We start from the raw sequence: 57671 nt of genomic DNA, 5'->3' as shown, positions 1-57671 counted from the left end.
AAATTATTTGCTGAAAGTAGGGGATTACGCCGATACGGGTGCCGATTTTAGGGTAGTCATCCCACAAGATTTCGATCTGGTAAATAATAAATACCAGTTAGAAGCAATGATAGATTTTTATAAACTGGCGGGCAAACGCTATAATATTGAAAAAGAATGAATCAAATAAATTTACAGCAGGCAGGAGGTTTTCCACTTGAAACCGATACACTCGATTTTATGCAAACTGCTTACACAGCGCTGCAGGCCATTGCAGCCCTGGGGGGCGACAATTATATCCTTTCTGGTTGTGTAACCAACGGAAACACGGTTGGCGATGGTTACCTGGTTATTAATAATGAAGTGTTACCCTTTAAAGGTGGTTTGCTCCAAACCAACATTGTGGTTCGGGAAGATAAACAAACACGACCCTTTGAAAATGGCCAGGTTAAAGAGGTGTTTTTTACCCGCTATGCTTCTTTTGGCACAGGAACAAATGCGATACCCTGGACAGGCCTGTCTCGCTTAAAGAACCTTGCAGCATTTAAGGATCTTCCAACGCAGATAAGTTCTGCAATTGATTTGGATGGTGCGGATACCCTGGCAACCTCAAAAGCAGTAAAAACATTAAACGACAAAATAAATTCACAACTACCTTCAGGTGCTATTGTGATTTGGAGTGGGGCAATTAATGTTATCCCTGTAGGTTGGGCCTTGTGCGATGGTCAAAATGGTACGCCCGATTTGAGAGATCGATTTGTTTTAGGGGCAGGCAGTAATTATTATGTTGGACAGGTTGGTGGAGAGGAGAAGCATGCACTGACTATCCAAGAAATGCCAAGGCATAACTTTACAACAAGGTTTCAGCTAAATATAGTTGATAGTTCTAACTATACCAGTACTTTATCTTATCCAGGTGAAGGAGATCGAAATGAATGGAGGGAGATTGGTTCCAACTTTTTAGGTAACGATGTACCCCATAATAACATGCCCCCTTATTTGGCATTTGCTTATATCATGAAACTATAATGGCAAAACAAACTTTAAATGCAATAAAAAACTGGTTTAAAACCGGTTTAAAGCCTACGCAACAGCAATTTTGGGACACCTGGGATAGCTTCTGGCATAAAGACCAGGTTATTCCCTCAAGTTCCATTGAGAATTTGGATGCCCGTTTTGATGAAAAAGCTGATGTTGAATTTTTAGCAGCGCATTTAACGGATTCTAATGCACACGGTCTTGAAAATAAAGTCGATAAGGAAACTGGAAAAGGTTTATCGTCCAACGATTTTACAGATGAAGAAAAAACAAAACTTGCAAATTTATCTGACGAAGATGTTTCTGCGCTTACCCAAAGGGTTGGAGATTTGGAAACCCAAAAAGCAGATGTCGAAAACGTATATACCAAAAATGAACTGGATATCATTGTTAATGGCATTGCGCTAACACCGGGGCCTAAAGGAGACCCCGGTATCCAGGGACCTAAAGGTGAGGCAGGGAGCGACGCTACAGTAGCTGATGCAGATGAGATAGTTAAAGGGAAAATAAAACTGGCGGGCGATTTAAGCGGAACAGCAGATGCGCCAATAGTTCATGGTTTGGTTGGTAAACAAGCAACCCTTGTTAGTGGAACGAATATTAAAACAGTTAATAGCATTTCGCTACTGGGAAGTGGCGATATTACCCTAAGCGTACCTGTAATTTCAGTAAACAGCAAAATTGGTGCAGTTCTCTTGGATAAGGTAGATATGGGGCTAAGCAATGTAGACAATACAAGTGATATCGATAAGCCGGTTAGTAATTTACAGGCAGTAGCCCTTAATTCTAAATTGACCGGGGTTATTGCTACAGATGCTGAAACCCAGATCACAGTTGGCGTAATTGAAGACAGTAAAATCGTTAGCCGCTCCAAACTGTTTAACTGGTGGGCCTGGATAAAAACACAAGCTTTAACCTTAGGAAATAATCTTACCCTTGCAGTAGGAACGGATACCACAGCGCCTTTAATTATTCCAAGCGGAACTTTAACCACAATACCGCAGGATGGTGCAATTGAAAGGGATGAGGGTGGAGTACTTTGGGAAACCCGCAATGGGCTTAGGTCAACGATGGCTCCTCCTGTTAAGTTGATTGGAAGTTCAATTGCAGATAAAAGGACTGCAATCTTTTCTGATTCTAATTCCAATTTTTTGGGACAAAATGCGGGGATGCAGGCAACGGAAGCAGGTAATTCTAATTTCTTTGGTTTAAGTGCAGGAAATCAGGCAACGGAAGCTTCTTACGCTAATTTTTTAGGTGCGAGCGCAGGAGATGGTGCTACATATGCCAGTAATTCTAACTTCTTGGGACCCTCAGCGGGAAAAAGTGCGATAAATTCAAGCGGTTCTAACTTCATGGGGCCAGCTGCGGGTTATAATGCAACGACGGCATCTAATTCTAATTTCTTTGGACAATCGGCTGGCATGGAAGCGCCTAGTGCAAGTAGTGCCAATTTTCTGGGATTTTATACGGGTTATAAAGCAGACAATGCCAATAATTCAAACTTTTTTGGATATAGGGCAGGGAATTCAGCAACAAATGCCAACAATGCTAACTTTTTAGGACAGTCTGCCGGTTTTAAGGCAACAGGTGCATATCATGCTAATTTTTTGGGTTTTAATTCAGGATATGAAGCTACAGATGCAGCCTACTCCAATTTATTTGGATACAAGGCTGGCAGCACTTTTACCGATAATAGCCTTGGCAGTAACAATATCATCATTGGTACCAATATATCCCTGCCCAATGCTACAAGCAATGCCATAAACATCGGAGGTATTCTTTTTGCCGAAGAAACTTATTCGGATACCTCAGGGAATCCTTCCATACAGCCTACAGCTAATGGGAAAATAGGTATAGGCATTGTAAACCCAACCAGTACCCTAGATATAAATGGAGACACTGAAATTTCTAAAATTGGCTGCGGGTTAATTCTAAAGTCAGCTAATGGTACACGCTACAGGATAATAGTGACTGATGAGGGAACATTAAGTATTTCAAGCGCAGGTTAACCTGGTTAACATAAAACGGAAGATAACCATTGACTCAAAAATATGCTTTTGGGCTGTTTGCATAATTAATTCCTAAAGAAGAACAAGTTATAAAATTGAAATACAGCAATAGTGAGATGGATGCACCACCTCAAATAATTAAACAATGGCAAAACAAACTTTAAATACGATTAAAAACTGGTTTAAAACTGGTTTAAAGCCTACCCAGCAGCAGTTTTGGGATAGCTGGGATAGCTTCTGGCACAAAGACCAGGTTATTCCTTCAAGCTCAGTTGAAAATTTGGATGCCCGTTTTGATGAAAAGGCTGATGATGATGCATTTCAAAACCATTTAACTGATGATCATGCCCACAATATGGATGTGCGTTTAGCCCATAAAGTGAGTGTTGAACAGTTAGAGGCAGAGTCGACTGCAAGATCAAATGGATATGCATACTTGCAGGGGCAGGTCGATGAACTTTTTGCTAGCCCCCAAGGTTCACTTGAAATGGTAAGGGCTCTGGATAACAAAATATTGGGTGATATAGATTTTAATGGCAATAGGGGAATGAACGTTGCCACACCAGAAGAAAATGGTCAGATTGCCAATAAGGAATACGCCGATCAAAAGGAAATCAACGCAAAGAATTATGCCGATTTGGTTGCTACCGATGTGCTAAGGTATGCCGGCAATTGGGATGCAAGTACCGGACAATATCCAACATCAGGTACAGGCTTGGGGGGCGAAGTTAGGCGGGGAGATAGTTTCGAGATCACTGTTGAAGGAACTATTGAGGACAAAGAATATGAAGTTGGGGATCAGTTAAGGGCTAAGGTTGATGTGCCGGGCCAAATACTAGCAAATTGGGGAAGCAGCCAGGTCAATATGCAGCAGGCAACTGAAGTCAGAACTGGTATTGCAAAGGTGGCAACAACAGCACAGGCTATAGATAGACTTAGTGATACGGAAATGATGACACCTGCTAAAACAGGTGCAACCATCTCAGCTGAAAAGAAATGGTTTAAATTCCAAATAGCGATGACAAGGGAAACCGAACAGGCTATTTTAATGGAATATTCTGGCCAGGTCAATTCAAGCCTTCTAGGTGGCTGTAATACACTTAAATTAAAGATAGGTGTTGAAGGTGCTTACCCAAATGAAGATCAGACTTACCCATTCATTTTTAATACAGGGGATAGGGTTTTTTTTACATTCAATTATGATGATTTAATGTTTGCTCAATGCAACGTAATACTTAGTGGAAAATACAATTAATTATGGCAACTTATAATTGGGCTTTTAGGCCGAATGTATCAAACAAATATAACTTTTACATTCCCGATACACCTGATGATGTCAGACCTGATGGATTTGTTTATATAGCTCTATTTGGAAATGATGCTACAGGTAATGGAAGTAGATTGAAACCATACAGATCGGCTGCACCTGTACAGGATACCTATGATATAGCAATATTCGGCAGTGGGACATATAGGGATATATATTTTATTAATGGTGGAATTATTGGTGACGGTAATGTCGTTATTGATGGTTATTTACTCAATTGGGCCGTGTCTCCAAGTTTTTGGACAGCTAATTTTTACAATATTAGGTTTAGAAATATTAATACTTTTTCTAACTATTTCAGAGGTGGGTACGCTGATTGTGTTTTTGAAAATTGTGCCGCATTAGATAATCCTGGTGATAATGGTAGGCCATCAAAAAATACTGTATGGGTAAATGATAGTTTGAGTATGGTTCCATACAACCGACATAAAATACATCAAAGCGTATTGAATGTTAACAATAATACCACTTTTGTAAATGTTCATATTTCATTGTTTGGAGAAGGTGTTTTGGGGGGTGCAATCGACATGATATTTAGTGGTTGTTATATTCATGTACCTATCGCGAGTGCTTTGACTACTTGTATCTTTCACAATTGTAAATTTAACTTTAATGGCGATGTAGAAAACCCTGACCAATATTTAGTTTATGAAACAATAGAAGAGCTAAAGGAAGCGCATCAACTAGCCTTTCCAAATCAAGCTATAAATTTTGACAAATGCATTATTGGGGACCCAAAATTTAATAATCCAATAATTGGTGACTTTAGTCTTGCCTTTGATAGTCCCGCAAAAAATATGTCGTATTTCGGTACTTACATTGGAGCTAGATCAATTGCTTGCCCAATCAAAGCAAGAGCGGTTGAAACTGATGGTGATTTTGATTTTAGCACCGCTCAAAATTTAACAATTGAAGACAATAGTATTATTTTAACCAATCCTGAGATTAATGCGAGTATTGAAACTGTTGTTAAAGCAAATTTACCTGGAAGAGAGCTTGCAGAAGCGCCAATATTTGGATTTAATGCCGATAGAAATGGCCAATATATTGACAGTATAGCCGATTTAAGCAATGTTTTGATAGGTGTTGGAACTGATTTGGAAGCTTTAACGCCTTACCTGGTTGAGGACGCAGCTATTGTGATAGATGGCGCAGTTATTCAGCCTGGGGAAAGATTTACAACCGATGCTGTAGTTACCTTTACCAGTGATGGTGGTGGCGTATGTAGGGAAATATTAGAAGCTCCCCAGAGACATACAATCATGGCTAGATTTGGTAATGGTGGAGCCATAAAATCCATTGGTGATGCTTTGGTTGCCGGCAATTGGTATTATCCGATCACGGGGACAATAAATTACAACGGTATCGATTATATAGGAAAGGCATTTAAAGCAATTGATACAAATAGTTTTACATCTCCTGATGGTGGAACTTTGATTGAGGCCTTTACAGATGAAGCATATCAACATTACCAGCCTGGTATTGCATTTTCAAGCAATAATATTGGTAATGTTAGAACGGGAGCGATTTTGCGTGGTAATGGTGATCCTGATTATATAAGGGGTGTAGGATTTGAGTTTCCTATCAATGCACGCTTCATTCAGTTAAAATATACCATACGGGTTAAAAACTTAAAACCTTAACTCATGTATAGTGTTGAAAGTGGTCGAATTATACCCAATATCCTTTATAAAGTTATAGGTGATAAAAATGTTGTTTACAACGATAGGGAATACCTTGTCGGCGAATTATTTAGAGGCATTAATGGTGTTAAGGAGTTTGTTTTTATGGGCAATGGTGTCGGCCTTTTAACTGAAATATCAGAAATAAAGGCGGGAACCCTACTTTTTAAGCAAACACCTGATGACCTTCTCATTCCTGTAGACGCTACTGGCATAAGCGGTATGGCAATACAATTTAAGTTAACAGAGGCTGAAAAGGTTGTGAACGAGGATACTAAATTACAAGGGATGGGTATAAATTTTAAAGATTCCCCTTTCTGTACCTATTTTATTAATGAAACAAGGTTTTCATTTAATCCTGATTGAAAATTGCTTAAACATTAATTCAGGAATCATTTAATCTTATCCGAAGAATAGCTTGTAAGGAGAAGTCTTGATTATCAGCTTTTAGAGTAGGATTACATCATTTTTAAGAGATGTAATATTACTCATCAGTCAATAACAAACCACTAGAAAATTACTGGCATCTCTCTCAAATAATTAAACAATGGCAAAACAAACTTTAAATACGATTAAAAACTGGTTTAAAACCGGTTTAAAGCCTACCCAGCAGCAGTTTTGGGATAGCTGGGATAGCTTCTGGCACAAAGACCAGGTTATTCCTTCAAGTTCAGTTGAAAATTTGGATTCCCGTTTTGATGAAAAGGCTGACGATGATGCATTTCAAAACCATTTAACTGATGATCATGCCCATAATATGGATGCGCGTTTGGCCCATAAAGTCAGTATTGAACAGTTAGAGGCAGAGTCCACTGCAAGATCAAACGGAGATGCTTACCTGCAGGGCCAGGTCGATGAACTTTTTGCTAGCCCCCAAGGTTCACTTGAAATGGTAAGGGCTCTGGACAACAAAATATTAGGTGATATAGATTTTAATGGCAATAGGGGAATGAACGTCGCCACACCAGAAGAAAATGGTCAGATTGCCAATAAGGAATACGCCGATCAAAAGGAAATCAACGCAAAGAATTATGCCGATTTGGTTGCCACCGATGTGCTAAGGTATGCAGGTAATTGGGATGCAAGTACCGGACAATATCCAACATCAGGTACAGGCTTGGGGGGTGAAGTTAGGCGGGGAGATAGTTTCGAGATTACTGTTGAAGGAACTATTGAGGACAACGAATATGAAGTTGGTGATCAGTTAAGGGCTAAGGTTGATGTGCCGGGCCAAATACTAGCAAATTGGGGAAGTAGCCAGGTCAATACGCAGCAGGCAACTGAAGTCAGAATTGGTATTGCGAAGGTGGCAACAACAGCGCAGGCTATAGATAGGCTTAGTGATACGGAAATGATGACACCATATAAATCAGGAATTCTAATTGCTGATGTTAAAAAGCACTATGAAACTCAATTCAATATTTTGGCCCATACTGGTTATTCAATATTAATGATTAAGGCTGGCCAAATTGATCAACTTTTCTCAGCAGGGATAATCGATCTACAAATGAAAGTGGGGGCGGGTGATTTTGAAACCCCTGTTTTTCCAATGAGCTACAATGCAGGGGATAGGGTATTTTTTCAATTCGATTTTGAAGATGCTAATGAAGCATCTGGAAACATAATTATTTTAGGGAGGGATAACTAATGGGCTACGCCACATATAATTGGTCAATAAGACCGGGAGTAAAAAATAGGTACGGGATTAATATTCCGTTTAGTGAAGATTGGGAAACGCCAGGAGATAACCATGCATATTTTGCCAATTGGGGAAACGATGAAACCGGTAATGGAAGCAGGATGTACCCTTTTAAAACACCTAATAACAATTATTATGGGATTTTGGCAAGTGGGGTTTATAGAGGTTTACAAGGTTTTTACTGTTATGCCGATGGCAATGTGATTGTTGATAATGAAATCGCAGGATCGGACATAAACATGTCTTTTTGTTTCGGTGCTAAAATTAGATCGAGTTATTCAATTTCTTGTAATGAATCCCGCTATTGCGAATATAAGACTAAAGCCAATATATATAGTAATCAAGCAAATTATCACCAATACAACATCTATGAAACTAATTTTTCTGATAATACAAGAATATTTTTGTTTGCCAGAAGATACGAATTGGCTTTGCCCTTTAGTGGGAACAATACTTTTGTGAATTCAAGGGTTTTTATAGCGGCCGATCAACACAATCATGTTTTAAATAATGCCTATTTTTCAATTTTTGATAATTGTGAGATTGAGTTTGGTGGTTTGATACCAAGACTGGACTATAGTTTATTTAACAACTGTAGGTTTAAAATGGCCTATGTTGAGGGCGAACAATTTCAAGAGTTTGATGCAATAGATGATTTAATTACTTGGTTAAAGTCAAAAATGGATGGAGCCGATCTTTTGGGATGGAAAAATTGCGCCTTCGGCAATCCTAAATTTAATAATCCTGAAATAGGTGATTATACCCTGGCATTTGATAGCCCTGCTAAAAACATGCATTATAATGGTACGTTTATCGGAGCGAAACCCATAGCTGTTCCATTAAAAATTACCGATAATGTAGAGGAAAGTGGTCTTGATATTTCAACTGCAATTAACTTAACCATTGCGCCGAATACGGCCAGACTTACGGATAGAAATCTTGCCGCTAGTATTGAAAGTAAACCGATTGTAAACCTTGCCGGTAGAAGGATTTTGTCTTTACCAACTTTTGGTTACAATGCAGATAGAAATGGTGAATACATTGATAGCACACCCGATTTATCAAATGTACCCACCCAAGCAGGTGAGATTTTACAGGATGGCACACCATATCTGGTTGTGGGGGGAAGTATCGTGTATAATGGGGAGATACTGCCTGATGACAGCAGATTCGTATCCTTAAGGGGAAATGCAGGTACTTTCTCAACTGTAGTTGATGCCTATGTTGTAGAAATATTGGAGGCGCCTGGAAGGGAGAACGTCGAATGTCGATTCAGTAATGGAGCAACCACAACAATATCAGCAGGTACTAGCCTGGAAGTTGGAGCTTGGTACTATGTTGAGCAGGCTGAAATTACCTATAATAGTGCTACTGTAGCGATGGGCAAGTGCTTAAAGTGTGTTGAAGGGCAGTTGTTGTTTACTGGGGACGGGGTTTTAAGGAAAATTTTTGATTTGGCATCCCCTTGGAACTATTTTGAGATAAACCAACCACTTACCAGCAATAATGAAGGTAATTTTCCGACAGGAGCAATTATGAGGGGAAACGGGGATAGAAATTTCGACAGGTCTAAGCCCTTCAAGATTTACCATAAATTTTCACAGGTACGCTACACCATTCAGCCAAATAATTTAGCCCCGCCAGCATATGAAGTATAATGTAAAAACTGGTGAGATCCAACCAAACATCAGATATATTGTTGCTGGTGAGCAATCAGTAATCTATAATGAAAAAGCCTATGTTACGGGCGATGAATTTATCGGTATCAATGGATTGGTTGATTTTACTTACGATGGTGCCGGAACGCAGGTTTTAAACGAAGCAACTGAACTTCTAGGAGGCGGTATGGGACTAGAAGTAAGTCAATCCGGACAATATAACGAAGTATCTGAGCTCGCTGGCGGTAGTTTATCTCTTGAAGGAGAACGGCCAATACTCTACAATGACCCGGGAACTAATATCAATGGTTTAGGTATTGAATTTAATCAGGCAGGTAGTGATATACAGGTGATGGAAACGACATTGATTAGAGGCTTTGGCGTAGAATTTCAGGATTATCTCGCTTACGTTAATACGATACAAACAAGAAGATTATAGCCGGGAGGCCACGCTCCCTTGGGAGTTGAAATAGGGAGGGACAATCCAGCTTTTCCCATTGGGAGGGGAGATCCAAAATTATGTTCCTATAGCCGAAAACAATGAGTGCTTAGTCACTCGAAACTATTTAATTGGTTCGGCTGGTTAAAGGCACAAACTTTAATGTTACACAATAAATTGATCCTCCCGGCAGGATCTAATACAATTCCATCTTTAATTATTTAGTCTGGTAAGGTTGAAGGACGAATCTGCTAAAATCGTCTTTGCTAATGTAGTAAACCAACTAATTCGGTAATCCAGTTGAGACACAACTGGATGCTAATAAGCTAAAATACATATGAAACGAATACTAATCTTTGCCATGTTGTTGGTTAGCCTAATGACAATGGCACAAACACCGCCCCCTTTAAAAGTCAGGGCAGATGCTGCTTTTACGCAAGCTGATACTTATTTAGCAGCTCTAAAAGGGCTGCAAATACCCTCGGGTGCTACAAATACACTGACGGGTAGTGGTACACGTGTTAATCTATTTTACAATACAGTTGATAAAATACTCTACATCCACAATGGTGTAGATTGGAGGCCAGCTATTGAAGCAGATTTAACTCAATTTTATACCAAAGCAGAAACAGATCTTTTATTGAATAGATATATTTTGGCCAATGTAAAACAAACGGCAAATATTAATTTAAAAGGTAGTGTTACTTCAAGTAACAATGATGAATCACTTAATGCAACAATTTCCGGTGGAACAGTTGCTTTTTACGGAAGCGCCGGCGGTGGTCAAATAAATCTTGATGGATATAATACTTCTACGCCTAACGGTTCAATTCAGATTACACCCGTAGCAGTAAACATCAGCACAGATAACAATAACAGTTTAGAGATGACACCCTCATATATCCGAATGAAATCGGGTGGATATGAAAATTCAATAGTAAGAGGCTTGGAGCCTGCCAATGTTACCAATAGGCTACCAAGCAAGGATGGCACACTTGCTACACTAGAAGATTTACCTGATGTAAGCGCTTATGCTAAGTTATATGGTGGAAATGCTTTCAGTGGCGCACAAGATATTGATGGACTTTTAAAAGTCAACAATATCAATGTATCCGGAAAAGTGACAATACCAAATGGAAGCATAACCAGCTTAAAGTCCTCTGCTGATACAATCGCATTTAATGGAGCTAAGTCTAATTACATCATAAGAAGCGTAACAACTGGTAGTGGGCCAAGTGCAACAAATAATTTAATAGTTCAAACGAGTTCAGCTGCAAACCCCTCAGTATACAGTACAGTGCTGACTATAGACAATGGGGGAATAACAGCACCTTTGGTAAGAATTAGTGGGGGCGGCGGAGCTCCAAATGGAGCCAATGCGGTGTCTGCAGCCTATTTGAATTCTATTTATGCAAGTGGGACATATACACCAGTTTTATCTGCTCGATTGAATACTGCAAGTGCTACGGCAGGTACCTTCCATTATACTAAGGTGGGTAATGAAATTACAATATACGGTAATGTCACTTTTATGCCTTTCACAGCTAATGAGGATTCAGCTTTTAAAATTAGTTTACCCATGGCTTACCAGTCAACTTTTACAACCCCCGAAGACTTGGCAGGGCATGGGTCACTTAGGTTACAGGGGCCTGTATTTATAGAAGGTACAGTAAGCGACGGCACAGCTGATGTATCTACAAGACCAACACTAACTACCCCATCCAGTTGCTATATATCATTTACATATACACTTAAATAAAACCTGATGTCTCTGCATCTTCTTAAATAATTTAATAATGGCAAAACAAACTTTAAATACGATAAAAAACTGGTTTAAAACCGGTTTAAAACCGACCCAACAACAATTTTGGGATACATGGGACAGCTTCTGGCACAAAGACCAGGTTATTCCTGCAAGTTCAATTGAAAATCTGGATGCCCGTTTTGATGAAAAGGCTGATCAAGAGGCTTTTGACGCCCTTCTGCAAAATGTAAATAATAGGTTTTTTGCCTACCCAATCACTGTTTCTGGTACCGAAGAGTATGTGCTTCCCTGGAGTGGAGAGCTTAAGGCAATTTTTGGGGCCTATGGCAATTTTAGCGTTTGGCTGAATGGTAGTTTAGAACAGGTGCCCATCACATTTACTACTGGTGAGGATGGTAAGCCAAAAGAATACCGGTTTACATTGAGTGGAATCGATGCACTGATATTGATCAAATAAAATATAAATGAAAAAATATTTATTAATTATGCTGATGGCTATGGCCTTATCGGCGACAGGCCAACAAACACCAACAAATAAAACTCGGTCTAACAGTGATTATTCACAGGTCGATAACTATTTGATTGGTTTAAAACGCTTAGGCATCCCAACTAGCGAAACGGATAATTTGGACGCGGGCGGTTTACCTCAAAATACCGTGAAAATCATCTACAATACAAGCTTAGGGCGGCTAAGGATTTATAACCCTTTGTCTACTTCTTGGAGTGATGCTGGTGTTTCAGATTTGACTCCATATTATAAGAAAACGCAAGTTGATAGCTTGTTTGCTGTATTGGGAGAAAACGTTATACATAAAACTGGCAATGAAATCAAGGCTGGCAATTTAGGTTTGGACGGCTTATTGCAAACTAATTTTTATACTCCTGGGCACGATAATCCTGGGGTTACCGTAAGGAACTTTACCGGCGATGGTTCTGCTGGGGTTAGTCTCATATCTGGCGAAAATCAACTGTATATGTATCAAATTGGCAATGCTGGTGATCTCTACGGTGCGCATTATAATGATATTGCTAAATTTATAAGTTATACTAATAGCGGTTTAGGAACGATGCGCTTTGGTGTGAATGGCGAACAATTGATTCTATCACAGAACCATGTTAAAGTTACAACGCCAGCTACAGAAAATGATGATGTTATAAGTTTAGGCCAAATGAATAGTATCGCTGACGGGAATTTTATAAGAAAGTCAGGTAATAATGCTGTTGGGGATTTTCAATTGGACAAAGATTTTAAAACTTACCTTCAATTAGGTACAAATGAAACGGTTTTAAGTGCAGGTAGATATCCGTTTACTAAAGCGCAGTCATTCATTAACCTAAGTCCCATGGACGCAGATTATAGTAATACAAACACAGTGTTAGGCTCAGCTGTACAAAACCCAGACGGAAGTACATATACTTATAAGAGCATAGACTGGAAGGCCTCGGAAAATGACATGCGCATTCATAATGGTTATGGGTATGGATTAAGATATAATGAGGATTCTGATTGGAGTAACGCAGTGGATGAACAAACTTTGATGCCTAGGAAATGGGTTATAGGTAATTTCATCAATAAGGTAGAAGACCAAACAAAATCGGGAAATTTAGAGTTTTCGTATGGAGGCTTATCGGGCGTAACCTTAAAGCCTGATGGTATAATTGATTTTAGAAGCCATGGGACATATCACAGTAGTATTCAAGCAGGTTCTTTTGGTAGCACAAAGTATCAAGCTGAGAATCATTTTTTCGGAAACAATGACAACCCATTTTTATTTAATATAGCTGCCAGCGGGATATATAGGCTTGTCGATGGGAAAAAAGCCTTATTTGAGGGCGAGGCTATTCCATTTGCAGGAAATACGGATGCAAACTTTCCTGGAGCTGAAATAGCTGACCCCTTTCAAGTCGTTGTAAAATTTAGTGACGGTAGAATCGGCCAGGCGCAAAAATATTCGTTATTCACTCACTCCAATGGGTTGATCGATACTGGTAATGGCAGGATACAGATTGGCGGATATTTGCAGCCAGGGGGCATTCAATTAGGTAATTTGGCCGACCCGGTACAACCGTGGTTAAGGATGAATGAGGGTGCTACAAGTATAGGCCACGGTGACTATGATAGTGGCCCTGCCGGACTTTTACAAGCCTCTTCTACAGAAACGAGGGCAGATTTGAATTTGTTTGTTGCCGGTTTCTTAGGGCAACGTGGCATTGCTATGAATACTACTGAGACAGATAAAGGTATAAGAATCAATGACGCAGTGGCGGGAGTTGGTTTAGAGTACAATAGTGATGATGATTGGGTTAACTCGACACCTCAGACAGCAATGCCTAAGAAGTATATCGATAGCCGTTTATCCGGTTACTTGCCTTTAACCGGAGGCACTGTAATTGGAAACGTAAATATTTACGATGGTGAATTGGTGGTTAACTCCATGCGGACGACTGGAGGAGATGCTTATTTTAAAGCACATGACGCGGTTGATTTTAGTGGAGGAAATATTAATGGTACTGTTAATTTCAGTAACGCTAGCTCTGATTGGAACGCATTAAACATAGCCAAGAAAGGACATATAAACTTATACAGTTCGGATGGTAGCACGCAAACATCAATTTACCAAGAAGATGACAATACACTAAGGTTTGGAAACAGTGGTGCTCTAATAGTCATGGGTAACGGCTCAATATCTGCTCCGGTAGCTATTTCAACAGATGTAGTAAATACAGCCAAAGTTACAGCAAGCGGTGATGTTGAAGTAACCGATTTAACAAAAGGGATTATATTAAAATCCCCCAATGGTACCCGTTATAGGGTAACTATCAATGATGCTGGAGATTTTGTAAAAACAGCGCTGTAGAGGTAACTACTTATAATACCAGGATTATACATGCTTGCGTGTTAATCTATAACTAAATAACAATTTTGAGCTTCTTAAACTGAACTTCTTTTGGTGCTGGGACTAAACCTATATGCGCGAAAACCGAATGCTCTAATATTGATATGATAAAACACAAATGAAAAAAAATATTCTTATGGAAACCGACTTATCAGCAGCAGCTCAGCAACCACCAACCAATAAAATACGTTCTAGTAGCGACTATTCGCAGGTAGACAATTATCTTATCGCTTTAAAGCGTATGGGTATTCCAACAAGCGATACCGATAGTTTAGATGCGCCAGGCTTGCCGCAAAACACTGTTAAAATTATTTTTAACACAAGCTTGGGAAAGCTTAGGATTTATAACCCCGTTTCAGAAATATGGACTGACGCCGCAGTTAGTGATTTAGCTAACTATTTGCCATTAACAGGTGGGACTTTAACGGGCCCATTATATACCCCAGGATTAATTACAAAAATCTTTAGTACTGGCCACCCTTCTATACCGCCTACGATTTCATCGAGATTTGATGGGGGACCTGGGGGCTATTCCATGGCTTGGGATTTTGACAATGGTGAAGGGACACATAAAAGGATAGAGTGGATTACAGGATTTAACGAAGATCGATTGACTTGGGATGGTATTCCTTTGGCCTATAGAAATGATTTATCAAATTATGTTGATTTAACAACTGCTCAAGATGTAGGTGGAGATAAATTTTTTACTGGCAATTTATTTTATCCAAATGTAAATGGTGGGGATTATGATGGTGGCTATGGTAGGCTATTGGTTACCAGTGCTATTCCTGGCTTTGGGGGAAGGGTTCAGTATGTAAATGTAAACTCATTACCTTTTTTATCATCAACAGGCGGTGATCTGTCAGGAACATTGAGATTAATTGAAGGCCAACCTATAAGATTTATAGGTGATTCCGGCCAAACAGGATTTATAGGAGATCCAGGAAATGGGACAACTGCAATATCCATAACCGGAAATGTAGAGGCAAACCAATTTTTTGGGACATTAGCAGGAAATGTTACTAATGGGGTTAGTGGGGCTACATATATAAATTCAGTAGGCAATATTATACTTGTGTCAAATGGGGATTTGTTAAATGGTTATGGGACTAGATTTAGAGGGGGAGAAATATATTTAGAGCAAACATTGCCAATCCAAACATCGGAGGATTACTCTGTTTTGGTAAGAGATATTACAAGCGGAGCAATGAAGCAAGTGGCTATTTCCAGTATGCCTTATGTTGAAAACACAAGAGCTATTTCAGACTCTTATCAATCCGGTGGTTTAGCACTGTCTACAGGGAAATTTGGCCAATTAGCCGTGAATACGAGTGAGCCAGCCGGTAATTTTCATGTTAGAGGCACATCGTTTTTAGATGCTAGTTCAGGAAGCGGAGGAGTTCAATTTTATGGCGTAGCGGAAGGAAATACTGGTGGTATTAATATAGGCAGTGCAGCTGAAAATGTAGCCCCATCGACTAATCATTACCCATTAGTACAGGATGTCAATACAGGACTAATGAAACGCAGTTCAAAACGAGGGTTGTATGAAGGAGATGTTCCGGTATCACCTACAGGTGAGTTTATTTATGCAAGTCCTTCAACGCCTCAAAATGCTAGTATTAGTCTGGATAATGCAAATATTAGGATTTCTGGTAATAGGTTTCAAGGTTTGTACGCGCCCAGAGTTCGCGTTAATACTATAACTGATAATGACGAATTTGAAACCCCAGGATTAAATATAACCAGTTCGAGTTCGCTTGCCATTGCAGCAACGACTAATATGGGTATATCAGCTGAAAAGGAACTATTTTTTAATATGGGAGGTACTGGTTCATCAATTTTATTAGGTAACTATAATATTGGTGGTGTTGAAAGATTAGCTTTATCTGGTGCAAAAGTCGAATTAGTAGAAACTCCACCGGTTGCAACTTCAAACTACAGTTTACTTGTTAGGCAAGATAATGGAGGTGAATTAAAAACTATAGATGAAAATACTTTTATAACAAAGAATACAAGTACGCTACCACTAAACGAGGGTACAAATAATTTAGGTTTTCAGAAAAATTCAGATGATACGTTTACAGCTAATGGGTATATGAACATTAAGTCTGTTGCAGGTGCACCAATTGCCTCTATAGGAGAAGCGTACAATACATTTTACGGGGCAATGGTTTTAACTGACAATCCTGCGTACCCAGGCTATAATTATTTTGAAACACAAGATTTGTCCACTGGAAACAGGGCATCACTCAAAACTAGTGGAATAGGTTTTAATAGGGCTGATGGGTACTTGAATTTAATTCCCGAAAGCAGTATCATAGGAGGCCATAATGTTACATTTCCCACTCCCGTAACAAATGCAACAGTGGCATATACAAGCGACTTGGGTGATTACTTACCCTTGGCGGGAGGAGGAACCATAACAAACGGAAGTGGCAACAGCACTACCATGGATGGTTTAAGGTTAAGTTTTTCAACAGGCGCATTTCTTCAGCATGCAAACGGGCAAAAAGTCTTTTTTGGAGATAGTGAAGGTGAATTTCTAGGCATCCAAAGAAACAGGTTAAGTTTAACAGGTCCGGGATATTTAGGAAGTAAATCAGTTTCTATCGGAGCAAATTTATTAACCGATAACAGGGATTGTGAATTACCTAATGAAAGTGGGACACTATTAACAGAGAAATCTGGCGTTATACTAACTCCAAATGATTATTCGCCGCAAACAGGGAAAATTCATATTAATGGCACCATGCGTTCTAATGGTGTCGGTGGATATTATGGTGGTAACAGTAATTATCAGTTAGGCGTAAATGGTGAGGGGTTATATATAACACAAAATACAGGCCAATCCTATTTTGGTGGCAGTTCTTTATTGTTCCAAGATTCAAGCAATCCAAAAGTTTTTACAGGCTTTGATGCCGGGCGAATATTTTTCAGAAACACGGTTGGGGACACTCACCATATATCCATTGTTAGACCATATCAGGGTACTTTAACTACTGGGGTGGATATAGAATTACCAGGGACAAGTGGGAGGCTTTTAACTGAACAACTCGCTGCAAGTACTTATACTTTGCTGGTAAACACTTCGTCTGCGGCTCCGGGGCCAACCTCCACAGGTGTAAAAGGCCAGATCATTGCGGCAGATGGTTATCGTTATGAATGTATTGATACCAATACTTGGGTGAGATCCGCAGTAGAAACAACATGGTAATGGGTAATATTTTAATGATCGTAATGGGTGGGCTGGGGATCCTCATTTACAACCTATTCAAAGCGAAAGAATATATTGCTACAAATTCATTTAAACCGGATATTTTCATGAAGGAAAATTTTGCCATTTGGCTTTGGGCATTTTGTGTAATCGTCGTTGCTAGCTTGATTTTATATATTGAACCAAAGGCCAACGATGTAATAAAAAGCCTTTTCGGCTTAGACTTGGCCAATACGAAAACGGGATGGCTTTTATTTGGGATTGGTTTATGTGGTTTGTTTAGAAATATTAAAAAATAGAAAGAAGCACGGTTTATTATCGTGCTTCTTTTGCTTTCGCTAATGATTTAATAGGCTATTAAATTAATGGAGCGTCAAATCTCAACGTACAAATCGATTTAAAAATTTGCATGATTCGATTTGGTGAACATAAATCCCCAACCCGTAATTGCAAATGAAAAAAATAGTGGAACTTGGGCGTTTGGTCCAGGGATTATGATTTTAATTTAAATTTAAGGGGATGTGTCAGGATTTGGTTTTTCTGCAGGAAACGGGACGCACTCAGCCCTCAATTCACTGTTAGTTGAGGGAAGTCGCCGCGAATACTCACTTCTGGGTAAATTCAGATCTGACTAATCAGTTGTGATAGTTTTTATTAACATTGTAGCATGCGTGGACATTTTGATAATTTACACTGATAAAATTTATTTAATGGGGGTATTTCCTGAAAATGTTGCTAAATTCCGCAATCTAAATTATTCTTATGCTCAATCCCATTCAATCAGGCGCTCTGCCATACCATTGTTTTTCCGGTAAAAGTGTCCGGTTTTTACAACAGGAGGTTTCAGAATCCGATTATCGTTTCACATTATAACATGCCTAGATTTGAAGTCCGAAATTTTTATTTTAAAAGCATACCATGGAGACTGCATCCTGATCAAAACTTTTGATAGTTCGGAGCAGCCATTCAACATATTGATTGACGGAGGTCCCTATGAAACTTTCGATTACCATCTGATGGATTTGCTCGATGGGATCGGAACCATTGACTTATTGGTGCTGACACATATAGATGCTGACCATATCGAAGGCCTTACCAATTTTATCGATAGTACGGTATTTGACGGGATCGATATAAAATGTTTCTGGATAAATTGTGCCAACCTATTGCCTGCCCGGATGGATGGAGATAAAATCGCATACAAGCATGCGATCACAATGGAAGAATTGCTGATAGACAAAAATGTGCCGAAAGAAAAGTTTTCACGAAAGATCACCGACCAAACGGATTTCGATATTGGGAATGGGATAAAAATAGAGGTGCTGTCCCCGCCTGAGGGAATAGTTGATCGGGTAAGTGAAAAATGGCCCGTTCTTTCAGGTGAATATCTGGAGAAAATCCAGGATATCAAAGTATCCGGCGGCAGGGAATCCCAGCTGAAAAAAGGCGGGCTGGAGGATCTGGCAGCGACAGAGTTTAAGCATGCAAAGGAAATAGAGGATGACCTGTTTAACAGTTCTTCCATTGCATTCGTGATTTGGGGTATTGACTTCAGTTTTTTAGCACTGGCCGACTCAAGGGCTGAGATAGTAGAACAGAATTTGAAAAAAAGGAAATATAATGATGGTGACAATAAGCTCATTGTAGATTATGTTAAGGTCTCCCATCATGGCAGCCACAATAATACATCAAACGCATTACTTGGCCTGATTGACTGCGGGAATTATATTTTTTCCACGAATGGAGGTACGGGAAGAAGCAGGCATCCCTCCCGGGAAACAATAGCAAGGATTTTGTACCATCCGGGACGGGATCTTACCAAAGAGGTCAACCTTTATTTTAACTATCCCTTACCGGAGATTGAACTAAGCAGCGGAAAAATTTTTACGGGAGATGAAATGAAAAAAGCAAAAGCAAACGTTATCGACAACATAACCCTGATCCCTTAAATATGCCACATAAGCTACTTAATAAATGCTGCGTGAGAACGGCTATCTTAATTGACGGTGAGCGGGCCAACCAGGGGACCGGCGTTATACTCAAACATGAAGGTAAACATTTTGTCCTGACCGCTGAGCATTGCATACACGGGGATACCGGACAATACCGTGGCCTGGATCCCGGAAATATAATCCTGGAATACCAAACAAGTTATGACCAGGATGTATTTATACCGCTTGTGTTAAAGCGGATTGCCGATATCAATGAGCGGTATGACTGGGCGCTGCTGGAAATTGAAGATCCCGAAATGGATTGTGACCACATGGATATACTGGTGGGTGAGAAGTTCCTTACTGAAGAACGGGTATATTTCAGGGGATACCAGGGAATTAACAGCGCTGCTCCAAGGACCTGGGATGCAAAGGTCATTGACCTTGGAGAGGATGAGTTTAAGATATCGCTGACCCAAAAGACCTTCAGCCAATCAGGCACCCAGGGTGCCGCTGCTGCCAAGGGACTATCCGGAAGCGGGGTATTCATTATCCGTGCAAAGACTGTCTACCTCATCGGCCATTTGAAGAGCGTTGTTGGTACAAAGGCATTAAATGATGATATCCATTGTTGCCGGGCAACCAATTTTAAAAATACACTTGCCAAGAGCTTTGTAGACCTTGGGGATATCGATAACATCAGGCTGTGGGAGAAGGCAGCCGAGAAAAAAATTACCGAGGAGGATGTGAAATCCTGGATAGAGAATAATGACAGGCATTTCAATGACCTGCTAAGGAAAACGAAAGTCCTTACCTCCGATGAGGAAAGAGCCGAAGAGATGGCAAGGCGCAGGATACTGAATTTTTTGGATAGGGAATACCGGAACCACAATATTTCCGGATGGGGAAACCTGATCTCGCAATATAACGAGACTTCTAAAAGTTTTGAAGAGTCGGTGAGGGACCTGTATACCCGGACCGTTGGCAGCCCGAACGAAGCAAAAGACCTTTTAAGGAAACTGGAGGCCGAATTTACCGAGCACATTAAAGATCTGGTAGGGGACAAGTCCAACAAGCAGACCATAGAATTGGCCAGGCACAAGGTTACCTGGTGGTTGATGAACTGTTCATTTGATTTTAGGGATTGATATGATAGAGGTAAAATTAGATTTAAAAGGAATCCCTGTTCCCATACGGTACCAGCCGATCTACAAGATCGTAATGCTGCTGGCGATACTCCGTTATGGTTGCCAGAGGCCGTATAATGCAAACCTGTTAAAACTGCACCTGTTCATGTGGGGGCTTAGGGATGAGGCAAATTTTGCGGTATTGATGGATATTAAAACAAAAAGAAGAACCTCCGTCGTACCCTGGGTATTTGAACCGGCAATGAATAAGGTAATTACGCTCGCGGTTATCAATGGCCTTTGCGAAAGGGAGGTCAAGAACAAATTTCTGCAGGTAAGTATTCTTCCGGAGGGCCTAAGGGTGCTCGAACGGATAGTGGAACTGGATGTTTTCACGCCGGAAATCACGAAGATAAAAGATATCGGGGTACTGCCTCAAAGTACCATCACCGAAGTAAATAAAAACTGGGAGCTTATTTAACATGATAAAATTAAACAGATTAAGGCTTGAGATTATTTCATCAGATAATACTGGTAATGATAAATATGGCTTCGACATTCCATTTCACAGTGGACTCAATATCATTGCGGGTGAAAACTCCAAGGGTAAATCAACCATCGGGTCATGTATCTACTATGCGCTGGGGATGGAAGAGCTGCTGGAACTTGGTGCTTTAAATGAGAAGGCGCTTGGCAAGGCAGTCAAGAAAGAGTTTGAATTAACGGCGGATGATGGCACGGTTACCTCTTATAAGGTTCTTTTTTCGAGGATTTATTTAGAAATCCAGAACCATAGGGGAGAGATTGCGACCATATCACGGTTTATTAACTCAAATGATTTCGACATAAAAGGAAATGACCAACAAACCAAGAAAGTACGGATTTACCACTGCTCTTTCGATGATATTGGTCCTGGGGGCAGGTCGACCCCACTTTTTATGAGGAACCATCGCAACAATGAGGATGATTATGGGTTTTACCACTGGCTTGCTGAATTCATCGGCCTGGAAATCCCGGAAGTCCTGAATACATCCTCAAAAGGAAGAAGCCCGCTGTACATGCAGGCAATTTTTACCGCCATTTTTATTGAACAGACAAAGGGCTGGTCTGATATCATGGCGACCATGCCCTATTTCGGTATTACGCGGCCCAAAGAAAAGGTATTTGAGTTCCTGTTGCAACTGAAAGAGTTGGAGGTTGCCACGCAACGGGATTTTGTGGAAAGGAGAGAGAAGCAGATTACCCATAAATGGGATTTGGCTACCAATAGGCTGGACCTCCTTGCATCTGAATTCGATGGTGTGCTCAAAGATTTACCGGATAGTATCACCGGGGATCCCGATCTTTTAAAAACGGTCTCACTGTTTGTGCTCGATGACGCTGATAATATCCAGAAGACCATCTCCTCCCTTCACGGTAAGTATAGTGCTGAATTAGCCGGGCTTTTGGCTACACCGGTGAAAAAGGTAGGGGAGAATAAGTCGCATATCAGGGAACGCCTCGAGGAGCTCTACGGACTGCAGCAGGATTTCATGAAGAAGTATGAGGAGTTTGATGTAGCCCTGAGTGTACAGAAAAACCAGCATGAAAATATATCCAAACATTTATCGGTAATCACCAGGGAACTTTCAGCGCATAAGGGAATTAAAAATGTCATTGAGGATTCACTGATCGTTTCAGATGTTTATGACAGATGCCCGACCTGTAACCAGAGCGTTTCAGATGATCTGATGAAGGAGGAAGGCGTTACAATCGAAAAATATACCCTGGATGAGAACATTTCCTATCTGAACGGTCAAAGTGATATGATCAAACGTTCAATAAGTTCTTTGGCGGAGGTCATAGCGGAAAAGGAACTTATGCGCAGGTATTACCTTAACAAGCAACGCCAGTATGAGGAAGAGATCAAAATCATATTGAGGGAACTTATAGAAGATGACCGTGATTATTCGGATACCGATAGTCTGAACAGGGTGAGGCTGGAGAAAAAAGTCAATGATTTCCGCTATGGTCAACAGCGGTTTGAACGGTATATCCAGGTATTGAAAGAAATTGCTTTGGAGTACCAGGATGTCCTTAGGCAAAAAGCAGGACTTGAAGGCAGCAAACAGGAAGACCTGCGGAAGCTTGACGCCTTTGAGGCTATTTTTAAAACTGATTACCTGTTCCCTTTTGGTTATTCGAGCAATCAGGCCTTTAACATCTATATCCAGAAGAACGAGCCGTTCAAATATTTTCCGGTTTTTAAAACATCCAGCACCAGTGATCTGCCGCAGTCGATCAAAACCAATTCATCTGCATCGGATTTTGTGCGTACCATCTGGGCCTATTCACTGTCCCTATTGGTTAATGCGCCTAATCATCCAGGGCTGCTGCTATTGGATGAACCCGGCCAACATTCCGTAAAAAGTGTGAGTTTGAAAACGTTGTTTGAAAAAACCGCGGCCATAAAAAACAGGCAGACCATCATTTTAACCTCGTTTCAAAAGGTGCTTTCAAGGCCTGGCGAGGCGCAGGAAGACAGGATGGACCTACAGGACCTCATTGCGGATTTGACCGAACGGACCGACTACCATATCTACCGGTTACCAACCGAGGGCAAAAGCATAAATATTTTATAAACAAATGATTTTAAGTGTTGTGACCATAACGTAAGGGGACAGGAGGCAATTTAACGCAAATGTGGGTCGGATCGGTTTTATGGGTAATATGTCCCGGATGTTTTTTTGAAAGAACAATAAAATAACCGCGGCGATTGGTCTGGATTTCAGTTCCCTGGCCATTTTCTTCCAGCTCCACATAATTGCAGGCAACTGATTAAAAATTTTCGCTATTTATTGATTAATCTAAATTAACATATATGTGCTTGACAATGCTTCCCGGCCTGGAAGTGGCCAGCTGTTCAGTAAAGGATCTGCTGCATGCCGGAAATATGGCTATCGGAAAAACCAACATCTGTGGGAAGTTAACGATACCCGAATACCAAAGGTCCTACGTTTGGGGAGAGAAACAGGTCTTAAGGTTATTAAACGATCTCAATGGCCACAGCGCTGAAGCGGATTATTATCTGGGCAGCCTGATTCTCCACAGGACCGATGGAAAGCTGAATATCATAGACGGGCAGCAGCGCATTACAACCCTGCTTATCCTGCAGCAGTTTCAGCAGGATGCAATAGCTTCCGGCATTATATACAAATCCCCGGTAAGCATGGCCGGTATACAGGGCAATATCAAAATGCTAAGGGGAAAGTTGGTTTCGGGCAAAATTACCATCGCTAATATAGACCTTGGGCGGATCAATGTAACCCTGGTTGTGACCGATAGCGAGGATCTTGCCTATACGTTTTTTGAAACCCAGAATACAGGTGGTAAACGGCTGTCCGGACCGGATATCATCAAATCCCACCACTTAAGGGCAATCCGTCCAGCTGCGCAGATGAACAGCAAAGCTGTGCGCTGGGAATCCAGGGACATGGCGGTTATAGGCCATGTAATCAGCCTGCTCGCCAAGGCGAGGTTCTGGGATGCACTTGAGCGCAGGGAGTTTCCTTCCTACCGGGATAAATTAGCAGTTAAGGAAAGCGTTGTCGGGGAATTTACGCAAAATACGCTCCATAATGGGCCTGACAGATCTTATCTTACCGTAGAGGTGGTCAAAGGACCGCACGGGGAACAGATGGGGTATATGAGTGGCCTCCCTGCCATACGCCAGCCCCTTTCCGATGGCAACAACTTCATGGATTACCTGGATGGTTATGCAGGGCTGTACGAACAGCTTTTCATTACCCAGGGTGATTACCGGGTAGATCCCCGGTTCCATTTGTTCCGTGATGCAGTTATAAACGGCGAAAACGGGACGGCTTTTTTAAAGGATCTTTTTGAACTGGGGGTTATTGTCTTTGTGAGCAGGTTCGGACTGAAGGATCTTTTCGGTTTTTCATTGTGGTGTTTCCGTTATATCTATTCCCTCAGGGTCGTAAAAGAGCGGACGGTCAGGGAAGACGGGGTATATGCGTTTGCCAGGGACATGAAGCTGCTGGACAGGATATTGAATGCCTTTAGCGCTGAGGGGCTTATCGAAAAGCTCAGGGATAAAGATTATACGATAAGCACGGCAAACTGCGGGGCTAACAATGTTAAAGGGAAATATATACTGATGCTGGGTAATTACTTTTCCGGCCAGTTTAGCAGGGAATCTATAGATACAACAGATTTTGACAACAAATTAAAAAAGGCGATACAATGGCAGATGAAAAAAGGTTCCTGAGTCAACTGGTCAGTATTTCAGCGCTGAGTGAGCGGAGCTTTGTTATCCCAACCTATCAGCGCCCTTACGTATGGGGAGTGGAACAGATTGAAAAGCTGCTTTACGATGCAATGCAGGCCTATTTGGTGGATCCTGAATCCCCGTATTTTATAGGGACAGTCCTTACCGAGCAGCGTGGGAAAGCGTTTGAACTCATTGACGGACAGCAGCGGTTTACAACGCTCTGGATGGTCGCGGCCATATTGCACGAGCTAAAAGTGGAGACGGCGATGACAGGCTTTCTACGGCTGGGCAAATCACTGAGGATCGATTTTGAGATCCGCAGGGAGGTAAGGGAATATTTTGAGCTGTTGGCCGATTTTCCTGCTGAAGCAGCAAGCCGATACAGTAAGGAAGATATCAAGGGGAAACCCTATCTGAAGCATATAACAGCGGGCCTGGCCACTATACGGGTGTGGCTGCAGGAACGTGCAAAAGACAAACAGGGGATGGGGCTGGACCTGGCGGCATTTGGGGATTTTTTGTTCACCCGCTTGATTATGGTTGAGAACCTGGCACCTGTAAACATAGACCTGAATAAGCTTTTTGCTACGATCAACAGTTCGGGTATCCAGCTCGAACAGAGTGACATCGTAAAGGCCAAACTGTTGCACGGTATCCCGGAAAGGGTGCGCTATGGGAAGATATGGGAGGCCTGTGAGAACATGGACGATTATTTTGAGCGGAACATACGCAAGATTTTCCCGCATACGGACTGGTCCAGGGTCGGGCTGCCGGATTTAGCCGGCTTTTTGCCGGGTGTTTATCGGTATTCGGATGATGGCGATGGAACAGGGAATGCATTGGAGGCGACCATAGAGTCGATATTCATGGGGACTGTCGTGGCTGAGGATATTGGCCGCGGACCGGAAAGAGAGCAGCATAATGGCTATTGCAGGTCGATCATACCGTTTAGCCAGCTGCTGATCCACGCCTACAGGATATATCTGTACAGGAAAGGGGATAAGGACTTTGGCCAAAGCTTTAATGCCACCAGGCTGATCCAGATCTTTGATGGGCTCGCAGGAAGCAGTGAAGAGGAAATTAGGGCCTTTTTGGAGCTGCTTTGGGCGGTGAGGTTTACTTTTGATAAATATATCATCAAATGGACTGCGGACCTGGACAGTAAACAGGAGTACCTGGAGCTGAGCCGGTTGGGCAAAAATGAAAAACATTACTTTGGCAGGAGCATCATGGATAAATCTGCTTCCCAGATGCTCCAGTCGGTGCTGTACTTCACGGGGGATTACCTCAGGCAGTACTGGTTGACTCCTTTTCTCCATCACCTGATGGATTTATCCCTTGATACGGGACCGGGGAGCGCCCGGGTTGTGGCGCTGCTCGAATCAATTGACAATGCGCTCTCGTTGAGCACCGACAGTGGCAGCGAAGCAAGCTTTGGCCTGATGGCAAACATAGAAAATAAAGCCTTTAGCATGGATAAATACCTTGAACGGCCTTTGGGTACGGGTTTTTACCGTTATTGGTTCCAGAAACTGGAATATGTACTCTGGAAGACCTGGGAGGGCAGGACTGAAAGCCGTTTTAAGGTGTTCCGTATTACCTCAAAGAATTCCATCGAGCATATCTTTCCGCAGAAACCGGAATATAGGGAGCCCATGGAAAAAGACAGCCTGGATAGTTTTGGTAACCTGGTGCTGCTCAACGTGAGCCAGAATTCGGAGTACGGAAGGAAGCAGGTCAATGTCAAACGTGCGGAATTCGAAGGTAAAGGGACCTTTGATTCACTGAAGTCACAGGTGATTTTTTCAGGTTATGACCACGGGGAATCCTGGGACGAGGGGAAAATCCTGCAGCACCGCAATAAAATGATCAGGCTGTTGGAAGCCCATTACCGGGGTGAATTAAGCCCGCCCGCTGATGTGTCCCTGTCGTTGGAACCTATTGATGATGATGAAACCAGCGGACTTCAGGAATGATAAAAGTAATCAGGGGAATGGGTAGTTGTCCGCCTGTTGACACACCTGTTCCCCAGGATTTAAATACCTCCATACATGAATATTTTAATTTCTTTTTTGAAAGATCTTTGGTCACGGGTTCGGTCACTTTTTACCAGGCCATATAAAAAACTCATTGCCGGAAACATGCCCCTTTATGATATCGGGGAAATAATCATGGCAAAGACCGGCAGGGACTTTTTACTGGAGGGTAATCTTGTGGCCATTGCCGGCCGGGCTTTACACGGGATAGGCTTTGAACTGTCCACGGATAAAGCTGTGGTAGCCAAAAACTGCCGCTTGCTTATGGAGAAAAAAGTGGCAGTCCACAGGAGCTCCGATGAAAATGTCATTGCCATTTTCTGCGAACAGGTACTCAGGGTCGTTGAGCCGCCAAAGGCGATTTACGATGGACTGATCAGACAGGCCACTGCAGACCTGGCAATGGTTGGGGATGTCCTAAGGGATTATGAGCGCGAGCCATTCATACAGGAGCTTAATGCGGGAAAAAGGGAAAATGGCCGTGCCCACAGTGAATATACCATGGACCTGTTCTATAAACGTGCGAGGGAAAAAGCCCGCGAAATTCGGGAGTATATCGCCCATGGTGCAAAGGAGATTGCCATTACCCGCTCTGGCCGGTACTATGTGGAACAGGTGAAGAAAGGCATTATCTATCCCCAGATGGAAAAGCAGTTGCAGTACCCCTACATGGATGGCATTGTCAGGTTTGGAAAGCTCGAGTTTGAAGTCGACCTGGAAAGGATCGACCATAAAAAAATCAATCCGTACAAAAACAAGATGTTTGTCTTCGATTTTACCGGTGATATCCGGACAGCCAGCCACCAGGTGCTCGACCGGGAAATCCTTGAAAGGCTTGACCATATGAAGGTCATCGCTGAAGTTTTAAAGGAAATTGCCAAGATCCCGCTGCTTAACAAGCGTACGGAAATCTTTAAGCAGCTTGCCGAAATGGCGGGCCGGGAACTGTGGTATGGCTTTTACGCGCTTGCCCTTCCGCAGGTTGAGGGGATTGTGGTGGAGCTTCTGGAGATTGCCGGCAATAACAGGAAGGACCTTAAAGCATTGCCCCAGAAAGCCGGCGTACTCAGGACGGTTGCATCCAATGGGGATTTCGATATGGACTACTACCAGTTTTACCTTCCGGAAAAGCGGAACAAGTTCAGCCACAGCGGCAAGGACATGGATATCAAAACCAAAAGTTTCCATATGATCCTTGATCTTAAGCACCTCCTGCACACCGCTGCCGGATTGCAAACTAACCTGATTTTTCTCAATAATATGGCCAATGAAGGCAGTTTGGGCATTAACCATATCGGCGACCTGGTTAAAATGATCCGGTTGATGAAACAGGAAGAAGGTCACGCGCATTATAAGGAAGTAAAGGGCAAACTGGAACTCCTGGTGTACCTGGACCTGATAAACAGGTATGACCTGGTATATCTGGTCAGGGAGCTGTCCGGGCTGCTCCTGATAAAGCTCAAAGAGTTTGACAAGGCGCTAGAACTGGGGGCATACCTGGAGAAATCAGGACCGCTAGCCTTTTCAACCCTTTCCAATGCCGAAACTGCATCCAAAATCGATTTGATCCTTAAGGCTATTGAACGGACTCCTTTCAGTGAAGCCCACAAATTTATAATGGACATTTATATATTCGCCATGAAGTTCCCCAGGGTGTTTGCTGATCTCCCGGACGAGGTAAAAGGAGCTTTCAGGGAATTGCCGGTGCGGCACAGCAGGGTCTGGCCAAAACTGGGGATGTTAAGCAAGGTATATAAGCCGGATATAATTGAAGATTACCTGATGGGCAAGAAAGAGATGATGACGCTTCTGGGAAATGCAAAAAAGTAAATACTTTCATGCCGGGATAGGGGGATGGCTTTGGTCTGGCTGGCCAGAATAGGTAATGTAAGCGGAAAACCACAATCGCAATCCAATGGCCTGCCATATTTCCGCATCCCGATAATTCTTTTAGTTTTGTAATATCAATTTAACCAAAATGTATGCGCATCTCAAATTTCTCTTTTTTCCATTCCCCTTATTTTTATAGCCCCTGTTTTTAGGGTAACATGATAGTTGGTCAGGCTTTGTCCATGGCATTTACATGTTTAGCGCCGCGGGTGGAACAAACTTTTAGAAAATCAAATATTAATTTTAATGAATTACCTGCAATGGAATAACCTGATCGGAGACCTGCTTTTTTGCGAAGATGCGCAAGGGAAGATGGTGTCGCTACTGGTCTCAAAAGATGAGCTCATACAGGCTGCGCGGAAGGGGTTCAATACCGGGGATGAAGTTACGGGTGAGGATATCCTGGAAGATTTCAAGCAGGCCTGGAGGCAGGGATACCCTAGTAAATCACCAATAAGGGGGCTTGTCGAAAAGATAAACTACGAATACCGGCATGGGGATGATTTCCACAAGCGCGGGCAGTCATTCTTCGGTAAGGTCAATGATATCCAGTACCCCGTACATTATCCGCCGGCGCTGGTGCATCTGGTAGGCGTACTCATGGCGGTACTGGACCGCAATGAGCAGGGCAGGTATAAACGGGTATGTTTATTTTTCGGGATTCCGGCTAATTTTTTTCCTTCGATGAACGAAGGGATGAATTGGAACAAGGCCTGGGATGGACTTGTCTGGTGGGCAAATGTGTATAAAGCAGGCAGTCTGGGACTGTTGCCGGATAAAAGCCTTTCCTCACAGAAGTTCCAGTATATGGGGAAGCCCTATACCCATCTCCTGCTTTCCAGAAAACAGGTTCTGGATTTCTACAGGTACCTGTTTTTAATGGACCAGGAACCCAATGCTGAGGTATTGGACAGCGTTCTTTTCGAGTGCTTTCTCAAAGTAGCCAAACGGAAGGAGTTTCTGGATATCGTTTCCTCACCCAGCTGGTCGGAGGATAAGGGTATCATATTTTCCATACTGAAAGCCTATTACCAGCAGTGGCAGGGGGATGTAGAGCTGGAAGAAGACGGGGAGCAGCGGTTTTACCAGTCACGGAGATTGCGCCTGTGCTTCAGTGTCGGCCGTGATGGGTATGCGGAATTCAGTTTCAGGTTCCGTGATTCGTTGTTCGGCGACGCCGGGCTGAGGATCAATGGGGCGGATGTGGAAATCTTTCCCAACCAGTGGTCTTCCGCTTTGAAATGCAAAAGTTTTTCCAGACAGCAGTACCGGGATAACCAGGTTGGCCTGAAAGTGGTGTTTTCCCCGGTTGAAGAAAGGGTTTTTGTATTCTGTAAAGGTGATAAGGAGGGACTTGATCCTTCCGTATTGCTGGAGGCCCAGCATATACAACCGCTGGGCAGGCAATATTTGCTTGCCAGAAAAGATACCGTTGAGGAGCTGTTCGCATGGATCTACAGCAGTGGTGGGGTTTTAATTTCTGAGGACATCCTGGATGATGGAATGATCGGGGACTGGGAGATGTTCAGGTTCAATAACGGCTTTTCCGGGGCCTCTGATTCAGGGATTGCCAAGCTTTGTTTTCCGGCACATCAGTCACTTTCCTATGTCGGTGGATTGAACGCCAACAAAGGCGGTGAATTTATAGCGGGTTATGAAATCGGGGTAATCATGGACGGGGCGGCGGGTGAAGAAAAACTGGTCCTGCACGGATCAAACGGGAATTTTACTTTAGCTATTTCTGAGGACCAACGCTTTTTGATACCGGCCGGGATACCCGGCGGCAGCTATATGCTGGGGCTGGTCCCAGATAGTCCGCATGTGCATCTGCCCAATGGCGGGATATTGAAGATTGTCCCGCTTGAAGACGGCGTAAGGGCGGAATATCATGCAGGTGTCCTGGAGATGCCCTTAGTGCAATGCAGCGAGGAAGAGGGGAATTTCAAGGTAGCAAACAATCTTCTCAAAAACCCCGGTTTTGTCTTTTCCACCCCACCGCAGTTTGGATACTGGCACGCCAATGAGCTGTTGCCTGGGGGAATCGATGCGCGCTCCGGTGCTGCAATCCGGTTGCTTGAATATATCAGTTATATCTCCAGGCTGGATACCGGTAGCTTCGATCTCGCGGTTTACCGTATTTTTGCCGAACCCGCTGCGCTTAAATGGAATAAAAGTTTTGGCAGTTATACCCTGAATGCGCTTAAAGAGAGCTTAAGGGTAAATATCCAGTATGATCCGAAAGGCCGCGCCAAAACCCTGGAGGCAATCCCGCCATTTTTGGTCCGGCTGGGGAATTTCCAGAATTTCCCGATACCTTCATGGAATGCAATGAGGGCATTTGAAGGTTGCCTTTATTCACTTTGTGGCTGTTATTCGCTTTCGTTGCTGAAGCAGATCTCCGGGATATGCCTGCAGTACGGGGCTGAGCTGAGGATTTTCAGGGAGAGTAGTGACACCTCGTTACTGCCGCCCTCGGTGTATCTGTATGAGCGGAAAGGCAACCAGGCGACCCTGGCGGTATTAGCGCTGCTTGGACAGGCGGATTGCAAACCGAATTACACTTACATGGCAGGTTTACCGACTTTCGGGGAGTGGCTGGATATGCTTTTAAACCAACCTGACTTCAATCTCCACGTGACCAGCAGATATAAGATTTTCGACTTGTCCAGGGCGGGTTTTAATCCGGCTGTGGATACTGCATTGCAATATCCCTCACTTGCCCAGTATCAGGTAGAGCCCTGGAAATGGCACTATGTGATCCGCCTGGAAACCGATGGGGTGCATTATAACCGGGAGACCGGACCCCGTACGGGAAAATATTTTTTGTTACAGGCCGCAGGGACCGATGTCCTGGTTTACAACAAGGCAGTCAATGCTTTTTTTGTACCGGCCTATTACCGCTTGCCCGAAGAGATAGAGCGTAACCTGTTCCTGCATACAGGCAGGCTCCCGGAAACCAGGCGTCTCCCGAAGCCCGGGACCGAGGCCGGGGAAGGGGGGCAACCGGTACCTTACCTGGTTTACTCCGGGGTATTGATGAAGGCCGCTGAAAAAATTGCCCGGAGCCTGGGGCAGAATTTAACCATCTTAGAACAATAATATGATTGATCCATTCAAGTCCTTTGAGACAATTGTTACCAACTATAAAAATTATATCAAAACCGCTTTCTCCACGCGTTTTCCTTCTTTTGAGAAAGAGCGGGAAATGCTTTTGGACAGGGACGGGGTGCTTTACAGGCAGCCCTGGACGGAACTGCTGACGGAATACAGGTCTTCAAAAAAAAGGATAGCGGATCTTACTGAAAGGGATGTCCAACTCGATGGGGATGCATTGGCTTATTTTAAAGCACTTGCCACATCCGGGCTGTTTCCGGAAAACAACGAGCTTTACGAGCATCAGTTAACCATGCTCAGCGAGTCGGTGAAGGGCAATAACTGCATCATCACCTCAGGCACGGGTTCGGGGAAAACCGAGTCTTTTCTGCTCCCGCTTTTTGCCCAGCTGGCCAGGGAAGCCAGCCGCTGGAACCAGCAATATCCCCCTGACCGCGGGCAGGCTGGCAGGCAATTAACGGACTGGTGGATGCAGGACATGGACTTTAAAGACTGTTTTGACCTCAGGGAAGGGACCCTTGCCCCCCATATCCAGCAGCGTGGACATGAAAGGCGGCCGGAAGCGGTAAGGGCCTTGATCCTTTATCCGATGAATGCCCTTGTTGAGGATCAGATGACCAGGCTCAGGATAGCCCTGGATTCGGATGCTGCGAGGATTTTTTTTAACGGCGGGGATGCGGATGGCAGTGACCACCTGCTGAAAAACCGGATTTATTTCGGCCGTTATAACGGCAAAACACCTACACCTGGTCTGATACCGGTTATAGATGGGGATGACCCGGATAATCTGGAGGCCAAGGAGGGGAAAGCGCAGCGGCAATATGAAAGGTTAAAAGGTGAGCTTTGCGAAATCGGTGAAAACTTTGAAAAGGTGATGGCCTACCTGGATAAAAACCCGGATGGGCCAGGTGGGAAAAACAGCGATAAAAAGTATTTTTTCCAGCAGCTTGATGGCGCTGAGATGCGCTCGCGTTTCGATATGCAGTCCAGTCCTCCCGATATCCTCATTACCAATTTTTCAATGATGGGTATCATGCTGATGAGGGAGGCAGATTCCGGGATATTTGACAAGACCAGGGCCTGGCTGGAGCAGGACAGGGAAAATAATGTTTTCCATCTGGTGGTTGATGAGCTCCACCTGTACCGCGGAACGCAGGGCACGGAGGTGGCTTACCTGGTGCGGATGCTGTTGAAACGCCTGGGGCTAAGCCCGGATAGTAAACAGCTGCGCATTTTGGCTTCAAGTGCCTCGCTGGATCCGGAGGATGAAAAGAGCCTGGTTTTTTTGAAGGATTTTTTTGGGGTGGATTTCGATCCAAAGATGATCATCACCGGTAGCCAAAGGAAAACTGCCATTGAAGAATCCCCTGATGGTTATGACCTGGATGCATTGGCAGCGATTGCACGGATTTACGACTCCGGTAAGGAGAGTACTGATAGCCAGGAGTTTAGCGAAGCATGTGACAGGTTTTCTGGGGGGAATGGAGCAGAGGTGGATGGTGCGATCATTAAACTGGTACGCTCGGGGCTGAGGGATAAATTATTGGATGCATTCAGCAGTGACCAGTCTTTGGAGATCTGGAGCCCGTCTGATAACACACTCACTTTAGCAGGGAGGATATTCGGAAAGGATGCAGATCCGCAAAATATCAGGCTCGCAATGCGTGGCCTGCTTATTTTAAGGGGATTGAAGGATGCCAGGGATAGCTATAACCCGGAAGTTAAGGTGCTGTCTTTTCCGAGGCTGCGTTTCCATTTTTTTATTCGGAATATAGAAGGCCTTTGGGCAACTGCCGATATCAACGGGATCAGGGAAGAGTTTGCCGATCCGGCTGATTTGCCAGTGGAACTGCGCAGGACCATCGGCGAATTGTTCAGTAAACCCGATATCACCGATAAGAAAGGGAACCGTTTATTTGATATCTTTTACTGTGAAGTCTGCGGGACCACTTTCCTTGGCGGGAACCGGTTATATGTAGAGGCCGAAAATACGGAAACACTGGAAATGATATCGGTAAGTCCTGATATCGAAGGGATTCCTGAGCATGGCGCACAGACGAGGCTAGAGATGAGCAAATACCGCGATTATGTGATCTTTTGGCCGGTTGGTGAACAACAGTCCACTGACCGGATCGACTACACCTCGGGTGGATTATCAGGTGAGTGGCAGGATTATAACCTGAACAGGACCAACGGGATTTTAAGGGTCTATGATGGCGCCAGTGAGCACGCTGTACGCGGAAAGCTTTTTGTTCTCGCAGGAAGTTTGAGCGGCGATGGAAGGGACGAAAGTGCGCTGCCCTGTACCTGCCCGTCCTGCGCGATCAATTATAATTTGAAAAGGACAAGGAGGAGCCCTTTAAGGGCATTCAGGTCGGGTTTCGGCAAAACTACCCAGATCCTGGCCAAGGAACTCTTCCTGCAGTTACCGGATAATAAGGAAAGCAGGAAATTGGTGCTCTTCACCGATAGCAGGGAGGATGCGGCCAAGATGGCCTCGGCAATAGAAAAAGAGCATTTTACCGACTTGGTGAGGGAGACGATGATTTCCGTACTGTACGGGAAACAGGAAATAAAGGCAAGGGAAATTGCCATGGAAATGGATAGGCTTTCACCCGGTGCCCAGCTGACTGCGGAGATGCGGAGCGGACTGGTCAAAAAATTCGGTGCTGAACAGATTAATAAACTCTACAAACTCCATAGGGACAGATTTGATGACTTTGATGCGGATGCCATGCAGGCAGCTGAGTCCGGGTGGCAACAGATTCTGACGGGTGAGCCCAGTATACCGTTTGATGAGCTCGCTGTTGCCCATCAGGACAGCATAATGCAGATCATCAGTTCAAAGGGGGTTAATCCCCGGGGTACCAAAAGGGCAGCCCAGCAGGTGAACCGTACGGAGAAGGAGTGGTACCGGATATTTAACATTAACGAAAAACAGGTCGAGCTTACCGGGGAGGAGGTTGAAAATGCCGAGGTAAGGACTGATTCAAGGACCAGCGCGGCAAAGGCGCTTTTTGGAAGACTGTATTTCGGACTGGAATACAGCGGCCTGGCCTACATCGGTCTGAATAAGGATTACATTACCAGGATAGCCGCTTCCGAACGTGAACGGATATTTGCGTATATCCGTAAACTCGGGGATAATTATTATCATGAAGGTGCGGAGTTCAATGTCCAGGCAGCAACGGGCGGGGATGGCTGGAATGGCCGGGTCAAGCGGCTCATCCGGGAGCATGGGGAAGATCCCGATGTGGTTTTCCAGCGCTTCAGGGAAATTGGCCTGATTTCCGAGGAAGGCAAATTGCGGTTGCAACCGCTTGCCCTTTATCCTGTGGTGGATGAAAACCAGTTTTACTATGAGTGTACGAATTGTTACCGGCCGCATCTGCACAGATCGGGTAACATCTGTACTTTTTGTGACAGGACCTTAACCCTTTCCAGCCATAGGGTGGGTGAGCTCCGTAAGCGGAATTACCTGGCCATCAATGCCCTGGTCAATGAGCGTGATCCGGTACGCTTTCACTGTGAGGAAATGACCGGGCAGACTGATGACCAGTTTGAACGGCAGCGGCATTTCAGGAATATGGTATTGGATGAGGAAGGACCGGAAGTGGTACGGTCCATAGATTTACTGTCGGTGACCACCACATTGGAGGTCGGCGTCGATATCGGATCCTTACAGGCGGTGATGCTCGGTAACATGCCACCACAGAGGTTCAACTACCAGCAGCGGGTCGGACGTGCCGGAAGGAGGGGACAGGCCTATGCCTTGATCCTTACCTTTTGCCGGGGAAGGAGCCACGATGAGCATTACTTTAACCATCCCAAACAGATCACCAGTGATTCGCCGCCAACCCCGGTACTGAGTATCGACCAGATCCGTATTTTTCGCAGGGTGTTCAATAAATTCCTGCTCGGTTCAGCATTCAGGGACCTGAAGTTGTCCAGGGATGGTTTAAGCAGGAGCACGCACGGCGAATTCGGTCTTCCAGGTGATTGGGACCGCCAGCGGGGTCACCTGGTCCAATGGTTTGCCGATCATGCAAATGACCTGGAAGGTTATTGCAGGGAGCTAAGTTTCGGGACAGGGATAAGCTGGGAAAAAGTAAACCAGGGAGATTATTATCCCGGACAGTTTCTCGTTGAGCTTGACCAGAAGATCGGGGATGACAATCTCCCGGGGGAGGAAGTCGCGGACAAGCTTGCTGAAGGTGGAATACTGCCGATGTTCGGCATGCCCACCACGGTAAAAAACCTGTACCACGGTTACGATATGAAAAAGAATTCGATGCGTAAAATCGACCGTGACCAGTCCATGGCCATATCAGAATTCGCCCCGGGTTCAGAGAAGACCAAGGATAAACGGATTTATACTTCAATCGGTATTACCCCGGCACTGAATTTTAACAGGTATGTCCGCTATCCCGCACCGTTCAAGCGGGATGATAAGGCATTTAATTTTTCAGCTGAAATGATCCGTTGTCCCAACTGCAACCGGACCAGTACGGTTCCCCGGCAGTACCAGGATGCAATAGCAGGGGCAGGCCTTATCGCGGAACGCAAATCGGTGGTTTGCAGCAATTGCGGGTGGCCTGAAGCGCAGAGCTTTCCCATCATCATACCGATGGCGTACCGGACGGACTTTTCTTATGGCAAGGATTCCTCTGATGGGGCTGATATGGTATTTTCAAGGCCTGCGGTTTACGCTGAACCCAAAGATTATAATGAACCTGAGGATTTGGGAAGCGCCAAGGTTCAGATTGCGGATTCCGATACGGTCTGGCGGGTTAATAATAATGGCAACGGATATTTTGAATTTAAGAAAATAACGATAGAAAAGACCGTTAGTAAGGGGAAAACAAGCTATCCTTACCAGCTTAAAGAGCAATGGGTGCTGAGCAATCCGCATGTTGGCAATGGTCTTTCGGTGATAGAAGAAAACATTTCGATCAAAACGGCCCTTGCTGCGAACAAAATAACCGAAGTGGTCAGGATAAGTACCGAAACAATGGCGCCCGGGGTGTATTATGACATGTTCAGCGTTGATTCTTTACGGCCCACAGGAGTGAAGTCTGCTGTATATTCAGCGGCTTTCATGATGCAAAGGGCAATAGCGGTGTCGATGGATGTTGATCCTACGGAAATTGAAATTGCAGAGGTCGGTAAAAACAGGCAGGGGGTTCCGGTGATTACCCTGGTTGATGAATTGCCGAATGGATCAGGTTTTGTCCGCCATGGTTACAATGAAAGGGAAGAAATTATTTATGGCCGTATCTTTGGGCAGTTTCCGGTAGAGAACAACAGCTTTTTTGAAGGGATCAGAAGTGATGGGCACCGGGAATGCAATAGCAGCTGCTACAAGTGCCTAAAGGTTTACCGTAACATGAATTACCACGCGCTGCTGGATTGGAGGCTGGGGATGTCCTGGCTCAGGTGCCTGACCGACAATACCTATGCTGTGGGTATGGATGGGGATTTTGGTTATCCGGAACTGGATAACTGGTCTGGGATTGCAGGGAATGTCGCAATGGGCCTGGCAGAAGCGTTTGGAAGTGGTGCTCCAATTTCCAGTCCATCGGGAAGGATCTGGGGATTTACGGCCAGCCGGAGGCCTGTCATCATTGTCCACCCCTTATGGGATACAGAGAGTATCCAGCATAGCTGGTTAGCCGAGGAAATGGCCGGGCTGGAAAAAGAGCTCCGTGGCGGTAAGCTTACCAGGCCATTGGTTACTATTGATACCTTCAACGGGCTCAGGAGGCCTGCAAAATGTAAAAGCTGGTAATGGAGATAATAAAAACCGAAAAATTGAAGCAGGAAGTACCGGACCATTTCTCTCCCTCAAGACTGGGATGGATATTGGCCTGCCCACTGCGCGCGCGATATGAAAATCCGGCCAATGCAGGTTATTATGGCGCAGGGGGCAAAAACTTTCCCGCAATGCTGGGCAACGTGGTCCATCAGGTCCTGGAGCAATCCAATTTTGGCAAGATCAACAGCCAGGAAGACTTTGAACGTTATTGGAACGGGTACGAAGAAAAACAGTTGCCCTCAGGACTGATGGGTAAGGTCAAAAACTATGGAAAGATCAGGTACTTTACCGCAAAACAAGCTGTCAAACCGTTGGTAAGCCGCTTTGGAACGGGAGGTGCGAAGCCCGTGCGGATTGAGAAAACGCTGCTGGATAGGGATACGGGGATAAAAGGCCGCCCGGACCTTGTTGTTTTTAAAGGCGGTGTTCCGGTAGAAGTCAAAGACTACAAGAGTGGTGCCCTGTTTGAAAGGCCATTGGGCGGGTCTGATGAGCTGGGCTATGACCTGCTCAGGCTGGAATACCGCCAACAGTTGCTGAGTTATGCACTTTTGGTCTATTCGGAATATCAGGTTTTCCCGCAGACCCTGAGCATTGTGGGCGTGGACGGGGAGGAGGTTTCGTCTTCTTTCCGGCTGGAAGAGCTCAATGAATGGAAAGGCAGGGTGCTGAAGTTGAAGGAAGATGTCAGCAGCCTGCCGGGTCAGGAGCTTGCAATACCGGGCGCGGATAATTGCAGGCACTGTGTTTATAAGCCGGGCTGTGAATTTGCAGTGCAGGACACCGGCTACCATTTCAGGGATTTCCGGGGTATAATCAAAGAGGTGGTTTTGCCGGCATTTGGCAATTTTATACTCATCCTGGAAGATGGCTGCAGGGTTTTTTGCAGGAATATCACAGACCGGGAAGATATTGTGCTATTGGAACCCGGCGCCGCAGTATACCTGACCAATCTGTATCCATTGGAGAAACAACCCGGATTTTTGGTTTTCAGCGCTTATTCAAGGGTTTTTGTTTCAGCGGATGGTCAGTCGACGAGCACCCGCTCCATATAACAATCCAGGAAGGCTTCGGTTACACCCTGGATTTTTCTGCGCTGGCAAAGTGAATAAAGTTCTTCCACGGCTGAATACGGGAAAAAACGGATGTTGAGTTCCCTGAATTGCGGGTGGTTGGCCTCCTTTACCACTTTTGCACGGTCGGAATCGTCAGCAACAATGACATACCTGATGCCCTCAAGGCCTATGAAAAGATCCTTGAATTTTTTCATCCTTGTAAGGCCGCTGGTTACCCCGGTCGAATGCTCAACTTCCATGACCGCAGGCATTAATTTTCCGTTCTTAAACCAGATACAGTCAATGAGCAAAGCTGCCTGGGCGGCATCCTGGTAGGCTGTAAGCAGTTTTTCGTCCTGTAGCCGCGCAATGACACCTTCCAGTTCACCGATTTTTTTGTTCTGGTAAACAATTCCCTTGTCATTCTGTGCGATCCAGGTCCTGAAGTTTAATTGCTTGCCTACAAAATACAGCGCAATCTGGATCTGGGCATGCCTGCGCTGGATATCGATGTCAATCGGTTCAACATGGTACTCCGAGGGAAGGACCAGTGCATCATAGGTAATTTCCTGTGCTGGTATCTCGGAGATGACCACGTCGGTTTTTTTTTCCTGTAGGATGCCACCACGGTGCGGATCATCCGGTGTCCATAATAAATGTTTGTGTCCTTTTTTGATCTGTGGTTTCCCGCCCTTGGTTTCAATCCTGCCTGGATAAGAAAAATAGAACTGCGGGGTATAGGCCAACAGGGCTTCCAGTACACTCCTGGTATTGTAGCTGCCTGCAAGTACCCTGTCAAAATTAATCGGCTGGTTTGGAACCATGGCGTTTGCGATCCGCCATATCAGTTCAGCCGAGATAGGTTCAATCTTTTTACCCAGCGGACTTTCATTTTTAGCAGGATTCCATCTGCGTATCCGGATAGGGCCTTCAGGAAGTTCAACGCCCACGATTTCAATAAGACCTGTGTTCCTTTGTTCAATATAATTGTAGGTAGCTGATTTATCAAGCTGGTTGATGAAAGCGACTATATTAGCCGCTGTGAGTTTCTTCATATTTCGGAGCGTTAACTGTTGATTCAAGGTTTTTGATAAAATCTGCGATTGTACTGGCGAGGCCTTTTGCCGCAAGGAAGGGAACACCGTTCCCGATGGTCTTAAACATATCCGAAAGTGAAATTTCGCCGGGTATGATAAAGTCTTTTGGCAAGGATTGCAGGGCCAGGCTTTCCGCTACCGACAAGCGCCTGGGCAGGAAAGGGTGGAGGTGCACCTCATTGTTGCCATAGGCTACGGTAGGAGAGTATCTCCAGCGGTGAAGCCGTTTATAGGATTTTTTCTTATCATCTCCTTCCGCAATGGCCATGAATTTAGCAAGTCCGGCACGGGGCTGGAAGTAGTTTGAAGCATTGGGATGTTTCTCTACCTCATTTTTGTCAAACCAGTGCTGAACGGTCAGCTCCTTGGTAATATCTGCGGGCATTTCCCTGTCGGCTCCCTCAACATATATATCCTGTAGCGGCCAGGGGTTCTTAAAGATTTCTTTTTGGTCAAAAACCGTGTGCGCAGACCAGTTAAATCCATCAATGGTTTTCTGGAACTTGGCGGGCTTAACATACCTGGACAGGAAGTTTTTGTGGAAACCTATCAGGATTATCCTTTGCCTGTCCTGCGGTGCGCCGTATTCAATGGCGTTGATCAGGTTTTCAGTCAGGTAATACCCGTTGCTTTTCAGTTTCTCTTTGAGCATTTCAAAAAACTCCCGGTGCTTGAGGGTACGGTAGAGCCCTTTTACATTTTCGAAGAGGAAGAAATCGGGTTTGGTTTTCGTAATCAGGTCAATGTATGTTCCTGAAAGCTTGCCGTTTTCACCATGCTTGCCCTTATTCTTGCCACCGACCGAAAAGTCCGGACAGGGCGGCCCGCCGATGAATCCGGTAATTTCATATTCCCCCTTTGCATCCTGAAGGTTATTGGTGAGTTTTTCAAGTTCCTCAGGTTGGGTATACTGGACTACATCCTTCACTTCATAGCCGTATTTCGGTGCTTTGGAACCCATTTCTTTCCTTGCACCTTTATATATATCCATAAATGGCTTATGGTATTCGTTGACAAATAGCGTGTCAAACTCGCCCGTTTTTTCAAAACCCAAATCCAAGAATCCCGCTCCAGCGAAAAAGGAAAATATGCCTGTTTTCTTCATCATAAACCCAAATATACAAACTGGTAATTACAATTGCTCCCAAATTGCAGAATTACCGGTATCCTCGTTGATTTATAGGCTGAAATAAATTATCGTGCCTGTTGCAAAAGGAACATGCAGGATGGGTATGCATCCATACATTGTTGCCGGTTGTGCTGCCCAATTGGCCTGCAAAATAGATGGCACTGTGTTTTCAGGTACTATACTATTGTAGCTGCCCGGCGAAACCGTCCCTGTCATCAATGGCTACTTTCTCCCGGCTGCAAATGCTGTTATACGCAGATTGGCAGATATTGAGCACGGACGGTGAAGACCTTAGCTTGCTGCCGGTTTCCAGGAGTGTAGGCAGGGCCTTGGTGGTTCCGTAATGGGCGAGATATTCAATTGCCCTGCGCAGTTGGGGATATTCGAAACCCGCATCATAGCTTAGTTTATCCATTATGCCAAGGACCCAGTCTTCATCTTCCGGCTTTCCTATTTTCACCAGGGTACGGAAGGGTCTCTCCAGCTGGTGTTTTGCGTGCGAGCCGGGGATATCCATTTCAGCGAACAGGCCGGTTGCAATCTCCCTTACTTTTTCCCTCATCCAGCTTCCCCCGATGTCCTCTGCTGTTTCAAGGAATACCTGGAATTCATAGCGGTCGCTTTTGGTACCACCCAGGTATTTTTTGAAATAACAGTCCGCAATACCCTGCGCCAGGCCTGGATCCAGAAACCTGACTTTTTTCATCAGATTGTTATGGGTATGCTCCCCCTCAAGCAGAAAGTCTGTGCCGTTGAAGTACCAGCTGACAATTTCCTGGTGTCTGTGTGCCTCACCCATGTAATAAAAAGTACCTGCCAGTTCAAAGGCAAGTGTTGCGTCCCATTGGTAACGCTTGTTTTTTGACAGTGCTTCCTGGATATAATAAAGTAGCGGCAAGGCCTCAGTGAGGTGGAAGCGCCTGACTGCTTCAAGTAGTGTATGGGCCGTCGGGGTATAAAAAGGGCTGGGGAACTGTTCCTGGCGAACCAGGTCGATAAACTTGCCGTTCCTGACTAAAAGTTGCAGTGCCCGGCTCTGAAGCTGGGCCTGCTTGCCGTACAGGTGCCTGTTGATCTCGGATTTTACTTCATTGAAGGGGAAACGGTCCAGGCTCTCCAGTGCAGTCGAGGCGATATTGATATTGGTGTGTCTGGTAAGTTTCTTATAGAATGCTTTCGGTAACGGGGCAGCGCTGTCCATGAGTGCATCTGCCAGCTTTTCACCCAGGTAATGGTCAATACCTTTTTTAAAGATAAGCAAACTGATTTTCTCTGCCAGGGTCACCGAATCACAACTTTTCATCATGGTAACCAAACTCTCCAGCTTGGGAAAGGGTATTTTACCCTGCGCGGCAATTTCCAGCACTTTTTCTGCAAAGCGGGTATCGGGGTTAAGGGATAGCACCTCTGCAATTGCAGATACTTTTTCCCTGTACTGGTCCGGAGCGGCAAGTTCGTCCAGGTACAATTGTTGGAGGGCATCCAATAAGGCATCACCGGGCTTCTGGGTGATAAACAGACGCAGGAAGATTTTCTTACAGGTTACCTGCAATGGCGCACTGCCGTATTTTCTCCAGTTTTTGACGATCTGCAGATGACCTTCTTCGCCATAAAAAGAAAGCGCCTGCACGACATACGACTGGGAGCTTCTCCAAAGCAGGAAATCACTTTCGTTCCAGTCGAGCCGCTGATTGATGATCTTCCTTGCTTCCGGGGATCCCGTTTTGCCGATAGCAGGGAGTGCCATCATTATGACGTCATCGTGGTGGTGCTGGTCAAATATATCCAGTAATATGCTGCGCGTGCGGGAGTTGTCGATACCTTCCAGATAGTTCATGGCCCTGCTCCTCACATCAGGTACCGGAGAGGAGAGTTTAACTGTGAGGGTGCTGATAATTAAGTCTTTTTCGGTTTCGGCACAGGCAGGGTTTTCTAACAGGCAATAACAGGCAAGCCAGAGCCTCTTTTTTAGTCCCCTTATTACCTGGGTAATGTCAGTAAGGATCGAGCACATGGATATGATGACTATTTCCCAGCGTTCCTCTGTTGAAAGCCGTTCAATGATACCATGATCCTCCAGGTACTTTTCTTTCAGTGAAAGTGCGGCAAAATGGTTCAGGAACAGGCGGTGCCAGAAGTAAAGATGGTCATTGTTTGCAATCAACAGGCCTGTCTCTTCCAGTGCGTCCAGTACATACCGGATGGTGGTACCCTGCGGGATTTTACGCAAGGTTTCCTGTTCGATGATAATATCCCTCAACAGGATCTCTGCCCTGGATATTGTCATCGAAGCCTGGTCGGTTTCGCAGATTTTATAGGCGATTTCTGCAAGGCATCGGGAGAGTATGTCCCAGGCCAGTTTAGCATTCTTTCCATCCCGGCTATCCTGCCAGTCACCGACCCGCTCAACGATTGCCCTGGTGATCCTGGCAACCGTATCGGGCATTTGGCCGTGTTGGGTGTACAGCGATATTAAAAATAGCAGCAGGAGCGTATTGCGTGATTCTGCGATCAGGCCATTATTTTCTATCTGTCTCTGGAAATCGTAATACCTGGATCCCATATATGCCCTGGAAAGTTTTTCCACCTGGGTATCGGTAAGGGGCAATATCGTGTAAAGTGCACTTGCCTGGATCCGGGGGATTGCATTGGGCCGGGTGGTGATGTAGCAATCATGATCGGCTGCGAGGTTGGCGATAGCCCGGCATACCTCTTTCTGAAAGATTTCAGCAACCTCGTCGAAGGCATCAAAGAGAAAAATAAACCGGTTGGTTTTATATAAATTTAGGCCGTTTTGGGGCTGGTAACCATGCCGCTGGAGAAAAGCCGAGATCAGGTGTTCAAGGTTATAGCCGTGGCCGATTTCCTTAAGTGCGATGTATACCGGGATTTTGGTATCTGTTAATTGCAACGCCCGTTCTGCTGCCTGCAAGGTGAGGTATTTCAGCAGTGAAGTTTTTCCTGTCCCGGTCTCACCGGTCAGGATGCGGGAACGAATGCCGGGTGCACGGTCGATTTGCGGGAATTTCAGGACCTTATCCTCAGTCAGCCGGCCGCTGGTTGGTGAGGCGGATCTGAAAGATAAAAGTTCATTGGGATCAATTTTTTTGATGTCCAGGTTATTGATTGCGCGGAATGTGGAGGTAGGTAGGTGCCATTCATTAAATGCAGCAGTAATAGCTAAAAGATAAGCGTTGAAATCAGAAAGCTGGATCCTGCGTTGCTCAATCACCTGGTCTATCTTTTCCTGTTCGCTACGGGATACCGACTTATCCAGGTCTAGTGCCTGCAGGATTTCAATGGGCGATTTGGCCTGCTGGTTTTTTTTGCCAAGCAACTTGATGAGTTCAACCAGTTTACACTGAAGGTCTTTTATCCCCTTACTGTGAAAGATCAGTGTATTCACATCATAAACCTGCAATTCCCCGCCATTGGTAATCATCAGGAAATTGCGGCCGACGCTGTTGGCATAGGAGCGGAGCTGGCCCAGATGGGCGTCCAGTTTTTCCCCGGGTCCTTTGCTGTCTATGATAAATTTTACCTGACCGTAGTCCCCGTCTATGCATACTACATAATCCGGACGGTGTTTGAGCCCTTTAGATCCGCCCTGCGCAAAGTTAACGCCTGAATGCAGGTCCTTTGCCGGGAAGTGCTTTTCGGGTATGATCTCATTAATGGAATAGCCCAGGAAATGGCATAACAGTGGTATGATAAAGTTTTGGCTGACTTCTGCCTCATTGGTAAAAGAGCGGTTTTTGAAGTCTTCGTATAGTTTTCCCATTGGCCATAAATATCATCAAATTATCTATGGTATTAAAACCCAAAGAGACCATTTTGGTGCCTGCAGGTTTGGGCTGGGTTAAATTCTTTAACTTCTGCCCCCCAGGGTACAAATGGTTATCAGTTCAGGTATATGCCAGGATTATGGCCGGATAAATCCGGTTCCATAGCCAGGTTCGGGGAAATAAAATACCGGAACGGAACCATTTGTACCCGCTATGGCAAACCATGCAGGGGCAGCGTATAGAAAGTGTTTGCTTTTTGTCGCATTAAGTAAAATCAGCCCTTAGAAATTGTATTGGAAACCCAGGTACCATCCTTTAGGGCTTGGATCGAATTCATATTTAATGTCTTTTTCGAGATCTGAAGTAGAGGTAACCTTTTGCCCGACTGTCAGCTTATTAAGCTTCTGATCCCATGTCCAAAGTGGCCCGGCAGATAGCGCAAATTTAGATGAAGGAATCCTGAACCCTCCACCTGCCATGAGAAAGGGACGTTTTTTGGTGGGATCAATCCCCAGTTGGAAGAAAGGGAGCAGATACCTCGAACCGGCATTGAAGGTAAAGTTCAGAAATGCGGCTGTGACGAAGTTCCCTTTTTCGATATCGTCCTGGGTAACTGTGAATTCATTGTTTGTATTGGACACACCGAATCCTTTTAGTGTCGTGCTGCCATAAAAGATACCTGTGCTGACCGAGATGCCAAACGGATCGTAGCGTTCGAACCGGAAGTTTGTTTTAGCAAGTTCCTTGGTGTCGGCGAAAGATTTCGTATCTGCCTTATATTCCCTGCCGGTTATGGTGAGGGTCTTCTTGAGGGTTTGTCCTTCATCGAATGAGACCGCTTTTACCTGGTAATATCCGGGCTGCTCTTTCGAGGGGGTTTTTACCGAATTATCCATAAGTTCTAGTATCGGCGGGACCTTGGCCTGGAGGGTTCTGTTGGAAGTTAGCGTGGAGTTGACCTGCAGTAAGAACTCATCAACTGTCTCTGTAATCCTGGTTTTTTCCTCGGTAGCCGCTATTGTTAAAGCTTTCATTTCCCTTTTAACCAGAAACTGAAGTTTTTCGTTCTCATCATAGGTGGAGGTCGCGTTATTTAATTCAATCCTGAATGCGTTTGTTGCGGGTTGAACTTCCTTCGGGTCTTGGATCCCGTACAAGCTGGTAAATATGTTATCCAGCCTTGCAGCCATGTTTACCTTTGCGCTGATGGCATCAAGTTCTTCTAAAATCCCACCGAAACGGTTAATTTCCTTACGCTCTGATTCCGAGAATTTATCCTGGTTTATTCTCAGGCTGGTGTAGAGTTGCACAAGGCGCTGATTGCGGAACGATATGATTTCAACAGGGGTGACAATGGGTTCACCTTTAAGGTTATTTCCTCCCGTTTTGCCATAACCGTCACCGGATGATCCTGATTTTGTAGCAACCGTTGCTGCGGCAGCGCCATGCTGCTGTTGCAAAGCGGCAATATAATCCTTTATTACTTGGTCCCTGGGATCTACGCCCACGGTATCTTTAAAATCAATAGTATACTTCAACGGGTTTAACCATTTCATGAAGATGTTGCTATATGTTCCCGAAAGCGGGAACAGGGTGTTTTTGATGGGCTCGCCTTCCTCCTCCTTGTTGAGGAAGTACCGGACTTTGTCGCCATCCAGGAAGATAAAGAAATATTTTTGCTTAATCTTGGAGGATGGGGATTGGGTCTGGGCCTGAAGCCCGCTAAGGCCAAGGGTTAAGAATATCAAGAAGGCTAAGATAGATTTCATGTTTATTAATTGATAGTGAATGGTTTCTGGTTGAAGAATTTTTCGTTTTCTGTCCCGGTCACAAAATAATTCGGGATCTGGAGGCTATCGCCACTAAAACTTCCCTGTATGGCCGTTAAAAACTGTTTGTGGTTGCCGACAAATTTACCGTGGTTCCATACCCCTAATAAAGCAGTTGTAAACCTGCTGTTGGGTGAACCGGTAGCGGGATCGGAGTCTTTTGACTTTTGGTCATCCTGGCAGCCGGCAAAAAGGATGACACAGGCAATCACTGTGGCAAGTGTATCTGTTGCAGAGCTTTCGTTAACGGGGTTTGCTTCCGTCCTGAAGTGTTCCTGAAGTTTCCTGGCGAGATAGAATTGTCTGCAATATTGTTGCATCAGCTGTACAACACTGCCGCTATAGCAACTATCCGACACTACCAGTATCCGGGTATCCTTTTTGAACTTTGCCCACAGGCCGTAGAGCGTTTTGTCAACCAGGTTTCCATCATACAGGCACCAGGTCTGGAAGTAAGGTTCTTTAGGGTCGTTGTTTGGGTTTTTAATCTGGCCGCCATGGCCGGAATAAGTCAGCAGGAATAGGCCGCCTTCGGGTAGCTCATTGGCTATTTTGGATATTGCCTTGGTTACCGCATCACGGGTGGCGTCGTTTCCCAGTATTGGCTCATTCGCTTGGAAGCCATTATCGAGGGCAAGTTGATACATACTAGCCGCATCTTCTTCCGCGCCGTTGAGCCGTGGGAAGCTGCCGGGAAATGTACCATATTTCACCTGGTTAATGCCAATGTGCAGTGAAATTCCTTTCATATTTGAGCTTTAGATGTTTGGTTTGGGTTGTAGGGAATATGCCTGTATGCCAGGTACTTCACCTTGTTAAAAATAAGTTTATTCTTAATGGGAGTATATACCCATTAATAAGTATTTTTCATCCTTTTCTTTTGTGGCTGATATAGGGTAAAGCGTAACGTTCGCGGTGGGCGATGAACTACCACCATTCCCAGAATTTCAGCGGGTTTAAACGGAAAGTCCGGTAAAGTGTTTTGTTTGCACTATCCGGATGCTCGCGTTTAAAACGTTCCCCTCGTGTTATTCCTGTCTCAAAGTCCAGGCCTTTTCCGGGGAATTCAGTATAAGTAAAGCTGTTGTCAGCATTCCTGTAATGGTAATTGCCGAGCGTAAAAAACTGGACAGGTGAGGTGTTGCTGAGGGTTATGAACAGGATCAGGATAATGACCACCGTTTTGGTTTTGTTCTTGTTGTTTTTCATGGGTATTTGCTTTTGTGGTCTATGTTCCGCACGGGCATGCTCTATTATAGGGGCTTCTTTTTAAACCTTGCAGATTTTAAGACAACGGCAATCAAGATATAGGATAAAGGAAAAGGTAGGATTGATATAGCAAGGTAATCGGTAAATGATAGCCTTGCTATAAAATTCTCCAGCGGCCGTCCTTAGGACGGCCCTGAGGCCTCGCGTCCTGAGGTACGCTCGGCCGGATTTCGATTATGATGGACAGTTTTAAAGCATATCAGGAAAACAGTCAATATTATGCATGTTTTTCCATCTGCCGGGTGTTATCTGACAGGGCAGAAGAATAAAATGGATTCGCGGTCGCGGAATTTCCGTTTAACCGATAAATATAGTATGCTTTTGATGTATATTGCTCTTCTAAAGCAGATAAAAAGACTAATACCCATTAAAATGCCGACCTTCTCAATTCCAAAAACCGGTTCAGTCCCAAAAACAAATCCTCCTGAAATTCTTGCGGAGAGGGTGTATAAGTATCTCAAAGACAAGAAAGTTATAAGGGACCGCAGGATGGCTACACGGCTCGAACATTTTTTTAAAACCCTGTACTATGCCAGTATGCGGACAGAGGAAGGGCAATTAATACAGGTTTCCGTTACTTTTTTTGATCCTGAAACGGAAGATTTGATCGGGGATGAAGATGATTCTCAGGATCATTGGAGCTATACCTCATTTGAGGAACCATTGGAATTCAATGAGAAGACTTTGGTGAAACTTTCCAAGGCAGCGGATCCCTGGAGCAGCTCAATAGCAGTTTATTTCAACGAGAAAGGCGAGTTACTGATTTATGGACTGATTGACCAGGCATTGCACAGCCAGAGGTTTGTAAACCATGAAAGTGAAACGCAACCGAAACATGCCGGTCTTTTCCAGGCCTCTATTCAGGGGATAGGCATTATTGCTGCAACCGATGGCTACAAAATGATCGGTGTCCTCCGTCAGGATAGCCTGGCGAGACAGTTTAATGATGTGTGGAAATATGGCCAGATTTCCGAACTGATAGAGGAAAAATCCGGGACATTTGTGAATATAATCGGTTCGTTCATAGCCAAACGATACCCGGGCCTTGAAATAGAGGATTATATGGATTTTATCCATGATGTCTGGCGGGATAGCCTATCCCGGATACTGATACAGATCAGGAAATACAATCATGGGGGCGCATTGCTGATTACTTCCAAGACGGATGGGCTGGTAATTAACTATCCGATGCAATATATTAGGTTAAGGGGAGCAATATTGCGGTTTATTCGCACAAGTATAAGCCTTAGACAGGTTGAAAAACAGATCAGTATGTCGAGGGACTACATTGAAAGGGAATTGTTTGATGAATTACGGAGTCTTGAAACCAAGAAACAGCAGGTGAATAACGAACTTAAAGGGGCTATCCGTTTTATAGCGTCGCAGAGTTGTGTAGACGGTCTGATCGTGATGAAGGATAATCTTTCAACCTTTGGCTTTGGGGCTGTTATAGATAAGATCGATCCCCCAGAGTTTATCCATCAGGCCAGGGGATCCAAATTTTCTACAACTGACCCTAAGCGTCCTAAAAATTTTGGTACCAGGCACAGGTCGATGATGACTTATTGTTCCAGACATCCAGGCTCAATAGGGATTGTGATATCCCAGGATGGAGAACTTCGGGTGATGAGCCAGTTTGATGATAAATTGGTGGTCTGGGACAACGTGAAAATCCAGAAGTACTTGCGGTCAAAAATTATTCTATAAAATGTGAAGGTTGGCGAGTTTGCTAAAAGTGTACGATAGATTTCATTCCGAAAGAGAAAAAAACTGATGGCAGAGAGTACATTGTGTTAATTTACCGAACATTTTTTTAGTGGACTCCTGTTTTAATCAATTTCACCAATACAAGCGTGGAAGAACCGGGGACGGTAAATTGAGATCGGTGCATCTTTTTTATTCTTTGCTTTGTCCGGTTCTTATTTTTGTGCAGCCAGGCTTTTTAGTTTTTTTTCAAGGTACCAAATTACTATTCCGCAATAAGGCCTGAGCTTTCCTTCCTTGTCAGGTTGCGACCATTCATCAAGTTTTTGTTTCAGGTCCTGGGCCCTAAATTTGGTCTTGGAAAGTGCATTTCTGACACCCTCCAGTGTTTGCCCACGGTTTTGCTTTAGTAGAGGGTTGTTTAAGCAGATTATTTTGTTGATATCATCATCCCAGAACCCGTTGCTGGATTTTATTTTGCCGTCGTACATACCATAACTGATACTTCTTTGTACACCAGGATCTAAAGGGGAGAAGCTAATTTCCGTGCTTTTTTTTGATTTGTCACAATGGGCAGAGCTGTTGATATAACCGGGACAACAGATAACCATGTTTTCGTATTTGAGTGAAAGATCCTTATTGTGCTCCCTGCTTCTGATGTGTTCTATTTTAGAGGTTTCGTTTTCTCCCGGATCTTTTTTTGTAACGGGTATATAGCGCATGCAGTATGCACAAATATTGCCCTGGTCCTTTAACAGGGCTGCACGAAGTTCAGGAATTGGACTATATTCGTTAACACCCGGCGTATCGACATATTCCGTCCATTTTTCCGGTTCTTTTCCTTTTATTATGGTAATCATTCGTTGTCAGTAAGAAAGTCCAACATGGAATTAGCCCGGGCAAGGTCGGGTAGATTGTCGCCGAATTCTTCCTGCATTTTATGGAGCTGCTCTTTGGCTTTATCGTAATGTTCATCTTCAATGAGTTCGAAGAGGGCTTTGAGGTTTTTATCGACCGTTTTGTCCCTTGGGATGGTTCTTTGGGCGATTTCCATAATAGTGGAGGCATCCATCCCGTAAAGATCCATTTCTTTGACGCTGTAATTGCGTTCTTGCTGATCGAAACTCAGTTTATGGATGATATTGTTGGCATCATCGGGTATGCCGGACATGATCAATGGGGCGTGTGTGGTTGCAATGAGCTGTACCAAAGGGAAGGCATTCTGAAAGCCTTTGATTACCAGCGCCTGCAGGGAAGGGTGCAGATGCAGATCGATTTCGTCGATCAGCACTGTGCCGCGTGTGAGTTTACAGGCTCTTTCCCCATGGATGCCCTGATTGAGGAGCATACAGCGGAAGGCGATATCCATGATGATGTTGACCAGGCGGCGGTATCCGTCTGATAGGCCATCGGTATTGATTTCGCGTCCGTCTGTGAAGATAAAATAAACTTCTCCCTGGTTTGGCCGTATGGATATGTCCACCAGGATGTTGCAGCCTTCCGGCCCCAGTGCATCTACAAGCGCACGGACCACACCGATTATTTCGGTTTGGCCACGGTTTCCCTCCCTGAGTACAAGTAGCCGTTTGGTCCAGTAAGACAAAAATCCGTCTCCCTGAAGACATTCGTAGTAGCCAAAAGATGGCTTCTGTGCATATGCCCTGAATTTTTTTGGTGAAGTTTTTCTGGTGGTATGGATGTCCTTGGTAGAAAAACTGCCGAAAACCGGTAAGGACAGGACCTGCTTTTCATCTTCGTTGAACATATTTTGGTACATCGCCTGACCGATACCATAAATCGGAATCAGCGGTGTCTGCAGGGTCCTGCTTTTTTTTGAGCGCAGTTCAAGCGTTGCATTGACGCCCTGAAAACTGAAGTTGACAACGATGGGTCTTTCATTGGTAAGTCCATTGTTATTTTCCCTGATCGAAAAGTCGTTTTTGGATAGGCCGGTAAATACGGTATTCTCATCACTGAAACCGATGAAAAACGAATTGAGTACTTTGGTCAACGCGGCGATCAGGGTCGATTTACCGCTGGAGTTATCTCCGATAAATAGGTTTACGTTTTTCCTGAAAGATATTTCCAGCTCGGTAAAACACCTGAAGTTGTTCAATTGAAGTTTTTCCATGAGGTATTGCAGTAGCTTTGGCATTAAGCGTAGCGACCGTATTTTTAGTCTCAAATGTAATAAACCTAATGCGTTTCTGCAAAGTCGGTATTAGGGTATTCTAGATTGCAGGTAAAAACTACTGGAGATAGCAATGTTTCAATGGTTGCAATTATTGAAACATTTAGGTGGCGCCACACATTGTTATCGTGTTTTATCCGGTTAGGTAATGCACTCCTTTAAAGACAAATCAATGCAAACCTGGATGAAATCATGGTCGGTAACTGTTTGCATTAAGAAATTTAAATCCATAAAATATAAAAATCAATAAATTGCTATATTGGCTGTTAGGGAGGACATTAAAACAATCAGATAATTATGCTATATAAACCGCGGTATGACTAGCAATAACTATATTAATGACCCTCGCATTTCCCAGGGAGCCAAACGGGATATAACCACATTGATAGATGCTGGCTGGCTTGTTGTATCGGAAATCTTAAAGGATAATAAAAGCAATGGTGAAACACAAATCCTACCTGCCGTCACGGTTTTCCGTCATGGCCGGTCCAAAGGTGATAGAAGCAAAAATAATAGTGATTCTTTTTCATATTGGCAGGATCTCCCTTTACACCAGGATGATTTGACCCTCAGAAAAATACTGATCGGAGGATACACTTTGATCAACGGTAAGTTTCTGGATAATCTCCAAATGGCCCATACTGATATGTATGGGCGGTCACAGCCTAATTTTAAAACTGAGCTTAAGGAATATGAACTTGAGAATGATGCAGGTTCGCAGCCCTTCAGTTATCTTACCGAAGCCGATAAGGTTAAGGCGATAATTGAAACTGTTTATCAAGACAATAAAATGCTCTATAAAATCGGTTCTTACGAATTCGAAAGGATGATTGCGGAACTGTTAAGGGCTAAAAATTTTGAGGTTGAGCTGACCAAGCGAACCAGGGACGGTGGTTATGATATTCTTGCCCTTCAAAATCTTGAGGGAATTCCTCTGCGTTTTTTGGTTGAATGTAAGCGCTATGCCGCCCATAAACCGATTGGGATAGACATTATCCGGTCATTTAGTCATGTGGTCAATAGGGAAGGAGCAAATAAAGGGCTGATATTTACCACTTCTTATTTTACCAGGGACGCATCTAAGCTCCGCGATGATGATATGCCTTATTTGCTTGATTTTAAGGATAATATTGATATTGTCAAATGGGTGAACCGTTATATGGGGCTTGGGAAATGATCAGTAAGCAATTTGGTGGATTTTCTTATTCTCTGACTGTCGTGCTGGTAATTCATTTATAAAATTTCGAATACAGTTATACCGCCAAGATAAAAATAACAGAGTACAGGAAGCTGAACCTTGTTTTATAACATTGGAACGTTTATTTTTCCAGCTATATTAAATTTCCAAAGTTAATTAGCAATTCAGTTTCGGAATTAGACAGTTTTTTTATAAATTTGAGTAGATCAAGGCGGAGATCAAAAAAGACCTTGAAATCAGGATTTGTCTATATTGTATAGTTTAAATTGTTGATTTTTAAGGTGTTTTGATTTTAGTTCGTAATATTTTGATTAAATACACGTAAGTAGTTGAAGATAAGCTATTTATGATTGTATTTTCTTTTTGTATCGTTTTTGGTTACTTCGATAACTATTTAATTGTTAAGCAATTACGTATAGTTCTTGTATCGGAACATGGTTCATAGGTAGGCCTTAAAGCTCAGAATACCACATTTTTCTTCCTGGAATCGTGTGTGGAATCGATCACCAGTGAGTATTCTGGTGTGGGTACAACTGGGAATCCAAACGCATAAAGATCAAAAGCAATGTTGAAAATTGAGTAGAACCTGGAGCGCAATAGGAAAATAGATCACATTCTTCCTGATCGGGACTGCTTTGTATATATCGAAGATTCTGGGATTATTATATTTTAAAGGAGCTCCCAAATTATGTAAATCAGATATTACTGAGTATGGCGTTTTGTAGGGTGGGTAAAATTCTAGAACTTAAATTAGGGGAAAATTATAAGTTAATTTCTATGGGCAGCATTATCCATAAACATTTCCGAATACGCTTTTTAATTAAAAGAATTTGCAAATGGCTAAAAAGGTATCTCGATCAAAATATTATAGTTCCTATGCGCCATTTGATTTGAAATAAATAGGTATGCAAAATACTATCGTTAATCTAAAGACCATCCCCGATGTACCATTCGATGACAATTAGAACAAATTATCATTAAATCATCTAAGTGCGTGGTGGTTTCCGTGTTCAGTGAATATAGTGGTACTTTGTGATGGCACTCTGCAAAACCTTTTCCAACCTCCCCATATACTGCGTAAAAATCGAACTGACATAATTCACATGCTAAATTTCCGTGCCGTTTAAAATATTGTTTTTTCTTTTTGTTAACGAGGGTGGCGTTGCGCTCCTTGTACCGGTGAAGCTGATAAAGTATCTTACCTTCTTTAGCAGAGTAATGTGCTTCCTCAGCTGATATAATATTTAGTTTAATAAAGTCAGGATTATTTATTACTTTCTTTACATTTGACGCAATTTCTTTTAATATTTGTTTTTGCTCGCCAAACTCATCAAAAATTTCTTTGTCAAGCTTTGAATAAGCTGCCATCCCCTTACCTGAATAATTGGGGTCTATCGCTAAGAAATTGCTTAGTTTTAATCCAACACCATTTGCATTTCTAAATCTGACCGCATCTGGTTTTTCATTATGAATTGGTAATTTATTTAAGATATATTAGAGTTCAATAATATCTGGGTTTTTTGCGTGTATTTGCCCAGGCTTTAGCCTAAAATATAAGTCTAAGGCCAAAATCAGTTCATCTCTGTGCCATTTAGGGTTTTTCACTTGAGCTTTATTTTTTTACCAGTCTATAAAACAAAGGCTTAGGGCCTCGGGTCTCTCTTGATGTATCTTTCTTTTCTGTTTTTTCGATATTTGACTTAAAACTCTTTTTAAAGCGGTTGACAATTTCAGTGACCGAATAGCTATTTCCAAATTTTTCTAGAATCTGTTTTGCAATCTCCTCGGCTAAAAATTGATCACCGATTTTGTGACGTGCTAAAATCTCTTTTATTTGGTCGTTTATATCGCTTTGTTTGTAAGTCACTTCTTTAGGTGGGCCTACTTTTTTACGATATGCAATTCGTTGCTTTGTTTTTGCTGGAAGTGAGTCAAAGGAAGGGATTGGATAATTAGGATTCCCAAATTCAAAATACCTAAGACCAAAAATCTGTGCGATTTGTTCTAAAGTATAAAGTACGATACCTTTTTCATTTTTTAGAACGCCATCAATAACATCCTTTTTTGTTTGCACTAGATACGCAATGTCGATAGACTCTAATTTGAATGTCTTCAAATATTTCTTTAGAATTTTTGAATATTCTTTTGAAAGGTCTATTTTAATCATAAATAGTATAAATTATTTTTGCTTTTATATTATTTTTGTTATATTTGTTTATCAGTTATTATAGCGACAAATAGAGTTGGGGCAACCCGGTTTTAACGATGTCTCTCATGCCAGAAAACCGTCAAACTTTCACATGAGCCGATCGTGAGTTCGCTTTCTATTGAATTTTGTATCTTTGCATACTTGTATTCAATAGGGCGAGCCTCATGTTAGTCTTTTGTGAAGTTTAAGCTCAGGCTTAAGAGGTTCTTGACGGTACCACTGGCAAAAGCATTGGAGTTCGCCCTATTGGTCTTTAACCAATTTGGTTTCGCTCTGCTTTTGTTGAGTTCGCATCGTTTTACATAAAATTAACCGTTTATGAAAACGAAAAAATTAAGCGCCATCAAATTGTTTCACTTCAAGGAAGTGGTATTCAATTATTCCATTAAACTCTTATTAAAGAACGTTATTTGTTCTCCGTCGTAATGTAGACTAGAATTTCCAAGTAAAAAATATAGCCCAAAAGAGCAGAGGCTAGTGTGATGAGAGCACACAAAGTCCTGTGGGTTAATTTAACCTGGTACCAGCCCTTAATTGCTAATTAGGCAAGGCACATTACTATGGTTTTTCGCAATCCCAAGGTAGGTATCTTTTTCCTAATAACAAATACAGTATCCCGCATTTACATATTTAGATGTGGAAGGGCTGGTTTTTTATCGCTTTTTCTTACCAATATATTAAAACAATTTGCAGACATGAGCCAGAATAACTATAGTTCATTTGATCGGCTTTATGCATTAAAGCCCAAAAATCCCACCTGATGATGTGAAAGGGCAGGAATGGCCTTTATGGCCAGTAGAAATAGGTTCTTTAATGATGTTCCTGCCCTTTTTATTTATCTCTGTCAACTAACCACTTGGCTCTCGCTATTGTATTCAATCAGCGATGGCCTAACTAACCTTGAGTTTTATGTCTTTCAAAAAAATAACGGAATTTTCCGTAAGGGAATTCCCATGCCCAAACTTTTTATCCTCTGTAGGATTGAAAAATACCGTTTTATGCTTTAGCCTACTGTTTATTGTACTCTTTCAATGGCCTTCCTATGGGCAGGTGCCTCCAAAAGAGATTACCATTGGCCAGGCTATCCCGGAAGCACTGTGGAATGAACCGCTGAAATTGCGCCTTCCTTCAGGTAAGTTTGAGCAAGTTTCGCTCTCCAAACACCGGGGAAAGCTGATCATCCTGGATTTTTGGGCTAGCTGGTGCTCGACCTGTATCGCTTCTTTTCCTACGGGGCATGCGCTGGAGCAACAGTTTCCAGACAGTCTTGCTTTAATTCCTGTCTCTGATGAAAAAGAGGAAGGGGCTCTTGCTCTGCTTAATCGCAAGACTTCCGCTTCCTGGGCTGATAAGCTAACCACACTAATTGGAAAAAATAACCTTTCATCTTATTTTCCTCATCATGGCAATCCGCATTTCGTCTGGATATCGCCTGGGGGCAAGCTCATTACCACCACTACTAAATTTGAGCTTAAAGCGGAGAATATCCGCGCTGCGTATTCTGGAGATAAGCGGTTTAACCCTGCGCCAAATGTTCATCAGGACTTATCTCGTCCCATCTTTTCATCTGACCTGAGACCACTTGACCAGTTATCCTTCAGTTCCTCTTTTTACTGGGGACATATTGCAGGCACCGGACCTGGGCCACACCCTTATTATTCTGGAAAAATCATTCGGGGGATCAGGCATGCCAATAGCCCGTTATTTAATCTATATAGCTATGCAGCAAAGCAGCTATACCCCGATATCATCCGCTGCGTAATAGAATCACCTGATTCCGTTGTTTTAAAACTTTCTTTATCTCTCGGGGAGGAAACCTGCCGCAAATATTGCGCTACTTATGAACTCTGGATGCCTACTGAAAGGTCTGCCGAGCTCTATTCCATTATGCTTGATGACCTGAACAGATATTCGGGTTATAGTGGCGCTTTAGAAAAAAAGGTAACTAGGTGTCTAGTGATAACCAAAGATAAAGTCGCGAAGCCCTTTAAAGGCAAATTGCCTATTCCACGCTCTGATGCTAAGGGGAGCCTGGTAACCTTTGTACGTACGCAAAACGGGCAGGTCGGGGTTTCCATGCCCCTGGTTGATGAGACAGGTGGCGAGACAACAGGAGTCGGCAGTTATGGACCACTTGACAGATCTGCCTTGGAAGCGGTGTTATCCTCTTTGGGTTTGGAGTTGAAGGAAGCGGAGCGGGAAGTGCAGTGGTTTGTCATCCGCAATAGAATTAACAGCAAAAACTAAAAAGATGCGATTATGAATTTAAAATATCAAATATCGTCCCTGATGGGGATTTCGGCAATAGT

Annotated in this window: 37 protein-coding genes (1 of these 37 running past the window's edge); 27 read left to right on the top strand and 10 right to left on the bottom strand. The window is 43.7% G+C overall.

Annotated features, from left to right (window positions below; translation table 11 throughout):
* The 24 genes from DBR40_RS21270 to DBR40_RS21155 form a co-directional block, all read left to right on the top strand.
* Positions 1-160 carry the 3' end of a hypothetical protein gene (locus DBR40_RS21270; RefSeq protein WP_124561748.1) on the top strand. The gene continues 308 nt to the left of window position 1, outside the view, so the window shows 160 of its 468 coding nt (coding positions 309-468); the start codon falls outside the window, past its left edge; its stop codon occupies positions 158-160.
* Complete coding sequence (locus DBR40_RS21265) at positions 157-1008, top strand: tail fiber protein (protein ID WP_124561747.1); 852 nt, start codon at positions 157-159, stop codon at positions 1006-1008. Before DBR40_RS21270 ends, DBR40_RS21265 begins: the two co-directional genes overlap by 4 nt.
* Positions 1008-3029, top strand: coding sequence for a hypothetical protein (locus DBR40_RS21260; protein WP_124561746.1), 2022 nt, complete (start codon positions 1008-1010; stop codon positions 3027-3029). The genes DBR40_RS21265 and DBR40_RS21260 overlap by 1 nt, the downstream gene beginning before the upstream one ends.
* Positions 3030-3174: 145 nt before the next feature.
* Positions 3175-4284: a hypothetical protein gene (locus DBR40_RS21255; protein WP_124561745.1), complete on the top strand. Its 1110-nt coding sequence runs from the start codon at positions 3175-3177 to the stop codon at positions 4282-4284.
* 2 nt (positions 4285-4286) lie between these two features.
* Positions 4287-5999 carry a hypothetical protein gene (locus tag DBR40_RS21250; RefSeq protein WP_124561744.1) on the top strand — a complete coding sequence of 571 codons (1713 nt, stop codon included), beginning with the start codon at positions 4287-4289 and terminating at the stop codon, positions 5997-5999.
* Positions 6000-6002: 3 nt separating this feature from the next.
* Positions 6003-6404 (top strand): hypothetical protein, encoded by a 402-nt coding sequence (locus DBR40_RS21245; protein ID WP_124561743.1) that lies wholly within the window; start codon positions 6003-6005, stop codon positions 6402-6404.
* 181 nt (positions 6405-6585) lie between these two features.
* Complete coding sequence (locus DBR40_RS21240; protein WP_124561742.1) at positions 6586-7686, top strand: hypothetical protein; 1101 nt, start codon at positions 6586-6588, stop codon at positions 7684-7686.
* A 152-nt stretch (positions 7687-7838) separates the two neighbouring features.
* Positions 7839-9395, top strand: a complete 1557-nt coding sequence (locus DBR40_RS21235; protein WP_124561741.1) for a hypothetical protein — start codon at positions 7839-7841, stop codon at positions 9393-9395.
* Positions 9385-9834 carry a hypothetical protein gene (locus DBR40_RS21230; RefSeq protein ID WP_124561740.1) on the top strand — a complete coding sequence of 150 codons (450 nt, stop codon included), beginning with the start codon at positions 9385-9387 and terminating at the stop codon, positions 9832-9834. Before DBR40_RS21235 ends, DBR40_RS21230 begins: the two co-directional genes overlap by 11 nt.
* Before the next feature lie 337 nt (positions 9835-10171).
* Positions 10172-11593 carry a hypothetical protein gene (locus DBR40_RS21225; RefSeq protein WP_124561739.1) on the top strand — a complete coding sequence of 474 codons (1422 nt, stop codon included), beginning with the start codon at positions 10172-10174 and terminating at the stop codon, positions 11591-11593.
* 37 nt (positions 11594-11630) lie between these two features.
* On the top strand, positions 11631-12056 hold the full coding sequence (locus tag DBR40_RS21220) for a hypothetical protein (protein ID WP_124561738.1): 426 nt from the start codon (positions 11631-11633) through the stop codon (positions 12054-12056).
* A gap of 7 nt (positions 12057-12063) precedes the next feature.
* Complete coding sequence (locus DBR40_RS21215) at positions 12064-14457, top strand: hypothetical protein (protein ID WP_124561737.1); 2394 nt, start codon at positions 12064-12066, stop codon at positions 14455-14457.
* Positions 14458-14614: 157 nt separating this feature from the next.
* The gene (locus DBR40_RS21210; RefSeq protein ID WP_124561736.1) at positions 14615-17713 is read left to right on the top strand and encodes a hypothetical protein; all 3099 of its coding nucleotides are present in this window, start codon (positions 14615-14617) and stop codon (positions 17711-17713) included.
* Entirely contained in the window at positions 17713-18012 is a 300-nt protein-coding gene (locus DBR40_RS21205; protein ID WP_124561735.1) for a hypothetical protein, read from the top strand. Before DBR40_RS21210 ends, DBR40_RS21205 begins: the two co-directional genes overlap by 1 nt.
* Before the next feature lie 585 nt (positions 18013-18597).
* Entirely contained in the window at positions 18598-19662 is a 1065-nt protein-coding gene (locus DBR40_RS21200) for a ComEC/Rec2 family competence protein (protein WP_124561734.1), read from the top strand.
* Between the two features lie 32 nt (positions 19663-19694).
* Complete coding sequence (locus DBR40_RS21195) at positions 19695-20792, top strand: serine protease (RefSeq protein WP_158674099.1); 1098 nt, start codon at positions 19695-19697, stop codon at positions 20790-20792.
* 1 nt (position 20793) lies between these two features.
* Positions 20794-21252, top strand: coding sequence for a hypothetical protein (locus DBR40_RS21190; protein WP_124561732.1), 459 nt, complete (start codon positions 20794-20796; stop codon positions 21250-21252).
* Between the two features lies 1 nt (position 21253).
* Complete coding sequence (locus DBR40_RS21185) at positions 21254-23392, top strand: ATP-binding protein (RefSeq protein WP_124561731.1); 2139 nt, start codon at positions 21254-21256, stop codon at positions 23390-23392.
* Between the two features lie 251 nt (positions 23393-23643).
* Positions 23644-25038, top strand: coding sequence for a DUF262 domain-containing protein (locus DBR40_RS21180; protein WP_158674098.1), 1395 nt, complete (start codon positions 23644-23646; stop codon positions 25036-25038).
* The gene (locus DBR40_RS21175; protein ID WP_124561729.1) at positions 25014-27017 is read left to right on the top strand and encodes a DUF262 domain-containing protein; all 2004 of its coding nucleotides are present in this window, start codon (positions 25014-25016) and stop codon (positions 27015-27017) included. Before DBR40_RS21180 ends, DBR40_RS21175 begins: the two co-directional genes overlap by 25 nt.
* A 75-nt stretch (positions 27018-27092) precedes the next feature.
* Entirely contained in the window at positions 27093-28907 is a 1815-nt protein-coding gene (locus DBR40_RS21170) for a hypothetical protein (RefSeq protein ID WP_124561728.1), read from the top strand.
* Between the two features lie 306 nt (positions 28908-29213).
* A complete protein-coding gene (locus tag DBR40_RS21165) occupies positions 29214-32066 on the top strand; it encodes a hypothetical protein (protein ID WP_124561727.1) in 2853 nt (950 codons plus the stop codon).
* Between the two features lies 1 nt (position 32067).
* Positions 32068-37869, top strand: a complete 5802-nt coding sequence (locus DBR40_RS21160) for a DEAD/DEAH box helicase (protein ID WP_124561726.1) — start codon at positions 32068-32070, stop codon at positions 37867-37869.
* Complete coding sequence (locus DBR40_RS21155; RefSeq protein WP_124561725.1) at positions 37869-38951, top strand: PD-(D/E)XK nuclease family protein; 1083 nt, start codon at positions 37869-37871, stop codon at positions 38949-38951. The genes DBR40_RS21160 and DBR40_RS21155 overlap by 1 nt, the downstream gene beginning before the upstream one ends.
* On the opposite strand, the gene DBR40_RS21150 is transcribed toward DBR40_RS21155, so the two are convergent.
* From DBR40_RS21150 to DBR40_RS21125, 6 genes are all read right to left on the bottom strand, one after another.
* Positions 38924-40006: a hypothetical protein gene (locus tag DBR40_RS21150; RefSeq protein WP_199748403.1), complete on the bottom strand. Its 1083-nt coding sequence runs from the start codon at positions 40004-40006 to the stop codon at positions 38924-38926. The two genes, DBR40_RS21155 and DBR40_RS21150, sit on opposite strands and share 28 nt — an antisense overlap.
* Entirely contained in the window at positions 39984-41156 is a 1173-nt protein-coding gene (locus DBR40_RS21145) for a DNA cytosine methyltransferase (protein ID WP_199748402.1), read from the bottom strand. The genes DBR40_RS21150 and DBR40_RS21145 overlap by 23 nt, the downstream gene beginning before the upstream one ends.
* Positions 41157-41358: 202 nt before the next feature.
* The gene (locus DBR40_RS21140) at positions 41359-44958 is read right to left on the bottom strand and encodes an NACHT domain-containing protein (protein WP_124561724.1); all 3600 of its coding nucleotides are present in this window, start codon (positions 44956-44958) and stop codon (positions 41359-41361) included.
* Between the two features lie 285 nt (positions 44959-45243).
* Positions 45244-46731 (bottom strand): hypothetical protein, encoded by a 1488-nt coding sequence (locus DBR40_RS21135; protein WP_124561723.1) that lies wholly within the window; start codon positions 46729-46731, stop codon positions 45244-45246.
* 5 nt (positions 46732-46736) lie between these two features.
* Positions 46737-47540 carry a caspase family protein gene (locus DBR40_RS21130; protein WP_124561722.1) on the bottom strand — a complete coding sequence of 268 codons (804 nt, stop codon included), beginning with the start codon at positions 47538-47540 and terminating at the stop codon, positions 46737-46739.
* Positions 47541-47718: 178 nt separating this feature from the next.
* On the bottom strand, positions 47719-48000 hold the full coding sequence (locus tag DBR40_RS21125) for a hypothetical protein (protein ID WP_124561721.1): 282 nt from the start codon (positions 47998-48000) through the stop codon (positions 47719-47721).
* A gap of 375 nt (positions 48001-48375) precedes the next feature.
* Between DBR40_RS21125 and DBR40_RS21120 the strand changes: the two genes are divergently transcribed.
* Complete coding sequence (locus DBR40_RS21120) at positions 48376-49767, top strand: putative sensor domain DACNV-containing protein (RefSeq protein ID WP_124561720.1); 1392 nt, start codon at positions 48376-48378, stop codon at positions 49765-49767.
* Between the two features lie 212 nt (positions 49768-49979).
* Here the strand turns inward: DBR40_RS21120 and DBR40_RS21115 are convergent, their stop codons facing one another.
* Both DBR40_RS21115 and DBR40_RS21110 read right to left on the bottom strand, forming a co-directional pair.
* Positions 49980-50624, bottom strand: coding sequence for a hypothetical protein (locus DBR40_RS21115; RefSeq protein WP_124561719.1), 645 nt, complete (start codon positions 50622-50624; stop codon positions 49980-49982).
* On the bottom strand, positions 50621-51895 hold the full coding sequence (locus DBR40_RS21110) for an AAA family ATPase (protein ID WP_158674097.1): 1275 nt from the start codon (positions 51893-51895) through the stop codon (positions 50621-50623). The genes DBR40_RS21115 and DBR40_RS21110 overlap by 4 nt, the downstream gene beginning before the upstream one ends.
* A 376-nt stretch (positions 51896-52271) precedes the next feature.
* Here DBR40_RS21110 and DBR40_RS21105 point away from each other — a divergent pair, with 376 nt between their 5' ends.
* A complete protein-coding gene (locus DBR40_RS21105) occupies positions 52272-53132 on the top strand; it encodes a restriction endonuclease (protein ID WP_124561717.1) in 861 nt (286 codons plus the stop codon).
* 942 nt (positions 53133-54074) lie between these two features.
* Here DBR40_RS21105 and DBR40_RS21100 read toward each other — a convergent pair.
* Positions 54075-54521, bottom strand: coding sequence for an HNH endonuclease (locus tag DBR40_RS21100; RefSeq protein ID WP_199748401.1), 447 nt, complete (start codon positions 54519-54521; stop codon positions 54075-54077).
* Positions 54522-54765: 244 nt separating this feature from the next.
* Entirely contained in the window at positions 54766-55320 is a 555-nt protein-coding gene (locus DBR40_RS21095; RefSeq protein ID WP_124561716.1) for a hypothetical protein, read from the bottom strand.
* A 951-nt stretch (positions 55321-56271) separates the two neighbouring features.
* Here DBR40_RS21095 and DBR40_RS21090 point away from each other — a divergent pair.
* Positions 56272-57609, top strand: a complete 1338-nt coding sequence (locus DBR40_RS21090) for a TlpA family protein disulfide reductase (RefSeq protein ID WP_124561715.1) — start codon at positions 56272-56274, stop codon at positions 57607-57609.
* The last annotated feature ends 62 nt before the right edge of the window (positions 57610-57671 follow it).

Source organism: Pedobacter sp. KBW01, from assembly GCF_003852395.1.
Classification (GTDB): domain Bacteria; phylum Bacteroidota; class Bacteroidia; order Sphingobacteriales; family Sphingobacteriaceae; genus Pedobacter.
This window is presented reverse-complemented; position numbering and strand designations above follow the sequence as displayed.

Excerpts from the sequence above, each read along its gene's own strand:
- DBR40_RS21110 (WP_158674097.1), bottom strand. The coding sequence starts at position 51,895 with ATGGAAAAACTTCAATTGAACAACTTCAGGTGTTTTACCGAGCTGGAA.
- DBR40_RS21095 (WP_124561716.1), bottom strand. The coding sequence starts at position 55,320 with ATGATTAAAATAGACCTTTCAAAAGAATATTCAAAAATTCTAAAGAAA.
- DBR40_RS21250 (WP_124561744.1), top strand. The coding sequence starts at position 4,287 with ATGGCAACTTATAATTGGGCTTTTAGGCCGAATGTATCAAACAAATAT.
- DBR40_RS21190 (WP_124561732.1), top strand. The coding sequence starts at position 20,794 with ATGATAGAGGTAAAATTAGATTTAAAAGGAATCCCTGTTCCCATACGG.
- DBR40_RS21185 (WP_124561731.1), top strand. The coding sequence starts at position 21,254 with ATGATAAAATTAAACAGATTAAGGCTTGAGATTATTTCATCAGATAAT.
- DBR40_RS21170 (WP_124561728.1), top strand. The coding sequence starts at position 27,093 with ATGAATATTTTAATTTCTTTTTTGAAAGATCTTTGGTCACGGGTTCGG.
- DBR40_RS21180 (WP_158674098.1), top strand. The coding sequence starts at position 23,644 with ATGCTTCCCGGCCTGGAAGTGGCCAGCTGTTCAGTAAAGGATCTGCTG.
- DBR40_RS21230 (WP_124561740.1), top strand. The coding sequence starts at position 9,385 with ATGAAGTATAATGTAAAAACTGGTGAGATCCAACCAAACATCAGATAT.
- DBR40_RS21160 (WP_124561726.1), top strand. The coding sequence starts at position 32,068 with ATGATTGATCCATTCAAGTCCTTTGAGACAATTGTTACCAACTATAAA.
- DBR40_RS21120 (WP_124561720.1), top strand. The coding sequence starts at position 48,376 with ATGCTTTTGATGTATATTGCTCTTCTAAAGCAGATAAAAAGACTAATA.
- DBR40_RS21210 (WP_124561736.1), top strand. The coding sequence starts at position 14,615 with ATGAAAAAAAATATTCTTATGGAAACCGACTTATCAGCAGCAGCTCAG.
- DBR40_RS21100 (WP_199748401.1), bottom strand. The coding sequence starts at position 54,521 with ATGGCAGCTTATTCAAAGCTTGACAAAGAAATTTTTGATGAGTTTGGC.
- DBR40_RS21225 (WP_124561739.1), top strand. The coding sequence starts at position 10,172 with ATGAAACGAATACTAATCTTTGCCATGTTGTTGGTTAGCCTAATGACA.
- DBR40_RS21115 (WP_124561719.1), bottom strand. The coding sequence starts at position 50,624 with ATGATTACCATAATAAAAGGAAAAGAACCGGAAAAATGGACGGAATAT.
- DBR40_RS21165 (WP_124561727.1), top strand. The coding sequence starts at position 29,214 with ATGAATTACCTGCAATGGAATAACCTGATCGGAGACCTGCTTTTTTGC.
- DBR40_RS21215 (WP_124561737.1), top strand. The coding sequence starts at position 12,064 with ATGAAAAAATATTTATTAATTATGCTGATGGCTATGGCCTTATCGGCG.
- DBR40_RS21130 (WP_124561722.1), bottom strand. The coding sequence starts at position 47,540 with ATGAAAGGAATTTCACTGCACATTGGCATTAACCAGGTGAAATATGGT.
- DBR40_RS21235 (WP_124561741.1), top strand. The coding sequence starts at position 7,839 with ATGTACCCTTTTAAAACACCTAATAACAATTATTATGGGATTTTGGCA.
- DBR40_RS21155 (WP_124561725.1), top strand. The coding sequence starts at position 37,869 with ATGGAGATAATAAAAACCGAAAAATTGAAGCAGGAAGTACCGGACCAT.
- DBR40_RS21135 (WP_124561723.1), bottom strand. The coding sequence starts at position 46,731 with ATGAAATCTATCTTAGCCTTCTTGATATTCTTAACCCTTGGCCTTAGC.
- DBR40_RS21245 (WP_124561743.1), top strand. The coding sequence starts at position 6,003 with ATGTATAGTGTTGAAAGTGGTCGAATTATACCCAATATCCTTTATAAA.
- DBR40_RS21090 (WP_124561715.1), top strand. The coding sequence starts at position 56,272 with ATGTCTTTCAAAAAAATAACGGAATTTTCCGTAAGGGAATTCCCATGC.
- DBR40_RS21255 (WP_124561745.1), top strand. The coding sequence starts at position 3,175 with ATGGCAAAACAAACTTTAAATACGATTAAAAACTGGTTTAAAACTGGT.
- DBR40_RS21205 (WP_124561735.1), top strand. The coding sequence starts at position 17,713 with ATGGGTAATATTTTAATGATCGTAATGGGTGGGCTGGGGATCCTCATT.
- DBR40_RS21105 (WP_124561717.1), top strand. The coding sequence starts at position 52,272 with ATGACTAGCAATAACTATATTAATGACCCTCGCATTTCCCAGGGAGCC.
- DBR40_RS21140 (WP_124561724.1), bottom strand. The coding sequence starts at position 44,958 with ATGGGAAAACTATACGAAGACTTCAAAAACCGCTCTTTTACCAATGAG.
- DBR40_RS21220 (WP_124561738.1), top strand. The coding sequence starts at position 11,631 with ATGGCAAAACAAACTTTAAATACGATAAAAAACTGGTTTAAAACCGGT.
- DBR40_RS21175 (WP_124561729.1), top strand. The coding sequence starts at position 25,014 with ATGGCAGATGAAAAAAGGTTCCTGAGTCAACTGGTCAGTATTTCAGCG.
- DBR40_RS21260 (WP_124561746.1), top strand. The coding sequence starts at position 1,008 with ATGGCAAAACAAACTTTAAATGCAATAAAAAACTGGTTTAAAACCGGT.
- DBR40_RS21145 (WP_199748402.1), bottom strand. The coding sequence starts at position 41,156 with ATGATGAAGAAAACAGGCATATTTTCCTTTTTCGCTGGAGCGGGATTC.
- DBR40_RS21150 (WP_199748403.1), bottom strand. The coding sequence starts at position 40,006 with ATGAAGAAACTCACAGCGGCTAATATAGTCGCTTTCATCAACCAGCTT.
- DBR40_RS21240 (WP_124561742.1), top strand. The coding sequence starts at position 6,586 with ATGGCAAAACAAACTTTAAATACGATTAAAAACTGGTTTAAAACCGGT.
- DBR40_RS21265 (WP_124561747.1), top strand. The coding sequence starts at position 157 with ATGAATCAAATAAATTTACAGCAGGCAGGAGGTTTTCCACTTGAAACC.
- DBR40_RS21125 (WP_124561721.1), bottom strand. The coding sequence starts at position 48,000 with ATGAAAAACAACAAGAACAAAACCAAAACGGTGGTCATTATCCTGATC.